At 71.2% G+C, this 54805-nt stretch carries 57 protein-coding genes and 1 riboswitch (1 of these 58 cut by a window edge); of the genes, 43 read left to right on the top strand and 14 right to left on the bottom strand.

Features of this window, described 5'->3' with window-relative positions; genetic code table 11:
- The 3 genes from B9P64_RS30350 to B9P64_RS30360 form a co-directional block, all read left to right on the top strand.
- On the top strand, window positions 1-175 hold the 3' end of the coding sequence (locus B9P64_RS30350) for an ABC transporter ATP-binding protein (protein ID WP_085315415.1). It extends 545 nt beyond the left edge of the window; 175 of the gene's 720 nt are visible here — the last part of the coding sequence; its start codon lies off the left edge, out of view; its stop codon occupies window positions 173-175.
- Window positions 172-873, top strand: coding sequence for an ABC transporter ATP-binding protein (locus B9P64_RS30355; protein WP_085315416.1), 702 nt, complete (start codon window positions 172-174; stop codon window positions 871-873). Before B9P64_RS30350 ends, B9P64_RS30355 begins: the two co-directional genes overlap by 4 nt.
- Before the next feature lie 80 nt (window positions 874-953).
- On the top strand, window positions 954-2144 hold the full coding sequence (locus B9P64_RS30360) for an ABC transporter substrate-binding protein (RefSeq protein ID WP_085315417.1): 1191 nt from the start codon (window positions 954-956) through the stop codon (window positions 2142-2144).
- A gap of 85 nt (window positions 2145-2229) precedes the next feature.
- Here the strand turns inward: B9P64_RS30360 and pcaG are convergent, their stop codons facing one another.
- The 3 genes from pcaG to pobA form a co-directional block, all read right to left on the bottom strand.
- The gene (pcaG, locus tag B9P64_RS30365; RefSeq protein WP_085315418.1) at window positions 2230-2856 is read right to left on the bottom strand and encodes a protocatechuate 3,4-dioxygenase subunit alpha; all 627 of its coding nucleotides are present in this window, start codon (window positions 2854-2856) and stop codon (window positions 2230-2232) included.
- A gap of 14 nt (window positions 2857-2870) precedes the next feature.
- Window positions 2871-3596 (bottom strand): protocatechuate 3,4-dioxygenase subunit beta, encoded by a 726-nt coding sequence (gene pcaH, locus B9P64_RS30370; RefSeq protein WP_085315419.1) that lies wholly within the window; start codon window positions 3594-3596, stop codon window positions 2871-2873.
- A 151-nt stretch (window positions 3597-3747) separates the two neighbouring features.
- Window positions 3748-4926: a 4-hydroxybenzoate 3-monooxygenase gene (gene pobA / locus B9P64_RS30375; protein WP_085315420.1), complete on the bottom strand. Its 1179-nt coding sequence runs from the start codon at window positions 4924-4926 to the stop codon at window positions 3748-3750.
- Window positions 4927-5078: 152 nt separating this feature from the next.
- On the opposite strand from pobA, the gene B9P64_RS30380 reads away from it, so the two are divergent.
- The gene (locus B9P64_RS30380) at window positions 5079-5984 is read left to right on the top strand and encodes a helix-turn-helix domain-containing protein (protein ID WP_085315421.1); all 906 of its coding nucleotides are present in this window, start codon (window positions 5079-5081) and stop codon (window positions 5982-5984) included.
- A gap of 27 nt (window positions 5985-6011) precedes the next feature.
- Here the strand turns inward: B9P64_RS30380 and B9P64_RS30385 are convergent, their stop codons facing one another.
- Window positions 6012-6809 (bottom strand): IclR family transcriptional regulator domain-containing protein, encoded by a 798-nt coding sequence (locus tag B9P64_RS30385; RefSeq protein ID WP_235839909.1) that lies wholly within the window; start codon window positions 6807-6809, stop codon window positions 6012-6014.
- 253 nt (window positions 6810-7062) lie between these two features.
- On the opposite strand from B9P64_RS30385, the gene B9P64_RS30390 reads away from it, so the two are divergent.
- The 8 genes from B9P64_RS30390 (at window position 7063) to B9P64_RS30425 (ending at window position 14684) form a co-directional block, all read left to right on the top strand.
- Window positions 7063-7722, top strand: a complete 660-nt coding sequence (locus tag B9P64_RS30390; protein ID WP_085315423.1) for a 3-oxoacid CoA-transferase subunit A — start codon at window positions 7063-7065, stop codon at window positions 7720-7722.
- 17 nt (window positions 7723-7739) lie between these two features.
- Complete coding sequence (locus tag B9P64_RS30395; protein ID WP_085315424.1) at window positions 7740-8390, top strand: 3-oxoacid CoA-transferase subunit B; 651 nt, start codon at window positions 7740-7742, stop codon at window positions 8388-8390.
- An 11-nt stretch (window positions 8391-8401) separates the two neighbouring features.
- Window positions 8402-9607 (top strand): 3-oxoadipyl-CoA thiolase, encoded by a 1206-nt coding sequence (gene pcaF / locus B9P64_RS30400; RefSeq protein WP_085315425.1) that lies wholly within the window; start codon window positions 8402-8404, stop codon window positions 9605-9607.
- An 18-nt stretch (window positions 9608-9625) separates the two neighbouring features.
- Window positions 9626-10975: a 3-carboxy-cis,cis-muconate cycloisomerase gene (locus tag B9P64_RS30405; protein WP_085315426.1), complete on the top strand. Its 1350-nt coding sequence runs from the start codon at window positions 9626-9628 to the stop codon at window positions 10973-10975.
- Between the two features lie 18 nt (window positions 10976-10993).
- Complete coding sequence (pcaD, locus tag B9P64_RS30410) at window positions 10994-11770, top strand: 3-oxoadipate enol-lactonase (RefSeq protein WP_085315427.1); 777 nt, start codon at window positions 10994-10996, stop codon at window positions 11768-11770.
- A 12-nt stretch (window positions 11771-11782) separates the two neighbouring features.
- The gene (pcaC, locus tag B9P64_RS30415) at window positions 11783-12172 is read left to right on the top strand and encodes a 4-carboxymuconolactone decarboxylase (protein ID WP_085315428.1); all 390 of its coding nucleotides are present in this window, start codon (window positions 11783-11785) and stop codon (window positions 12170-12172) included.
- A 31-nt stretch (window positions 12173-12203) separates the two neighbouring features.
- Window positions 12204-13112 carry a LysR substrate-binding domain-containing protein gene (locus B9P64_RS30420; protein WP_176256752.1) on the top strand — a complete coding sequence of 303 codons (909 nt, stop codon included), beginning with the start codon at window positions 12204-12206 and terminating at the stop codon, window positions 13110-13112.
- 216 nt (window positions 13113-13328) lie between these two features.
- Entirely contained in the window at window positions 13329-14684 is a 1356-nt protein-coding gene (locus B9P64_RS30425) for an MFS transporter (RefSeq protein ID WP_085315469.1), read from the top strand.
- A 52-nt stretch (window positions 14685-14736) separates the two neighbouring features.
- Here B9P64_RS30425 and B9P64_RS30430 read toward each other — a convergent pair whose 3' ends face one another.
- Both B9P64_RS30430 and B9P64_RS30435 read right to left on the bottom strand, forming a co-directional pair.
- Window positions 14737-15987: a type II toxin-antitoxin system HipA family toxin gene (locus B9P64_RS30430; RefSeq protein ID WP_085315430.1), complete on the bottom strand. Its 1251-nt coding sequence runs from the start codon at window positions 15985-15987 to the stop codon at window positions 14737-14739.
- A gap of 8 nt (window positions 15988-15995) precedes the next feature.
- Entirely contained in the window at window positions 15996-16262 is a 267-nt protein-coding gene (locus tag B9P64_RS30435) for a helix-turn-helix transcriptional regulator (protein WP_085315431.1), read from the bottom strand.
- Between the two features lie 175 nt (window positions 16263-16437).
- On the opposite strand from B9P64_RS30435, the gene B9P64_RS30440 reads away from it, so the two are divergent.
- Window positions 16438-17043: a DJ-1/PfpI family protein gene (locus B9P64_RS30440; RefSeq protein WP_085315432.1), complete on the top strand. Its 606-nt coding sequence runs from the start codon at window positions 16438-16440 to the stop codon at window positions 17041-17043.
- A 3-nt stretch (window positions 17044-17046) separates the two neighbouring features.
- A complete protein-coding gene (locus B9P64_RS30445) occupies window positions 17047-17496 on the top strand; it encodes a GNAT family N-acetyltransferase (RefSeq protein ID WP_085315433.1) in 450 nt (149 codons plus the stop codon).
- On the opposite strand, the gene B9P64_RS30450 is transcribed toward B9P64_RS30445, so the two are convergent.
- Window positions 17486-18400: a LysR family transcriptional regulator gene (locus B9P64_RS30450; RefSeq protein ID WP_085315434.1), complete on the bottom strand. Its 915-nt coding sequence runs from the start codon at window positions 18398-18400 to the stop codon at window positions 17486-17488. The genes B9P64_RS30445 and B9P64_RS30450 overlap by 11 nt on opposite strands.
- Before the next feature lie 128 nt (window positions 18401-18528).
- On the opposite strand from B9P64_RS30450, the gene B9P64_RS30455 reads away from it, so the two are divergent.
- Window positions 18529-19089, top strand: a complete 561-nt coding sequence (locus B9P64_RS30455; protein ID WP_085315435.1) for an NAD(P)H-dependent oxidoreductase — start codon at window positions 18529-18531, stop codon at window positions 19087-19089.
- 33 nt (window positions 19090-19122) lie between these two features.
- On the opposite strand, the gene B9P64_RS30460 is transcribed toward B9P64_RS30455, so the two are convergent.
- Window positions 19123-19326, bottom strand: a complete 204-nt coding sequence (locus B9P64_RS30460) for an OST-HTH/LOTUS domain-containing protein (RefSeq protein ID WP_235839910.1) — start codon at window positions 19324-19326, stop codon at window positions 19123-19125.
- A gap of 58 nt (window positions 19327-19384) precedes the next feature.
- Between B9P64_RS30460 and B9P64_RS30465 the strand changes: the two genes are divergently transcribed.
- Window positions 19385-19858 carry an NUDIX hydrolase gene (locus B9P64_RS30465; RefSeq protein WP_176256753.1) on the top strand — a complete coding sequence of 158 codons (474 nt, stop codon included), beginning with the start codon at window positions 19385-19387 and terminating at the stop codon, window positions 19856-19858.
- A gap of 40 nt (window positions 19859-19898) precedes the next feature.
- On the opposite strand, the gene B9P64_RS30470 is transcribed toward B9P64_RS30465, so the two are convergent.
- The 5 genes from B9P64_RS30470 to B9P64_RS30490 all read right to left on the bottom strand — a co-directional run bounded on the left by B9P64_RS30470 (window position 19899) and on the right by B9P64_RS30490 (window position 27611).
- Complete coding sequence (locus tag B9P64_RS30470; protein WP_085315437.1) at window positions 19899-20495, bottom strand: TetR/AcrR family transcriptional regulator; 597 nt, start codon at window positions 20493-20495, stop codon at window positions 19899-19901.
- A 62-nt stretch (window positions 20496-20557) separates the two neighbouring features.
- Window positions 20558-22018 carry an efflux transporter outer membrane subunit gene (locus B9P64_RS30475; RefSeq protein ID WP_139826178.1) on the bottom strand — a complete coding sequence of 487 codons (1461 nt, stop codon included), beginning with the start codon at window positions 22016-22018 and terminating at the stop codon, window positions 20558-20560.
- Between the two features lie 2 nt (window positions 22019-22020).
- Window positions 22021-25179: an efflux RND transporter permease subunit gene (locus tag B9P64_RS30480; RefSeq protein ID WP_085315439.1), complete on the bottom strand. Its 3159-nt coding sequence runs from the start codon at window positions 25177-25179 to the stop codon at window positions 22021-22023.
- Between the two features lie 16 nt (window positions 25180-25195).
- Window positions 25196-26431, bottom strand: coding sequence for an efflux RND transporter periplasmic adaptor subunit (locus B9P64_RS30485; protein WP_085315471.1), 1236 nt, complete (start codon window positions 26429-26431; stop codon window positions 25196-25198).
- Window positions 26432-26579: 148 nt separating this feature from the next.
- Window positions 26580-27611: a S1/P1 nuclease gene (locus B9P64_RS30490; RefSeq protein ID WP_139826179.1), complete on the bottom strand. Its 1032-nt coding sequence runs from the start codon at window positions 27609-27611 to the stop codon at window positions 26580-26582.
- Between the two features lie 127 nt (window positions 27612-27738).
- Between B9P64_RS30490 and B9P64_RS30495 the strand changes: the two genes are divergently transcribed.
- Together B9P64_RS30495 and B9P64_RS30500 are read left to right on the top strand one after the other, a co-directional pair.
- Window positions 27739-28812, top strand: coding sequence for an NADP(H)-dependent aldo-keto reductase (locus B9P64_RS30495; RefSeq protein WP_085315440.1), 1074 nt, complete (start codon window positions 27739-27741; stop codon window positions 28810-28812).
- A gap of 103 nt (window positions 28813-28915) precedes the next feature.
- The gene (locus tag B9P64_RS30500; protein ID WP_139826180.1) at window positions 28916-29284 is read left to right on the top strand and encodes a hypothetical protein; all 369 of its coding nucleotides are present in this window, start codon (window positions 28916-28918) and stop codon (window positions 29282-29284) included.
- A gap of 9 nt (window positions 29285-29293) precedes the next feature.
- Here the strand turns inward: B9P64_RS30500 and B9P64_RS30505 are convergent, their stop codons facing one another.
- The gene (locus B9P64_RS30505) at window positions 29294-30088 is read right to left on the bottom strand and encodes a hypothetical protein (protein WP_085315442.1); all 795 of its coding nucleotides are present in this window, start codon (window positions 30086-30088) and stop codon (window positions 29294-29296) included.
- Between the two features lie 383 nt (window positions 30089-30471).
- Between B9P64_RS30505 and B9P64_RS30510 the strand changes: the two genes are divergently transcribed.
- The 25 genes from B9P64_RS30510 to B9P64_RS30630 all read left to right on the top strand — a co-directional run.
- Window positions 30472-31059 (top strand): amino acid synthesis family protein, encoded by a 588-nt coding sequence (locus B9P64_RS30510; protein WP_085315443.1) that lies wholly within the window; start codon window positions 30472-30474, stop codon window positions 31057-31059.
- Window positions 31049-31882, top strand: a complete 834-nt coding sequence (locus B9P64_RS30515) for an alpha/beta fold hydrolase (RefSeq protein WP_085315444.1) — start codon at window positions 31049-31051, stop codon at window positions 31880-31882. The genes B9P64_RS30510 and B9P64_RS30515 overlap by 11 nt, the downstream gene beginning before the upstream one ends.
- A complete protein-coding gene (locus B9P64_RS30520) occupies window positions 31879-32379 on the top strand; it encodes a flavin reductase family protein (RefSeq protein ID WP_085315445.1) in 501 nt (166 codons plus the stop codon). Before B9P64_RS30515 ends, B9P64_RS30520 begins: the two co-directional genes overlap by 4 nt.
- Before the next feature lie 44 nt (window positions 32380-32423).
- On the top strand, window positions 32424-33464 hold the full coding sequence (locus tag B9P64_RS30525) for an LLM class flavin-dependent oxidoreductase (RefSeq protein WP_085315446.1): 1041 nt from the start codon (window positions 32424-32426) through the stop codon (window positions 33462-33464).
- A 14-nt stretch (window positions 33465-33478) separates the two neighbouring features.
- Window positions 33479-34942: an aldehyde dehydrogenase gene (locus tag B9P64_RS30530; protein ID WP_085315447.1), complete on the top strand. Its 1464-nt coding sequence runs from the start codon at window positions 33479-33481 to the stop codon at window positions 34940-34942.
- Window positions 34943-34952: 10 nt separating this feature from the next.
- Window positions 34953-35267, top strand: a complete 315-nt coding sequence (locus tag B9P64_RS30535; protein WP_085315448.1) for an NIPSNAP family protein — start codon at window positions 34953-34955, stop codon at window positions 35265-35267.
- A 46-nt stretch (window positions 35268-35313) separates the two neighbouring features.
- A complete protein-coding gene (locus B9P64_RS30540; protein WP_085315449.1) occupies window positions 35314-36345 on the top strand; it encodes an ABC transporter substrate-binding protein in 1032 nt (343 codons plus the stop codon).
- Window positions 36346-36513: 168 nt separating this feature from the next.
- A complete protein-coding gene (locus B9P64_RS30545; RefSeq protein WP_235839915.1) occupies window positions 36514-37311 on the top strand; it encodes an ABC transporter permease in 798 nt (265 codons plus the stop codon).
- Between the two features lies 1 nt (window position 37312).
- A complete protein-coding gene (locus B9P64_RS30550; protein WP_085315451.1) occupies window positions 37313-38125 on the top strand; it encodes an ABC transporter permease in 813 nt (270 codons plus the stop codon).
- Window positions 38112-39215, top strand: coding sequence for an ABC transporter ATP-binding protein (locus B9P64_RS30555; RefSeq protein WP_085315452.1), 1104 nt, complete (start codon window positions 38112-38114; stop codon window positions 39213-39215). The genes B9P64_RS30550 and B9P64_RS30555 overlap by 14 nt, the downstream gene beginning before the upstream one ends.
- 13 nt (window positions 39216-39228) lie before the next feature.
- Window positions 39229-40692 carry an NAD-dependent succinate-semialdehyde dehydrogenase gene (locus tag B9P64_RS30560; protein ID WP_085315473.1) on the top strand — a complete coding sequence of 488 codons (1464 nt, stop codon included), beginning with the start codon at window positions 39229-39231 and terminating at the stop codon, window positions 40690-40692.
- A 28-nt stretch (window positions 40693-40720) separates the two neighbouring features.
- Window positions 40721-41437 carry a GntR family transcriptional regulator gene (locus B9P64_RS30565; RefSeq protein ID WP_085315453.1) on the top strand — a complete coding sequence of 239 codons (717 nt, stop codon included), beginning with the start codon at window positions 40721-40723 and terminating at the stop codon, window positions 41435-41437.
- A 90-nt stretch (window positions 41438-41527) separates the two neighbouring features.
- Window positions 41528-41751: riboswitch (cobalamin riboswitch) on the top strand.
- Between the two features lie 66 nt (window positions 41752-41817).
- Entirely contained in the window at window positions 41818-43644 is a 1827-nt protein-coding gene (locus B9P64_RS30570; protein ID WP_085315454.1) for a TonB-dependent receptor domain-containing protein, read from the top strand.
- Window positions 43641-44978: a cobyrinate a,c-diamide synthase gene (locus tag B9P64_RS30575; protein WP_235839911.1), complete on the top strand. Its 1338-nt coding sequence runs from the start codon at window positions 43641-43643 to the stop codon at window positions 44976-44978. The genes B9P64_RS30570 and B9P64_RS30575 overlap by 4 nt, the downstream gene beginning before the upstream one ends.
- Entirely contained in the window at window positions 44975-45541 is a 567-nt protein-coding gene (locus tag B9P64_RS30580) for a bifunctional adenosylcobinamide kinase/adenosylcobinamide-phosphate guanylyltransferase (protein WP_085315455.1), read from the top strand. Before B9P64_RS30575 ends, B9P64_RS30580 begins: the two co-directional genes overlap by 4 nt.
- Window positions 45538-46488: an ABC transporter substrate-binding protein gene (locus B9P64_RS30585; RefSeq protein WP_085315456.1), complete on the top strand. Its 951-nt coding sequence runs from the start codon at window positions 45538-45540 to the stop codon at window positions 46486-46488. Before B9P64_RS30580 ends, B9P64_RS30585 begins: the two co-directional genes overlap by 4 nt.
- Before the next feature lie 8 nt (window positions 46489-46496).
- Window positions 46497-47495, top strand: a complete 999-nt coding sequence (locus B9P64_RS30590) for a FecCD family ABC transporter permease (protein ID WP_085315475.1) — start codon at window positions 46497-46499, stop codon at window positions 47493-47495.
- Window positions 47492-48304: an ABC transporter ATP-binding protein gene (locus tag B9P64_RS30595; RefSeq protein WP_085315457.1), complete on the top strand. Its 813-nt coding sequence runs from the start codon at window positions 47492-47494 to the stop codon at window positions 48302-48304. Before B9P64_RS30590 ends, B9P64_RS30595 begins: the two co-directional genes overlap by 4 nt.
- A gap of 34 nt (window positions 48305-48338) precedes the next feature.
- Window positions 48339-48908 carry a cob(I)yrinic acid a,c-diamide adenosyltransferase gene (gene cobO / locus B9P64_RS30600; protein ID WP_085315458.1) on the top strand — a complete coding sequence of 190 codons (570 nt, stop codon included), beginning with the start codon at window positions 48339-48341 and terminating at the stop codon, window positions 48906-48908.
- Between the two features lie 7 nt (window positions 48909-48915).
- On the top strand, window positions 48916-49935 hold the full coding sequence (locus B9P64_RS30605) for a CobD/CbiB family cobalamin biosynthesis protein (RefSeq protein ID WP_085315459.1): 1020 nt from the start codon (window positions 48916-48918) through the stop codon (window positions 49933-49935).
- Window positions 49928-50965: an aminotransferase class I/II-fold pyridoxal phosphate-dependent enzyme gene (locus tag B9P64_RS30610; protein ID WP_085315476.1), complete on the top strand. Its 1038-nt coding sequence runs from the start codon at window positions 49928-49930 to the stop codon at window positions 50963-50965. Before B9P64_RS30605 ends, B9P64_RS30610 begins: the two co-directional genes overlap by 8 nt.
- The gene (locus B9P64_RS30615; protein ID WP_085315460.1) at window positions 50962-52446 is read left to right on the top strand and encodes a cobyric acid synthase; all 1485 of its coding nucleotides are present in this window, start codon (window positions 50962-50964) and stop codon (window positions 52444-52446) included. The genes B9P64_RS30610 and B9P64_RS30615 overlap by 4 nt, the downstream gene beginning before the upstream one ends.
- Entirely contained in the window at window positions 52443-53543 is a 1101-nt protein-coding gene (gene cobT, locus B9P64_RS30620; RefSeq protein ID WP_085315461.1) for a nicotinate-nucleotide--dimethylbenzimidazole phosphoribosyltransferase, read from the top strand. The genes B9P64_RS30615 and cobT overlap by 4 nt, the downstream gene beginning before the upstream one ends.
- A 9-nt stretch (window positions 53544-53552) precedes the next feature.
- A complete protein-coding gene (locus tag B9P64_RS30625; RefSeq protein WP_085315462.1) occupies window positions 53553-54371 on the top strand; it encodes an adenosylcobinamide-GDP ribazoletransferase in 819 nt (272 codons plus the stop codon).
- A gap of 39 nt (window positions 54372-54410) precedes the next feature.
- A partial coding sequence (locus B9P64_RS30630) for a histidine phosphatase family protein (RefSeq protein WP_085315463.1) occupies window positions 54411-54805 on the top strand: 395 nt, incomplete at its 3' end.

Raw genomic sequence — 54805 nt, 5'->3', positions numbered from 1 at the left:
GACCGGCCGGCGCGAGGTGTCGGTGCTGCTGGTCGAGCATGACGTGGACGTGGTGTTCGGCATCTCGCATGCGGTCACGGTGCTGGAGCTGGGCAAGGTGATCGCGAGCGGCGATCCGGCCACGGTGCGCGCCGACCGCCGGGTGCGCGAGGCCTATCTGGGGAGCGCGGCATGACGACGGCATTGCTCGAACTCGATCGCGTCGATGCCTGCTACGGCGCGGCGCATGTGCTGCACCGGCTGAGCCTGAGCGTGCTGCCCGGCGAGCGCGTGGCGCTGATCGGCCGCAACGGCGTGGGCAAGACCACGGTCGTCAACACCGTGCTCGGACTGGCCGCGCTGCGCGGCGGGCGGGTGCGCATCGGCCGGCGCGAGCCGGCGCGGCCCCGGCCCTACATGGCCGCCAACGAGGGCGTGGCGGTGGTACCGCAGGGCCGCTGCATCGTCGCCAACCTGACGGTGGAGGAGAACCTGCTGCTCGGCTCGGCGGTGCGGCGCAAGGGGCCGTGGCAGCTCGACTCGGTGTACGCGCTGTTCCCGATCCTGCGCGAGCGCGCCCACACGCCGGGCACGGCGCTGTCGGGCGGCCAGCAGCAGATGCTCGCCATCGGCCGCGCGCTCATGGCCAACCCGGCGCTCATCCTGCTCGACGAGCCGACCGAGGGCCTGGCGCCGGTCATCGTCGACCAGCTCGCCGACATCCTCAATCGCGTGGCCGACCAGGGCACGGCGCTGCTGCTGATCGAGCAGAACCTGAGCCTGGTGATGCGCGTCGCGCGGCGCTACTACGCGCTGGCCAAGGGCGCGGTCGTGGCCGACGGCGAGGTCGCGCATGAAAGCCTCGACGCCTTGCAGCGCCACGTCATGGTCTGACGGCGGCAGCCTGCCGCCAACGCGGAGCGCGCGACACAGCGCGCCCGCATCGCTTTGCCATCCACCCGAAGGAGACAGACTTGAACCAGCCCAATCAACTGCGGCGGGCCGCGCTCGCGCTCGCCATTGCCTTGCCGCTCGCGGCCGGCGCCCAGACCAAGGAGCCGCTGCGCATCGGCGCGGTCAGCTCGCAATCGGGCGTGTTCGCCCAGCAGGGCCAGGAGACGCTGCGCGCGATCCAGTTCGCCGTGGACGAGGCCAATGCCAGGGGCGGCGTCGACGGCCATCCGGTCACGGTGCAGATCGCCGACGACGAGGGCACGCCCGAGGCCGGCCGGCGCGTGGCCGAGAAGCTGGCGCGCGACGGCAACCGCTTTCTGATCGGCGCGATCCCGTCGTCGATCTCGCTCGCCATCGGCCAGAACCTCGACCGCTGGGACGCGATGTACGTGAGCGTGCTGAGCAAGAGCGACAAGCTCACCGGCGACTCGTGCAAGCCGCGTCTGTTCCGCGCCAACCATTCCGACGCGATGGACCTGGCGATGATGGGCGAGTGGCTCAAGACCCAGAAGGAGCAGAACTTCGCGGTACTGGCGGCCGACTATGTCTGGGGCCGCGACTCGGCCGAGTTCTTCGGCAAGACCGTCAAGGCCCAGGGCAAGAGCGTGGGGCTGGAGCTGTTCGCGCCGGTCGGCACCAAGGACTTCTCGCCCTACATCGCGCAGCTGAAGGCGGCGAAACCGCAGGCGGTGTGGGTGGTGCTCACCGGCCGCGATGCGATTGCGTTTGCCAAGCAGGCGGCGGAATTCGGGCTCGGCAATTCGGTGCGCATCATCGGCCACGCCTACATCTTCGATTACCTCATCAAGGCCACCGGCAGCACCACCGAAGGCGTGTGGGGCAACATCGGCTACGGACCCGAGATCGACACGCCGATGAACAGGAGCTTCGTCGCCGGCTGGCAGAAGCAGTTCGGCCGCACGCCGACCGAGAACGAGGGTCAGGCCTACAACGGCATGCAGGTGATCTTTGCCGGCGTGCGCAAGGCCGACAGCGTGAAGCCGGCCGAGGTCGCGGCGGCGCTGCACGGCGCGAGCTTCGACACCATCTACGGCCCGGCCGTGATGCGCGCCGAGGACAACCAGCTGCTCATCCCCAACTACGTGGGCCGCGTCAAGCCGGTGGGCGGCGAACTCAAGCCGGCGATCGAGCAGCGCTTCGACCGCAGCATCGCGCCGCCGGCCTCGGACAAGTGCCGGCAGCAGCTCTGATCGGCATGGCCGCCGTGCAATGAAAACGGGCGGGGCAGCCTCGTCGAAGCCGCCCCGCCCGCATCGGGCCCGACCTGCCAGTCGGTCAGATGTCGAAGAACACCGTCTCGTTCTCGCCGCGCAGCACGATGTCGAAGCGGTACACGACTTCACCGTTGCGCAGCTCGCGCCTGGCGATCAGCGTCTTGCGGCGCACTTCCCATTCGATGCCGCGCAGCACCGGGTCGGCTTCATTCGCGGCGGCTTCGTCCTCGAAGTAGACGCGGGTGTGCAGGCCCATGTTGATGCCGCGCGCAAACACGATGAGCGCGATGTGCGGCGCCTGGGTCTTGCCTTCGCGGCCGGCCACGGCGCCCGGCTTGATGGTCTCGAAGAAGTACTCGCCGGTGTCGAAGTCGCAGCCGGTGCGGCCCCAGCCACGGAAGGTGGGGTCGATGTCCTTGGCCTGGCTGTCGCCCGGATGGTTGTACTTGCCGGCCGCATTGGCCTGCCAGATTTCGAGCAGGGCGTCGCGCACCGGCGTGCCCGAGCCGTCGATCACGCGGCCCTCAAGGCGGATGCGCTCGCCCTTGGTCGCGGGCTTGGTCAGCACATTGCCGAACTGGTTGGCAAAGATCTCGAAGCCGGCCTGATGCGGCGCGAGGCCGATGTGGACGTAGGGGCCGCCGGTCTGCGAGGCGGTCTCGGTGAAATGCACGATCTGCTGGGTCATGGCGCTATCTCCTCTCAGACGATCTTGTTTTCGAAGAAGCTGCCGCGACGGCCGCGCAGCGTGATGTCGAAGCGATAGGCGCGGCTGTCGGCTTCGATGAAGTTGCCGCGATCCTGCAACGCGATCAGGCCGCGCCGCTGTTCCTCGGTGGGGATGGTCTTGAGGATCGGGCAGTCGGGGATGAGCGTGTCGCCCTCGAAATACATCTGCGTGATCAGGCGCTGCACCCAGCCGTCGCCTTGCAGCGAGTAGTGGATGTGGGCCGGGCGCCATTCGTTAACGCGGTTGCGCCAGGGATAGGGGCCCGGCTTGATCGTGCGGTAGACGTAATGGCCGTTCTCGTCGGTCAGCATGCGGCCGCAGCCGCCAAAGTTGGGGTCGAGCGAGCCGAGGTACTGGTCCTTCTTGTGGCGGTAGCGGCCGCTGGCATTGGCCTGCCACACCTCGACCAGCGCATTGGGCACCGGGCGGCCGAACTCGTCGCGCACGAAGCCGTGCACCACGATGCGCTCGCCGATCGGCAGGCCGTCCTTGGCGAAGTTGCGGATCAGGTCGTTGTCGAGCGGGCCGAATTCCTCGGGCCGGAAGCTCGGGCCGGTGATCTCGGTCAGCGACTGGGCGTTGGAAATGAGCGCGTTGTCGGGCGAGCGCAGGATGCTCGTCTTGTAGATCGGCGTGCGTGCCGGCGCATGGGCGTCGGTGTCGCGCTGGGCAAATTCGGAATAGCGCTGGATGGCCATCTTGTCTCCTGAGGAAGGCTCGCGTGTCGCCGTCGGTGGGCGTGGACGCAAATTTAAGGAGCGCCGCGAGCGCCGTAAATTGAAGCCTCGCGCGAGCTTGCATAACCGTTCGTGTATGAAAAGGGGCAGTGCCGACGCCCCTTTGCGGTCTTCAGCTGGCCATCGGCAGGCCGACGTAGTTCTCGGCCAGCGAGGTGCGCGCCGCCGTCGAGCCGACCAGATAGTCGAGTTCGGCGCGCTGGATCGCGCGGTCGAAGTCGGTCTGCTCCGGAAAGCGGTGCAGCAGCGAGGTCATCCACCAGCTGAAGCGCTCGGCCTTCCAGATGCGCGAGAGCGCCCGCTGCGAATAGCCGTCGATGCCCTCGCTGCTGCGCTCGACAAAGAACTGCGCGATGCCGCGCGCCAGGTAGAGCACGTCGGACGCGGCCAGGTTGAGGCCCTTGGCGCCGGTGGGCGGCACGATGTGCGCCGCGTCGCCGGCCAGGAACAGATTGCCGAAGCGCATCGGCTCGGTCACGAAGCTGCGCAGCGGCGCGATGCTCTTCTCGATCGACGGGCCGGTGATGGTGGCGGCCGCAGCGGCTTCGGGCAGGCGGCGGCGGTACTCGTCCCAGAAGCGCTGGTCGCTCCAGTCCTCGACCTTGTCGTCGAGCGAGCACTGGATGTAGCAGCGCACCCGCGTCTTGCTGCGCATGCTGCTCAGCGCAAAGCCGCGCTCGCTGTTGGCGTAGATGAGTTCCTCGGTCACCGGCGGCACGTCGGCCAGGATGCCGAGCCAGCCGAAGGGGTAGACACGCTCGAAGGTCTGGATGCGGTCGGCGACGGTCTTGCGGCTGACGCCATGAAAGCCGTCGCAGCCGGCGACGAAGGCGGCGGCAATCTCATGCGTCTGGCCATCCTTCACGAATCGAACCTTGGGGCTGGCGCTGTCGATGTCGTGCAGACTGACCTGGTCGGCTTCGTACACGGTGGTCGCGCCGATGGATTCCCGCGCCGCCATCAGGTCGCGCGTCACCTCGGTCTGGCCGTAGACGACCACATGCTTGCCGATCAGCTCCTCGAAGTTGATGCGATGGCTCGCGCCGCCGAAGGCCAGCTCGATGCCGTGGTGAATCAGGCCCTCGGCATGCAGCCGCTCGGCGCAGCCGGCCTGCTCCAGCGCCTCGACACAGACGCTTTCCAGCACGCCGGCGCGGATGCGGCCCAGGATGTAGTCGGGGTCGCGCTGCTCGACGATGATGTTGTCGATGCCGGCCTTGGCGAGCAGCTGGCCGAGCAGCAGGCCCGAGGGGCCGGCGCCGACGATGGCGACCTGGGTGGTGTGGTTCATGTCGCGTCTCCATGAATGGATGTGTTGGAACGCGCAGGCTAGGCAGCCGCGCCCGTCGGGCCAATGGACGGGCCGAACCATGAATTGAGCAAATCGAACATCGAGGGTTTTCACCGAAGTGGCGCGCGGCCATCGCGTGCTGCACTCGGGCGATGAACGCCATCCCGATTTACGCGCTGTACAAGAGTGCCGACGACGAGCGCCTGACCGAGCCCTTCCACTGCGAATCCATCGCTTCGCGCAGCCGGCTGCACGACTGGGAGATCAAGCCGCATCGGCACGATCACTTCCTGCAACTGCTCTATCTGCGGCGCGGTTCGGCCGAGGCCACGCTCGACGGCGAGCCGGTGGCGCTGCCAGCCAGCTCGGCGCTGTTCGTGCCGGCCCGCGTGGTGCATGGCTTCGTGTTCTCGCGCGATGTGGATGGCGTGATCGTCACGCTCGACGAGCGCTATGTGCAGAGTCTGCTGGCTGCGCTGCCCGAGGTGGCGGCGCGCTACGAACGGCCGCGCCGGCTGCTGCTGCGCGGCAGCCAGCCCGATGCGCGCAACCTGCGCACCGCGCTCGAAGGGCTGGTCGCCGAGATGGACGGCAACGGCGGCTGGCGCGCGGCGGCCATCGCGGCGCTGCTGCCGCTGGCGCTGCTGTGGGGCGCGCGACTCGGCGGCGATGTGCCGGCGGCGCTGGCCGGCGACGGCAGCGGCGACCCGGCCGAGCGCCATTACCGCCGCTTCGTCGATGCGCTCGACCGGCGCTACCGCGAGCGGCTCGGCGTGAGCGAGTACGCGGCGGAACTCGGCATCACGCCGACCCACCTCAACCGCATCTGCAAGCAGAAGGCCGGGCGGCCGGCGCTCGACTGCATCCGCGCGCGCACGCTGGTCGAGGCCCAGCGCGATCTCATCTACACGACGCTCGGCATCAAGCACATCGCGCTGACGCTGGGGTTTGCCGATGCGGGTTACTTCACGCGGTTTTTTGTCGCGGCCTGCGGGCAGACGCCGGGGGCGTTCCGGCGCGCGGCGCGGGCGCGGCTGCGCGGGGCGGCGGCGGCTTGAGGCCCGACGCGCCGACGCTGCCGGCCGTCAGACCAGCATCCGCCCGAACTCATCCGCCGCCTCGCGCAGCAGCGGCAGCAGCCGGGTTTCCAGCTCGGCCACCGAGCGCCGCGAGGTGAGGGTGCCGATGTTGAGCGCCGCCGCCACCTGGCCGCGCCGGTCGCGCACCGGCACCGCGATCGAGCGCAGGCCCACTTCCAGCTCCTGATCGTTGACCGCATAGCCCTGGGCGCCGACCAGCGCGATCTCCTCGCGCAGCTTGTCGGCGGTGGCGAGCGTGCGCGAGGTGCGACGCACGAACTCGCCTTCGGCCAGATAGGCGTCGAGTCGCTCGGGCGGCAGCGCGGCCAGCAGCACCCGGCCCATCGAGGTGCAGTAGGCCGGCAGCCGGCTGCCGAGACCCAGGTCGATCGACATGATCCGGTCGCCGCCCTTGGAGCGCGCCACATAGGCGATCTCGCGGCCTTCGAGCGTGGCGACCGAGCAGGATTCGCCGGTGCGCGCGGCCAGCTTGTCGAGCACGCCCGGTGCCAGCGCCACCAGCGGCGACGAACTGAGATAGGCATGGCCCAGCGCCAGCACCTTGGGCGTGAGCTTGAAATGCTTGCCGTCCTCGCAGCCGGCAAAGCCGAGCACTGCAAGCGTGTGCAGACAGCGCCGCACCGCCGCGCGCGACAGCCCGGTGCGATGGCTGAGCTGGGCGCAGGTGAGGGCGCGCTGCTGGTCGTCGAAGGCCATCAGCACCGCCAGACCGCGCGCCAGCGAGGTCATGAAGTCGGGGTCGCCGGCATGGGCGCCGGCATCGGCCGCGCGACGGTCGAGCAAGGTGGCGGGCTGGGCTGGGATCACGGGCGGAAGCGGGAGTTCGTCTGGCTGCATGGAAGCGCGGGGATCGATGACAGGCGCACAGCTTAAGCCCGGATGGTTCGATTAACGGAATAAGCGTTCGATTATCGAACTTCCAGGCTTGCTGGCGCTGCATTGCGCTGCCCAGTCTTCCTAGACTCCGTCGCACCGCTCACCGCACCGCACGTTCGCTGATCGAACCACCGGACGGGCGGATCAAGGAGACAGATCGATGATCGACAAGACCCTGGCCTCGCCCGAAGCGGCGCTGGCCGATGTATTCGACGGCGCCACCGTGATGATCGGCGGCTTCGGCACCGCCGGCCAGCCGGCCGAGCTGATCGACGCCCTCATCGCGCAGGGCGCCAAGGACCTGACCGTCGTCAACAACAACGCCGGCAATGGCGACTTCGGCCTGGCCGCGCTGCTCAAGGCGCGCCGCGTGCGCAAGATCGTCTGCTCGTTCCCGCGCCAGTCCGACAGCCAGGTGTTCGACGCGCTCTACCGCGCCGGCGACATCGAGCTTGAGCTGGTGCCGCAGGGAAACCTGGCGGTACGCATCCAGGCGGCGGGCGCCGGGCTTGGCGGCGTGTTCACGCCGACCGGCTTCGGCACGCTGCTGGCCGAGGGCAAGGAAACCCGCGAGATCGACGGCCGCAACTACGTGCTGGAGTACCCGATCAAGGCCGACTTCGCGCTCATCAAGGCGCTCAAGGGCGACCGCTGGGGCAACCTGGTCTATCGCAAGGCGGCGCGCAACTTCGGTCCGATCATGGCCCAGGCCGCCAAGGTGACGGTGGCGCAAGTGGCCGAGGTGGTCGGGCTCGGCGAGCTCGATCCGGAAAACATCGTGACGCCGGGCATCTTCGTCCAGCGCGTCGTGCGCGTCTGAACCAGCGGGAGACATCGATGGCGAACTACACCCGACTCAACCGCGACCAGATGGCGCAGCGCGTGGCGCGCGACATCCACGAAGGCGCCTACGTCAACCTCGGCATCGGCCTGCCGACGCGCGTGGCCAACTATCTGCCGGCCGACCGCGAGATCTTTCTGCACAGCGAGAACGGCATCCTCGGCATGGGCCCGGCGCCGGCCAAGGGCGAGGAAGACCCCGAGCTCATCAACGCAGGCAAGGAGCCGGTGACGCTGCTGACCGGCGGCTGCTTTTTCCATCACGGCGACTCGTTCGCGATGATGCGCGGCGGCCATCTCGACATCTGCGTGCTCGGCGCCTTCCAGGTGTCGGCCAAGGGCGACCTCGCCAACTGGCACACCGGCGCGCCCGACGCCATCCCCGCCGTCGGCGGCGCGATGGACCTGGCGATCGGCGCAAAACAGGTATTCGTGATGATGGAATTGCTCACCAAGGGCGGCGAAAGCAAGTTCGTCCAGGCGTGCAGCTATCCGGTCACCGGCATCGATTGCGTGAACCGGCTCTACACCGATCTGGCCGTGTTCGACATCACGAAGGACGGCCCGGTCGTCATCGAGATCGTCGACGGCCTCGGCTTCGACGAATTGCAAACGCTGGTCGGCCTGCCGCTGCGCGCCGCCGCCTGAAGGAGAGACGAATGGAACAGGCCTACATCTGCGACGCGATCCGCACCCCCTTCGGCCGCTACGGCGGCAGCCTTGCCACGGTGCGCGCCGACGACCTCGGCGCGGTGCCGATCAAGGCGCTGATCGAGCGCAACCCGGGCGTGGACTGGGCGGCGGTGGACGACGTGATCTACGGCTGCGCCAATCAGGCCGGCGAGGACAACCGCAATGTCGGCCGCATGGCGCTGCTGCTCGCCGGCCTGCCGGCGGAAGTGCCGGGCAATACCGTCAACCGCCTGTGCGGATCGAGCCTCGACGCCATCGGCATTGCCGGTCGCTCGATCAAGAGCGGCGAAGTCGGCCTGCTGATCGCCGGCGGCGTGGAAAGCATGAGCCGCGCGCCCTTCGTGATGGGCAAGGCCGACTCGGCCTATTCGCGCAGCGCAAAGATCGAGGACACGACCATCGGCTGGCGCTTCGTCAATCCGCTGATGAAGGCCAAGTACGGCGTCGATTCGATGCCCGAAACCGCCGAGAACGTGGCGACCGATTTCAAGGTGAACCGCGAGGATCAGGACGCCTTCGCGCTGCGCAGCCAGAAGCGCGCCGCCGCCGCGCAGGCCGCCGGCCGGCTGGCCGAGGAGATCGTGCCGGTGTCGATCCCGCAGAAGAAGGGCGATGCGCTGATCGTGACCGCCGACGAGCATCTGCGGCCGGAAACCACGCTCGCCGCGCTGGCCAAGCTCAAGGGCGTCGTGCGCCCGGACGGCACGGTCACCGCCGGCAACGCCTCGGGCGTGAACGACGGCGCCGCCGCGCTGCTGATCGCCAACGAGAGCAGCGCCGCACGCTTCGGCCTCAAGCCGCGTGCCCGCATCGTGGCCAGCGCCACCGCCGGCGTGCCGCCGCGCATCATGGGTTTCGGCCCGGCGCCGGCCATCACCAAGGTGCTGGCCAAGGCCGGGCTCACGCTCGACCAGATCGACGTGATCGAGCTGAACGAGGCCTTCGCATCGCAAGGTCTGGCCGTGACGCGCGCGCACCACCTGGCCGACGACGACGCCCGCGTGAACCCGAACGGCGGCGCCATCGCGCTCGGCCATCCGCTCGGCGCGAGCGGCGCCCGGCTGGTGATCGCGGCGCTGCATCAGCTCGAACGCAGCGGCGGCCGCTATGCGCTGTGCACCATGTGCATTGGCGTCGGCCAGGGCATTGCCGTCATCATCGAACGCGTCTGATCGACCCGAGCCGCCGCCATGAGCCTGCTGTACGACCCGCTGTTCACCACCGACCGCTTCGCCGAACTGTTCAGCGACCGCACGACCTTCCAGCGCATGCTCGATGTGGAGGCGGCGCTGGCGCGCGCCGAGGCGGCGGTGGGCGTCATCCCGGCCGGCGCGGCGGCGGCCATCGCGGCGCATTGCGATGCCGCGTGGTTCGACCTCGACGCGATCGGCCGCGCGGCCGGGCTGGCCGGCAATGTGGCCATCCCGCTGGTCAAGGCGCTCACCGCCAAGGTCAAGGCCGCCGATGCCGAGGCCGCGCGCTTCGTGCACTGGGGCGCGACCAGCCAGGACGTGATCGACACCGGCCTGGTGCTGCAACTGCGCGCGGCGCTCGACCTGCTCGACGCCGATCTGCTGCGCCTGCTCGATGCCACCGCGCAGCTGGCGCGCGCCCATCGCGCCACGCCGATGATGGGCCGCACCTGGCTGCAACAGGCGCTGCCGACCACCTTCGGGCTGAAGGTCGCGGGCTGGCACGACGCGCTGTTGCGCCATCGCGAACGGCTGGCCGAGCTGCGGCCGCGCGTGCTGGTGGCGCAGTTCGGCGGCGCAGCCGGCACGCTGGCCTCGCTGGGCGAGCAGGGCGCGCTGGTGGCCGACCGGCTCGCGAGCGAGCTGGGCCTGGGCGTGGCGGCGCTGCCCTGGCATGGCCAGCGCGACCGCGTGGTCGAGGTGGCCGGCTTCGCTGCGCTGCTGACCGGCACGCTCGGCAAGCTGGCGCGCGACTGGTCGCTACTGATGCAGACCGAAATCGGCGAGGTGTTCGAGCCGGCTGCGGAAGGCAAGGGCGGGTCATCGACCATGCCGCACAAGCGCAATCCGGTCGGTGCGGCGGTGGTGCTGCATGCGGCTAATCGCGCGCCGGCGCTGGTGGCTGGGCTGTATGCGGCGATGGTGCAGGAGCATGAACGCGGCCTGGGCGGCTGGCATGCCGAATGGCAGCCGCTGGCCGAGCTGCTGCAACTTGCCGGCGGCGCGCTGTCGCGCTGCTGCGAGACCGTGGCCGGCCTCGAAGTGGACACCGCCCGCATGCGCGCCAACATCGACATCACGCGCGGCCTGGTCATGGCCGAGGCGGTGATGATGGCGCTCGGCGCTCAGCTCGGCCGGCTCGCGGCGCATGAGCGCGTCGAGCACGCCTGCAAGCAGGCGGTCGCCGAGGGCCGCCATCTGCGCGAGGTGCTCGGCGCCGACGATTTCATCGCCGCCCGTCTCACGCCAGAACAGCTCGATGCGCTGTTCGACCCCTGCGGCTATCTCGGCTCGGCCGACGCCTTCGTGGCGCGCGCGCTGGCCCAGGACGGCAAGCGCGATCTCTGACTTTCAACGGACAACGACATGCCCTTCATCGATCACGCGGGCCTGCGCCTGCACTACCGGCTCGACGGCCCGGCCGGTGCGCCGGTCGTCGTGTTCTCCAACTCGCTCGGCACCACGCTCGACATGTGGGATGCGCAGGCGGCGGCGCTCGCCGGCCAGTGGCGCGTGCTGCGCTACGACACGCGCGGCCACGGCCAGTCGGCGACCGCCGGCGGCACGTCGCTCGCCGATCTGGGTGGCGATGTCGTCGCGCTGCTCGACGCGCTCGGCATCGCACGCGCGAGCTTCGTCGGCATCTCGATGGGCGGCATCACCGGGCAATGGCTCGGCGTGAATGCCCGCCAGCGCCTGGACAAGCTGGTGGTCTGCAACACCGCCGCCAAGATCGGCGAGGCCAGCGGCTGGGCCGCGCGCGCCGCACTGGTGCGCGAGCAGGGCATGGCGCCGGTCGCGGCCAGCGCCACCGGCCGCTGGTTTACCGAAGGCTTCGTCGCGAGCGGCGACGCGGTGATCGCCAAGACCATCGCCCAGCTCGCCGGCACCGATGCCGAGGGTTACGCGCAATGCTGCGAAGCCCTGGCCCTCGCCGATCTGCGCGAGCACCTCGACCACATCGCCGTGCCCACGCTGGTGATTGCCGGCAGCGCCGATCCGGTCACGACCGTGGCCGATGCCGAGTTCATCGCTGCCCGCGTGCCCGGTGCGCAACTGGTGGCGCTGCCGGCCTCGCACCTGTCGGCCATCGAGGCCGCCGACGACTTCAACCGCGCGCTCGACGCCTTCCTGCGCGCCTGACCGGAGACCACGATGGACGAACGCGACCGCTACGACCAGGGTATGACCACGCGCCGCGGCGTGCTCGGCGATGCCCATGTCGACCGCACGCTCACCAGGCGCAACGGCTTCAACGAGGAGTTCCAGGACTTCATCACCCGCTACGCCTGGGGCGAGATCTGGTCGCGGCCGGGGCTGCCGAAGCACACGCGCAGCCTCGTGACCATCGCGATGCTGGTCGCGCTCAACCGCGAGGACGAGCTGAAGATGCATCTGCGCGCCTGCTTCAACAACGGCGTCACGCGCGACGAGCTGAAGGAGCTGCTGATGCACACCGCGCTCTATGCCGGCCTGCCGGCCGCCAACGGCGCCATCCATCTGGCCGAGGCGGTGTTTGCGGAGATCGACGCCGCCGGTCGATGATCGCCGCCTCGGCAATCCCCGGCTGCATTTCATGGCGCGTCACGATCCCATCCTCGGCCGGCTGCGGCTCAGGCAGCTGCAATGCTTTCTGACGGTGGTGCGGCACGGCCATCTCGGCAATGCCGCCGAGGCGCTGGCGATCAGCCAGCCGGCCGTCACCAAGACCCTCAACGAGCTTGAGGAAACCCTCGGCGTCAAGCTGCTCGACAGGGGCCGCCACGGCGCCAAATTGACGCCCGAGGGCGCGATCTTCCTGCGCCATGCCGAGGCCAGCACCGGCGCGCTCCAGCTCGCCATCGATGCGCTCGGCCGCGCCGACGAGGATGCGCCGCTGCTGCTCGGCGCGCTGCCGACGCTCGCCTCCACCTTCGTCGCGCGTCTGCTCGCCGGCCTGCGCGCCGAGCGGCCGCATGCCACGGTGCGCGTCATCACCGATGCCAACGACGCGCTGCTCGACCGGCTGCGCCGGCGCGAACTCGATGTGGTGATCGGCCGGCTCGCCGATCCGGCGCGCATGTTCGGCCTGATCTTCGAGCCGCTGTTCGCCGAGAACATGCTGCTGGTCGCCGCGCCCGGCCATCCGGTGCTGACCACGCTCGCGGCCGATCCGGCCTCGCTTGGCGAGCATCCGCTGGTGCTGGCGCCGCCCGACACGCTGCTGCGCCATTCGGCCGACAGCTTCTTTGCGCGGCTCGGCGTCACGCCGGCCGGCGGACTGGTCGAGACGCTGGCCGATTCGCTCGCGCTGGCGCTGGTGCGCGATGCCGGCCATCTGTGGTTCACCGCCAGCAGTGCCGCGCGCCGCGCCATCGAGCTGGGCGAGGCGGTGGCGCTGCCGTTCGCCATCCCGAGCAAGGAGCCGGTCGGGCTGCTGCTGCGCACCGAGGGCCCGACCTCGCCGGCGGTGCAGGCGCTGGTCGGCGTGGCGCGCGCCGGCTGAGGCGGGCGGCGCAGCCCTGCCGGGCGCGCCGGTCGAGGCGCGGGACGCTCGTCCGCAGATCGCACACAGCGTCCGGTCACCGCACGGGGACAACCCTCGATGTTCGATCGTTGAAGTTTCCTGTTCGACTTGTGCATGGTCGCCACCCATCCGGCTGCCAAGACTGCGGCGACGCGCACATCGCATGCGCACCGTGACAACCACCGAGACAGCGCCATGACCATTTCCGCCCGGGTCGATGTCCAGGACTTCCTGGATCGCCATCCGTTTTCCCCGTTCCAGTGGGGCGTGTTCGCGCTCTGCTTCCTCGTCGTGCTGCTCGACGGCTTCGACACCGCCGCCATCGGCTACATCGCGCCCTCGCTCATCAAGGAATGGGGCGTGACCAAGCCGGCGCTGGCGCCGGTGCTCAGCGCCGCGCTGTTCGGGCTGGCGGCCGGCGCGCTGTCGGCCGGGCCGCTGGCCGACCGCTTCGGCCGGCGCGCGGTGCTGATCGGCTCGGTCGCGCTGTTCGGCATTGCCTGCGCGGCGTCGTCGCAGGCAGGCGACCTCGGCGCGCTGACCGCGTTCCGCTTCGTCACGGGTCTTGGCCTGGGCGCCGCCATGCCCAACGCGGTCACGCTGATGAGCGAGTTCTGCCCCGGCCAGCGCCGCTCGACGCTGACCAACGCCATGTTCTGCGGCTTCCCGCTTGGCGCGGCTTTCGGCGGTTTTCTGGCGGCCTGGATGATCCCGATCTGGGGCTGGCGCAGCGTGCTGGTGCTCGGCGGCATCGCACCGCTGCTGCTGGTGGCGGCGATGCTGCTGATGCTGCCGGAGTCGGTGCGCTACCTGGTCGCCAAGGGCCGGCCGGTCGAGCGCATTCGCGCGGTGCTGGCCCGCGTGTCGGCCGAGGCCGCGAATGCTGCCAGCTTCGTGCTGAGCGAGAAGGCGCCCGCCACCGACGCCAGGAGCGGCGCCGGCGTGGTGCTGTCGCCGGCCTATCGGGTCGGCTCGGCGATGCTGTGGCTGGCCTATTTCATGGGGCTGGTCATCTTCTATGCGCTCATCAACTGGATGCCGATCCTGTTCAAGGACGCCGGCCTTGCGCCCAAGGACGCCACGCTGATCGCGGCGCTGTTCCCGCTCGGCGGCGTGGGCGCGGTGGCCTTTGGCTGGCTGATGGACCGCTTCAATCCCAACCGCATCATTGCCATCGGCTTTGGCCTGACGGCGGTGGCGATCTGGGGCATCGGCCAGTCGGTCGGCAGCGTCGCCACGCTGGTGGTGGTGGTGTTCGTGGCCGGCACGCTGATGAACACCGCGCAATCGTCGCTGCCGGCGCTGGCGGCGGCCTTCTACCCGACGCAGGGCCGCGCGACCGGCGTGGCCTGGATGCTCGGCATCGGGCGCTTCGGCGGCATTGCCGGGTCGTTCCTCGTGGCCGAGGCGCAGCGGCAGCAGCTCGGCTTTGGGCCCACGTTCACGCTGCTGGCGATTCCGGGCGTGATCGCGATGGCGGCGCTGCTGGTCAAGCAGGCGGCGCGGCCGGATCAGGGGCTGGGCGTGCCGGCGGGGGTGACGGGGCATTGAGCTGCGGCGCGGCGGGCCGGACCCTGTCGGCCCGCCGCAAGCCACGACAGATTCAGGCGGCCAGCCGCGCCGCCAGCTTGCGCGCAGTCCCGCTCGCAAAGGCTTGCAGGCGCTCGGCGAGCACCCGCTCGGTGGGCGACAACTGCGGCGCAATCTGCGCCACCGCCTGAGCCATTGCCGCCGGCACCCGCTGCGCCATCGCCGCCGCGAGCCTGACGACGAATGCCGGTTTCATGCCCAGCTCGCGCGCCATCGCTTCCAGCTCGGGCCGGCCGATCTCGCCGGGCAGCAGCCTGCCGCCGACCGCAAACGCGAACTCCTTCGACAGCCCCGGATAGAGCTGCGTGCACATCAGGTCGTAGAACGGCGTGAGCGTGGTTCGGCGGTCGGCGGCGATGTAGAGCGACAGGTTCTTGGCGTGGCTGTCGTTGTTGCCCACGCACAGGTTGAACACGATCCACTCGACCAGCCGCCGCAGATCGACGGCCGGTTGCGAGCTGTACCGGCGAATGAGGTCGGCGCAGGCAACGATTCCCGGGCCGCCTTCCTTCTCGTACTTGCGGTCCGAGACCGTGCCGCTGAGCTGGCAGAAGTCGTACTGGCGCAGCCGGCCCAGGCGGCCGTCGGCCAGCGCAATCCGGTCGAAGCGGCGCACGACGCAGGCATGGGTCGCCGGCTCGAAGAACACCTCCGCGGTCGGCAGCCCGCAATGCGCGGCGGCGCGCATCACCAGGGTTTCGTTGGCAGCCGAGGCCCACACCTTGTCGAGCCGGCGGATGTCGGGCTTGAGGATGTGCGTGGACGGCGAGGTGCCGAGCGGCAGGCGCGGCAGGCCGTCGTCGAACAGCGCGATGCCGGTCTTGTCCTGCGCGCCAGCCAGCGAAATGCGCGCGTTGTCGCCCATCAGGTCGAGCGCGGCGGCCGGGCCACTGCGCAGGCGCTCGGCAAGCGCGGCCCAGCTCGTGGCCTCGTAGCTCGGCGGCTGGGGCGTCTGGCCGCCGGGCAGCAGGACAAAGCCACCGGCGGTATCGCCCGCCACTTCAAGCAGCAGCGAGAACAGCGTCGAGGCGTGGCGCTGGTCGGCGAGATAGGCGCGCAGCTCGCCCTCGGGCAGCAGGTTCTCGAAGCAGGCCTGCACCGCCGCCGACGCCTGCGGCCCCACCATGAGCGGAATGGCGGCGAGCGGCCACGGCGCGGGCCGGGCAAGCCAGCCGGGCGCGTACTCGAAGACCAGCGGCGCGGCATCGGCGAGGCTGCCGACAAGGTCGTCGCCGCAATACACGTCGAGCCGGTCGGGACGCATGGCGCGGCTCACGGCAGGCGCGGCGTGCGCGGCCGCAGCACCAGCTCAAGCCCGAGCAGGTCCATCACGTCGAGCACCTTTTGCAGCTGGACCGTGGGCTTGCCGTTCTCCAGCTCGACAAGAAAGCGGTTGCCGATCCCGCCCAGCCCGGCGATGTCGGCCTGGGTGAGCGCGAGCCGCTTGCGCTGGCTGCGGACGGCGTCGCCCACTTCGGCGGCGGAGCGCACGACCAGCTCGGTTGCGGCATTCCCGAGCGGTAAGTTTTCGCTGCTCATGAGGCTGATCCTCGCCATTGATTACCGAGCGGTAATTATGCGACCCAGATATCCCGCAAAGCGCCAAAAACTTCCCGCTCGGTAATGCCGCATGGCCCGGTCATGCTGTCCGCCATGCGCAAGCCGGCGGAATTGCGCTATTGAAGCCGGCCCGCCTCGCCACTCAAAGCGCCCCATGACCACCACCGTTGCGATCTACCTCTTCCCCGAAGTCGAAGTGCTCGACTTCGCCGGCCCCTACGAGGTCTTCACCACCGCCACCCGGGTCGCGCGCAAGCTCGATCCGGCCGCGCCCGAGCCCTTCACCGTCTACACCGTGGCGCGCGAGCCCAGGCCGGTGCAGGCCCGCGCCGGCCTGTTCGTGATGCCCGACGCCACCTTCGACAGCCATCCGCCGGCCGAGCTGCTGATCGTGCCGGGCGGCGTGGTCACGACCGAACTGCAACGCCCCGAGGTCATCGACTGGCTGCGCCGCATCGCTGCCGGCGCCGCCATCACCGCCTCGGTCTGCACCGGCGCCTTTCTGCTCGCGCGCGCCGGGCTGCTGGCCGGCCGCGCCTGCACCACGCACTGGGAAGACATCGCCGACCTGCGCGCCATGTTCCCCGGCCTCGACGTGCGCGAAGGCCGGCGCTGGATCGACGAGGGCAGCATCGTCAGCTCGGCCGGCATCTCCGCCGGCATCGACATGAGCCTGCATCTGGTCGAGCGGCTCGCCGGCCGCGACCTGGCGCTGGCCACCGCGCGCCAGATGGACATCGACTGGCACGAGGACGCCTGACGCATGCAGATCGCGTCTGCCACGCTCGCCGATCTCGACTGCGTCGCCGCGCTGTTCGACGCCTACCGCCAGTTCTACGAGCAGCCCGCCGACGTGGCGCTCGCGCGCAGCTTCATCGAGGCGCGCATGCGGCGCGGCGAATCGCTCGTGCTGCTGGCGCGCGCCGACGACGGTGCGGCGCTCGGCTTCGTCCAGCTCTATCCCGGCTTCTGCTCGATCGAGGCGGCGCCGATCCGCGTGCTCTACGACTTGTTCGTGCAGCCGGCTGCGCGCCGCGCCGGCGTGGGCCGCGCGCTGCTGCTGGCCGCCGAGGCGCAGGCGCGCGCCGACGGCATCGCGCGGCTCGACCTGACCACGGCGCGCAGCAATCTCAAGGCGCAGGCGCTGTACGAGTCGCTCGGCTGGGTGCAGGACCGGGTCTATCTGGCCTACAACCGGCACATCAGGGGCTGAGCGGCGCCGGGTCGGCGAGCAGCTCGCGCAATAGCGTCGCCACATGCTGCACGGCGGCATCGCCGTCGCGCCGCGCATGCCAGGCCAGTGCCAGCGCAAAGCCGTCCACCGGCAGCGGCGGCGCAAAGCTCGCGAAGCGGTCGGCCTCGCTCGCGCCCAGGCAGCGCGACGGCAGCAGCCCGATCAGGTCGCTGCGTTCCAGCAGCGCCAGCGCGGCCAGAAAACTCGGCACCACCGCACCCACGCGCCGCGTGCGGCCGCTGGCCAGCAGCGCATCGTCGAGCGCGCCGCGCGTGTCGCCGTGGCTCGACACCAGCACATGCGGATGCGCGAGCCAGGCGTCGAGCCCGAAGTCGCGCGCCGCCGGATGGTCGCGCCGCATCGCCACCACATAGCGCTCGTGCAGCAGCTCCAGCCGGCGCAGCCGGCCGCTGGCGGGTGGCAGCACCGACAGCGCCAGATCGAGCCCGCCGTCGTCGAGCTGGCGCAGCAGATCGCCGCCGCCCTGCCACGGCAGGCAGACGATGCACAGCCCCGGCGCCGTGACTTGCAGCCGCGCCAGCAGCGCCGGCAGCAGGCGCGCGACCAGCGCATCGGCCAGCCCGATGCGCACCGTGGCCGCAAGGGCTTGCAGGCTCGGCGGCGCCGGATCGAGCAGCTGCTGCACGGCGGCCAGCGCCTCCTTCACCGGCGCGCGCAATGCCTGCGCGCGTGGCGTGAGCGTCATGCGCGCGCCGTTGCGCACCAGCAGCAGGTCGTCGAACAGCGCCCGGCAGCGTTCGAGCGCGGCGCTGGTGGCGGGCTGGGACAGCGCCAGCCGGTCGGCCGCGCGCGTGACATGGGCTTCGTCGAGCAGCGCGTCGAGCACCACCAGCAAATTGAGGTCGATCGAGCGGAGATTCATGCGCTCGATGATTTCATATCCATGCAATCCATTGGACCGATGACGTGGCCACCGCGAGCATGGGCTGCGCCTTCGGGATGCACGCATTTCGCGCCGCGTCCGCCGGGGGCCTTCGCCAGGAAACCGCCATGTCCAGCACGCTCGTCCTCGTCTTCCATCCGCGCCTTGCCGACTCGCGCGCCAACCGGGCGTTGATGAACGCCGCCGCCGGCATCGACGGCGCGAGCGTGGTCGACATGGCGGCCGACTGTCCCGACGGCCGGATCGATGCCGACCGCGCGGTCGCGCGGCTGCTCGCGGCCGACCGCGTCGTGCTCCAGTTTCCGTTGCAGTGGTACAGCGCGCCGGCCTTGCTGCGCGCCTGGCAGGACGAGGTGCTGACGCGGATGTTCTATGTGCGCGCCGAGGAGGGCGCGCGGCTCGCGGGCCGGGCGCTGCGGCTGGCGGTCACGGCCGGCAACGTGCCCGAGGCGTATTGCGCCGACGGCGTGAACGGCTTCGCGCTCGACCAGTTGCTGCTGCCGTTCGCGGCCACCGCGCGCCGCTGCGGGCTGGCCTATGCCGAGCCCTTCGTGCTGTACGGCGCCGGCCGGCTCGACGATGCCGAGCTGGCGGCGGCCGGCATGCGTTATCGCCGGACGCTTGAGGCGTGGATTGCCGCCACCCCGGCCAGCCGCGAACTTGCATGAGGCACCGCGTAGCGCAGACGTGGATCGGCAGGACTAGCTGGCGCTGGTCGGCTCGGTTGTCTCGGCCTTCGGCCTGACGCTGGCCCAGAAGGCGCCGTTCGCCTGCGTCAGCACGAGGTCGGTGTAGGTGCGGACCATGTCCGACAGCGTGGAATGGCCCAGCGCCTTGGGCGAGAACGCCGGGTCGGTGCGCTTCATGTACTGGCCGAGCGCACCGAGGCGTACGCGGCCACCCATTCCCGCCGCCCAAGACCCGACGGCATCATTCGGCCCCGCCAACCCGTCCTCGCGCCCGATGATCCACTTCACCACCCAAGGCATCACCTTCCAGCTGCGCGCTGCCGCCATCCTGGTCAACCGCGACCGCGTGCTGCTGCATCGCGCGCTCGGCGACGATTTCTGGACCCTGCCGGGCGGCCGGGTCGAGCCGGGCGAGGACAGCGAGGCGGCGCTGCGGCGCGAGCTGCTGGAGGAGCTGGGCGCCACGGTCGGCGCAGCGCGGCTGGTGCATGTGGTCGAGGGCTTCTTCGACACCGCCGCCGGACCGCTGCATGAGCTGGCGCTGCACTACCTGGTGCCGCTGGCCGACGATTCGGCGCTGGCGATGCAGACCGGGCCGTTCGCCGGCATCGAGACGGACAAGCGGCTGGAATTCCGCTGGTTCGCGCTCGACGGGCTGGCCGGCGAGAACGTCTGGCCGCTGCTGCTGCGCCAGGGCCGGGCCGCGCTCGGCGATGGCGTGCTGCATGCGGTCGAGCGCGCCGGCTGAATGCAACCGGCCCGGCGCGGCATGCAGCCGCCTGCCGTCCTCAGTCGGGCGAGAGCAGCGCAGTCAGTGCGCGTCGCATGCTGGCCGCCAGCGCCGCCCGGTCGAGCCCGGGATTGCGCACCGAGCGGATGGTCAGGCCGTCGAACAGCGCCGCCATCGCCTCGACCCGGCCGTCGATCTCGGCCTGCGGCAGCTCGGGCCCGAGCGTGAGCCGCAGCAGCGCCGTGAATTGCGTCATCGAATGCGCATCGGCGGCACGCACCAGCGCAGCCACGCGCTCGTTGCGGCCGGCCTCGGCGCACAGCTCCAGTTGCAGCCGGGTTTCCCGCTCGTCGAGGCAGTCGGTCATGGCCTGATCGACCTCGTCCAGCATGGCCTCGCGCAGATTGCCGGCGGCGGTCAGGCGCGCCAGCACTTCCTGCATGTCGTGCAGGCCGCGCTCGACGATGGCCGCGACGATGGCTTCCTTGTTCTCGAAGTAGTTGTAGATGTGGCCGGCGCTCATGCCGGCGGTCTTCGAGATCTGGGCGATGCTGGCCGCATGAAAGCCGTGGCGCCGAAAGCATTCGGCCGCCGCGTCGAGGATCTGGCTGCGGCGCAGCCGGGCCCGGTCGCTGTCGGCGTCGGGGCTGGACATGGCGTCTCCTGGATTGAGGTGAGGGGCGCGGACCTTAGCCGATCCGCGCCCGCCGGCGGCCGTCAGCCGGCGTTGCCGTCGCGCCAGCCGCCGCCCAGCACCTTGTAGAGCGTGACCAGATTGCCGGCGCGCGCCAGCCGGGCCGCGATCAGCGCCTGCTGCGCCGTGTAGAGCGAGCGTTGCGCATCGAGCACGCTGAGGTAGTCGGCGCCGCCTTGGCGGTAGCGCGCCTCGGACAGCCGCAGCGCCTCGGCGCTGGCATTGGCGGCGGCTTCGCGGCCGGCCAGCTCGGCGTCGATGGTGGCGCGGCGCGCGAGCGCATCGGCCACTTCGCGGAAGGCCGACTGGATCGCCTTCTCGTAGCTGGCCACGGCCAGATCGCGGTCTGCCTCGGCCACGCGCAGATTGGCGCTGCGCCGGCCCATGTCGAAGATCGGCAGGTCGATGCCGGGCGCAAAGCTCCAGTAGCCCGAGCCGCCCTTGAACAGCCCGTCGAGCGCGGCGCTGGCGGTGCCGGCGCCGGCGGTCAGGCTGATGCTCGGGAAGTAGGCCGCGCGCGCCGCGCCGATGCTGGCGTTGGCGCCGAGCAGGGTGCGCTCGGCCTGGCGCACGTCGGGCCGGCGCGTCAGCACTTCCGACGGCAGGCCGGGCGGCAGCTCGGCCAGTTGCGTGACCGTGAGGTCGAGATTGGCCGGCAGCAGCTCGGCCGGCAGCTCGGCGCCCGTCAGCAGCACCAGCGCATTGCGGTCCTGCGCCACCTGCGTGCGGGCGGCCTGCAGATCGGCGCGCGCCGATTCGACCAGGCCGCGCGCCTGTTGCGCATCGAGCGCGCTGGCCGCGCCGAGCCGCAGCTTGTCCTGCGTGAGCTTGAGGCTGGCTTCGCGCGAGGCGAGGGTGTTGGCCGAGAGTTGCAGCGTCTCGCTGTCGGCCGCGAGCGTGAGCCAGGCGGTCGACACCTCGGCGACCAGGCTGATGCGGCTGGCGCGCAGCGCGTCCTCGGTGGCCAGATAGGTCTGCGCCGCCTGCTCGCTCAGGTTGGCGAGGCGGCCCCAGAAGTCGAGCTCCCAGGCGCTCACGCCGACGGTCACGGTGTTGCTGCGGCTGATGAGGGCGCTGCCGCTGCCCGACAGGTCGGCCGGCAGGCGGCGGCTGTTGCCGGCGCCGTTCGCGCTGAGGGCCGGGTAGCGCTGCGAGTCCTGCACCCGGTAGAGCGCGCGGGCCCGGTCGATGTTGATGGCGGAGGTGCGCAGGTCGCGGTTGTTGTCGAGCGCCAGCGCCACCGTGGCGCGCAGCCGGTCGTCGGCCAGGAAGTCGCGCCAGCCGAGATCGGCCGCCACGGTGCCGGCGCCGGCGGCGTCGGTCGTGCGCCAGGGCGCGGCCGGGCTGTCGCCGGGCAGGGTCGGCCACTGCTGTGCCACCGGCGCCGCCGGGCGCTGGTAGTCGGGCGCGAGGTTGGCGCAGCCGGCCAGCGTCAGCGCGGCCACCAGGGCGGTCAGGCCGCCGAGCTTGTGCTTGTGGTTCATGGTCATTGGCCTTGGCTGACGGGTTGCGCCGCGGTGCCGGCTTCGTCGTGCGCGGGCTTCGGCTTGCCGCCGAAGGCGCGCCGCACCACCACGAAGAACAGCGGGATGAAGAAGACGCCGAGCACGGTGGCCGCGAGCATGCCGCCGAGCACGCCGGTGCCGATGGCGTTCTGCGCGCCCGAACCGGCGCCGCTGGCGATCGCGAGCGGCAGCACGCCGAGCGCGAAGGCTAGCGAGGTCATGAGAATCGGCCGCAGCCGCATGCGCACCGCCTTGAGCGTGGCCTCGACCACGGCCAGCCCTTCGTGCTCCATCAGGTCCTTGGCGAACTCGACGATGAGGATGGCGTTCTTGGCCGACAGCCCGATGGTCGTCAGCAGCCCGACCTGGAAGTACACGTCGTTCGACATGCCGCGCCCGGTGGCCGCGAGCAGCGCGCCCAGCACGCCGAGCGGCACCACCAGCATCACCGCGAACGGGATCGACCAGCTTTCGTACAGCGCCGCGAGACAGAGAAACACCACCAGCAGCGAGATCGCGTAGAGCGCCGGCCCCTGCGAGCCCGACAGCCGTTCCTGATACGACAGCCCGGTCCACGCAATGCCCACGCCCGGCGGCAGCTTGGCGGCGAGTTCTTCCATCGCGTCCATCGCCGCGCCCGAGCTGATGCCCGGCGCCGCGCTGCCCTGGATGTTGACCGCCGGCAGCCCGTTGTAGCGCTCCAGGCGCGGCGAGCCGTAATCCCAGTGCGAGGTGGAGAAGCTGCTGAACGGCACCATCTCGCCGGCCGAATTGCGCACGCGCCAGCGGTCGATGTCTTCCGGCACCACGCGATAGGGCGCATCGGCTTGCAGGTACACGCGCTTGACGCGGCCACGGTCGATGAAGTCGTTGACGTAGCTGCTGCCCCAGGCGGTGCTGAGCGTGGTGTTGATGTCGGCCATGCTCAGGCCCAGCGCGCCGGCGCGGGCCGCGTCGATGTCGACGCGGAACTGCGGCGTGTCGTCCTGGCCGTTGGGGCGCACCGCCATCAGGCGCTTGTCCTGCGCGGCCATGCCCAGCAGCATGTTGCGGGCTTCCATCAGCTTGTCGTGACCGACGCCGGTCTGGTCCTGCAGGAACATGTCGAAGCCGCTGGCATTGCCCAGCTCCACCACCGCCGGCGGCGCGAAGGCAAACGCCATCGCATCGCGGATCTGGCTGAAGGCGCCCATCGCGCGGCCGGCCACGGCGGTCACGCTCAGGTCGGGGCGCTTGCGCTGGCTCCAGTCGTTCATGTTGATGAAGGCCATGCCGGTGTTCTGGCCCTGGCCGGCGAACGAGAAGCCGACCACGGTGAACACCGAGCTGACCGCTTCCTTCTCGCCCATGAACTGCTGCTCGACCTGCTTGATGACGCCGAGCGTGCGCTCCTGCGTGGCGCCGGCCGGCAGTTGCACCAGCGAGAACAGCACGCCCTGGTCCTCGTCGGGCAGAAAGGCCGTGGGCAGGCGCAGGAACAGGAAGCCCATGCCCACCACGATGGCGCCGTAGACCACCATCCAGCGCAGGCTGCGCTTGATGATGCCGGCGACCCAGCCGGTGTAGCCGTTGGTGGCCGCGTCGAACTTGCGGTTGAACCAGCCGAAGAAGCCGCTGTCGGCCGCGTGATGACCCTTGGCGATCGGCTTGAGCAGCGTGGCGCACAGCGCCGGCGTGAGGATCACCGCCACCAGCACCGACAGCAGCATCGACGCGACGATGGTGATCGAGAACTGGCGGTAGATGACGCCGACCGAGCCGCCGAAGAAGGCCATCGGCACGAACACGGCGCTCAGCACCAGCGCGATGCCGATCAGCGCGCCGGTGATCTGGCCCATCGACTTGCGCGTGGCTTCCTTGGGCGACAGACCTTCCTCGCTCATCACCCGCTCGACATTTTCCACCACCACGATGGCGTCGTCGACCAGCAGGCCGATGGCCAGCACCATGCCGAACATGGTCAGCGTGTTGATCGTGAAGCCGAGGCCCAGCATCACGGCAAAGGTGCCCAGCAGCACCACCGGCACCGCGATCGTCGGAATGAGCGTGGCGCGGAAGTTCTGCAGGAACAGGTACATGACCAGGAACACCAGCACCACGGCCTCGATCAGCGTCTTGACCACCTCGTGGATCGACACCTGCACGAAGGGCGTGGTGTCGTAGGGGAAGACGGCCTTCATGCCGGCCGGAAAGTTCTTGCCGAGCCGGTCCATCTCGGCGCGGATGGCCGAGGCGGTACTGAGCGCATTGGCGCCGGTGGCGAGCTTGATGCCCACGCCCGCCGCCGGCTTGCCGTTGAAACGCGCGATCACGTTGTAGCTCTCGGCGCCGATCTCGATGCGCGCCACGTCCTTGAGCCGCACGGTAGCGCCGCCGGTGGCGGTGCGCAGCACGATCTGCTCGAACTGCTCGGCGGTCTGCAAGCGCGTCTGCGCGGTGATGGTGGCGTTGAGCGCGGTACCGGCCGGTGCCGGCGCGCCGCCGATCTGACCCGCCGACACCTGCGCGTTCTGCGCGGTGATGGCGTCGCTCACGTCGCTGACGGTGAGCTTGTAGTTGTCGAGCTTGAGCGGATCGAGCCAGACGCGCATCGCGTACTGGGCGCCGAACTGCTGCACCTCGCCCACGCCGGGCACGCGGCTGACCGGATCGACCAGCGTGGCGGCGACGTAATCGCCGATGTCGGTGTCGGTCATGCTGTCGTTTTCCGACACGAAGCCGACCACCATCAGGAAGCTGGACGTGGCCTTGGTCACCTGCACGCCCTGGCGCTGCACTTCCTGCGGCAGCAGCGGCGTGGCCAGTTGCAGCTTGTTCTGCACCTGCACCTGGGCGATGTCGGGATCGGTGCCGGCGTCGAAGGTGAGGGTGATGCTGGCCTGGCCGGCGCCGTCGCTGGTCGAGCTCATGTAGCGCAGGCCGTCGATGCCCTTCATGCGCTGCTCGATGATCTGGGTGACGGTGTCTTCCAGCGTCTTGGCCGAGGCGCCCGGATAGGTGGCGGTGATGCTGACCGAGGGCGGCGCGATGCTCGGGTACTGGGCGATCGGCAGGCTGCGGATCGCCAGCGCGCCGGCCAGCATCACCACGATGGCGAGCACCCAGGCAAAGATCGGCCGGTCGATGAAGAAGCGGGACATGTGATGGCTCCCGTTCTCAGCGCGCGGCGGCGGCTTGCGGCGCGGCGGCGAGCTTGTCGGCGGGCTTGGCGGCAGCGCCCTGCGGATCGAATTGCGCCGTCACGTCGCTGGCCTGGGCAGGTGCGCCGGGCCCGACCTTCTGCAGGCCCTCGACGATGACCTTCTCGCCCGGCTTGAGGCCGTCGGTCACCAGCCAGCTGTCGCCGACCGTGCGCGCGACCGCGATGACGCGCGCCTCGACCTTGCCGTCGGCGCCCACCAGCAGCACCTGGGCCTCGCCGCGCGGCGTGCGGCTCACGGCGCGCTGCGGCACGGTGATCGCGTCGGCATTCGTGCCCTGCGCCACCTGGGCTCGCACATACATGCCGGGCAGCAGCTCGTGCTTCGGATTGGGGAAGACCGCGCGCAGCGTGACCGCGCCGGTCGCCGGATCGACGCTCACCTCGCTGAATTCGAGCTTGCCCTCGATGCCGTAATCGCTGCCGTCTTCGAGCTTGAGCCGCACTGCGGCCTGATCGGCGCCGGCGCTCTTGAGCTGGCCGGCGGCCAGCGCGCGGCGCAGCTTGAGCAGGTCGGCGCTCGACTGCGTGACATCGACATAGATCGGATCGAGCTGCTGCACCGTGGCCAGCGCATCGGCCTGACCGGCGGTGACCAGCGCGCCCGGCGTGAAGCTGGAGCGGCCGATGCGGCCGCCGATCGGCGCGGTCACGCGGGTGTAGTCGAGATTGATGCGCGCGGTCTGCACGGCGGCGCGCTGGGCCGCCACGTCGGCTTCGGCCTGGGCGAGGGCGGCGGTCGAGTCCTCGACCGTCTGGGTGCTCACGGCGTCGATCTTGCCCAGCTCGCGGTTGCGTGCGGCGGTGAGCCGGGCCGATTCGGCGGTGGCTTCGGCACGCTTGAGCGCGGCGAGGGCGCTGTCGTAGCTGGCCTGATAGCTGCGCGGATCGATCTGGTACAGCGGCGCGCCGGCCTTGACCTCGGCGCCTTCCTTGAACAGCCGCTCGCGCACGATGCCGCCGACCTGCGGCCGCACTTCGGCGACCTGGAAGGCGGCGGTGCGGCCGGGCAGCTCGGTGCTGAGCGCGACCGGCCGCGCCGCCACGGTGATGGTGCCGACCGCCGCCGGACCGCGGGGCCCGCCCGGGCCGCCGGCATGCGCCTGACCGGCGTCGCCACCCTGGCCGCAGCCGGCCATCAGTCCGGCAAGCAGGGCCAGCGGCAGGAGTTTCTTGTGAGTTGAACTGAGCATGAAGCCCTCGCGCAAGGAATGAGAAGTCCCGGCAGGAGGCTGCCGGCAATGACTGAATGAGCGTTCATTCTAGGTAATTGCTTGTCACGGCAGTGATTCTTGAATGCGTCAGTTTGTTACCGGCGGTGCGCCGCCCATCGACGCCGGATCAGGGCCAGATGGCCTTCAGCACCTGGGCCAGCCGGGCGCCGGCCAGCGTCAGCTGGGTCTGCTTGATGTCGTCGATGCTGTCGCGGTAGTCGGCCGGCAGCCGGGTCTGCCAGCGACCTTCGGTCTTCGGCGAGAAATCGAGATCCTTGAGCCCTCGCCGCGCCTGGCCGAGCGACTGGCTGGCCCATTGCGCGGCCCAGTCGTCGAGCGGGCCGTCGCTCGGCTTGACGCGGCGCGCGGCGGCGACCCAGCCGGCATCGATGTTGTGCGGCTTGAGCGCGGCCGGCAGGTCGTCCCAGAGCGCATGCAGATTGGGGCCGTCGCGGCCGTTGTCGCGCAGCACGCGGATCTCGTTGCCGCCGCGCGTTTCGCTGCGGCGGTCGAAGCCGTCGTTGTCGGGATCGACGCGGCGGCCGTTCTGGTCGAGATAGAGCGCGCCCACATGCAGCGGCTGGTGGATGTCGCCGACGTAGTGCGCGAGCAGCAGCAGCGCCTCGCGCCGGTCGCGGATGCTGAACGGCCAGGGCGCGGGCCGCCCTTGCAGCACGCGGATCGCGGCGGTGGTGGCGCTGACCACGTCCACGTCGCTGGTGCCGACGCGGCCGAGCGCATAGGCGCGGCGTTGCAGCGCCACGTCGGCGTAGTGGTACTGCTTGTGGCAGGTCTCGTCGCCGGGCTCGCGGCGGCAGTTGTCGTCGTTGCGGCGCACGAAGTCGACCATCTCGGCTTCGCCGCGCGTGGTCTCGAAGCGGGCGCAGTCGCGGTACTTGCCCTGGCTGCCGTAGCGGTAGCCGTAGCCGTCGCGCTCGACGCCCTTGGCGCAGTCGGCCCAGACGGCGGCGTCTTCGAGCCTGAGCCCGCCGCCGAGGAGGGTGGCCACCTGGGCGCCGGCGCGGCTGCCTTCGAGCAGCCGGTCGGCCAGCGCGCCGACCGTGCGATGGCCGTCGCCGCCCCAGGCGAGCGCGGCGGAAGAAGCGCAGGCAAGGCCGGCGCCGAGAACGAATGCAGACAGGCGTGATGCGAAATTCATGGGCTTCGATGCGAGGGGAGGAGGCTGCGCGGCTTTGCATGCGATGCCGCTGTCATGGCAGGGTCGCGCACCGTGAAGCCAAATCCGCGCGCCGGCAAGCGCTGTCGCGCAACCGAAGGAGCCTGTCTTGAAATTCCGGAAACTCGGCCGTACCGACCTCGACGTGAGCCTCATCGCCCTCGGCAGCATGACCTGGGGCGAGCAGAACACCGAAGCCGAGGCGCATGCGCAGATCGAGCTGGCGCTCGACCTCGGCGTGAACTTCATCGACACCGCCGAGATGTATCCGGTGCCGCCGCGCGCCGAGACGCAGGGCCGCACCGAGCAGTACATCGGCAGCTGGCTGGCCGCCAATCCGGCAAGGCGCGCCGGCATCGTGCTGGCGACCAAGGCCGCCGGCCCCACGCGCGCGCCGGCTGGCCCCACCAAAGGCCCGGCGCGGCCGTCGCACATCCGCGGCGGGCGCACCAATTTCACGCGCGTCAACCTGAATGAAGCGCTGAACGACAGCCTCAAGCGGCTGCGCACCGATTACGTCGACCTCTACCAGCTGCACTGGCCGGATCGCAGCACCAATTTCTTCGGCCAGCTCGGCTACACCCATGTGGCCGAGGAAGACACGGTTCCCATCCTGGAGACGCTGCAAGCGCTCGACGAGCTGGTGCGCGCCGGCAAGATCCGCCACATCGGCCTGAGCAACGAGACGCCCTGGGGCCTGAGCCAGTTTCTGCGCCATGCCGAAGCCGCCGGGCTGGCGCGCGTGGTCGGCATCCAGAATCCGTACAGCCTGCTGAACCGCAGCTTCGAGGTCGGCCTGGCCGAGATGGCGATCCGCGAGCAGGTCGGGCTGCTGGCCTATTCGCCGCTGGGCTTTGGCGTGCTGAGCGGCAAGTACCTCGGCGGCCAGAAGCCGGCCGGCGCGCGGCTGTCGCTGTTCGACCGCTTCCAGCGCTACAGCAGCGAGAACACCGAGCGCGCCGCCTACGAGTACGTGAAGGCGTTCCGGCTTGCCGGCATCGATCCGGCGCAGGGTGCGCTGGCCTACGTCAACAGCCGCGATTTCGTGACCGCCAACATCATCGGCGCGACCACGCTCGAGCAGCTGCGCGCCGACATTGAGAGCGTGGACATCGTGCTGCCCGACGATCTGCTCGCCGCGCTCGACGGCATTCACGCGCGCTGGCCCAATCCGGCGCCGTGATGGGCGGCAAACCTTGAGTTTCGGGCCGGTCTGCCGATAGCCAGACAGAACCGGCGCCGCCTGCCGCCGGCCGTCCGAGTTGCCGCCCGCCAGGAGTGATTCCGTGCCCCCAGCCACCGCCATGCTCGACCTGCCCGCCGTCGCCGCGCCCGTCTGGCCGCCGCAGCGTTTCGATCCGCAGCGCTGCCTGCTCAGCAATCGCGACGACGGCTTCCGGCTGTTCGTGCCGCCCGCCTACGAGGGCGCGCTGGCCGAGATGCGCAGCAGCCGCAGCGTGACCATCGAGCCGAGCGCCGAGGCGCCCGACGCCGTGGTCGAGATCGTGTTCGAGGACGGCAGCGACACGCCCTTCGCCATCGCGCATGAGCGCCGGTCGATCGACGGCGCGCTCGGCCGGGCGCTCTACGTGCCCTTCACCGTCTGGACCGTCGCCGGCAAGCAGCTCACGCTGCGCGCCGACGTGCTGATCTGAGCGCCAGCCTCAGAAAGTCCACTTGCCCACGACGCTGGTCGTGAAGCGCGAGTCGTGCTGGCCGTCGAGCGTGGCCTTGCCGGTCACCTTGTCGAACTCCAGCCGCAGGCCCAGCGCCAGCGCGTCCTTGGGCCCGAACGACGCATAGATCTGCGGCTCGAAGTACAGGCGGTTCTTCGCCTTGTCCTGCTTGAAGTGCAGATAGCCGTCGGTCATCCAGTTCAGGCCAAAGGCCTGGAACGGTGCGTAGTAGTAGGTGCGCCACAGCGTGCCCCAGCCATAGGTGTCGGGCGTGTCGCCATCGTCGCGAAACCGCAGCACCGAGGTTTCCAGCGTCGAGAGACCCGGCACCTTCCAGTACAGCGACAGCCCCAGCGCGCCCTGGCGGTACTTGTCGTAGCTGGAGCTGATGACGCGCGACATCAGCGCCACATCGCTGATCGGCCCGAACTCCAGCTTGCTGCCCGTGATCTTCGAGCCGCTGTAGTGCGCATTCCAGGTGAAGAAGTTTTCGTTCTTCGAGCCCGAGCCGTTGTCGGGGCTGCCGAGCCGCGCATCCGAGTTGTAGATGTCGAGCGAGAAGTAGTTGTCGCCGATGACGTTGCTGCCGTAGTGCTCCAGCCGCAGCGTCGCGCGCTCCTTCGACGTGCTGCCGGTGCCGGTGACCCAGTCGGGCTTGTCGTTCCACGAATAGCCGAGCGAGACGGCGCTTTCCGAATAGTTCTCGGCCGCCGCGAGGCCGGGAAGGGTGGCGATGCCGAGACCGATCAGGCCGGCGAAGACGGCCTTGTGCGCGCTGAACATGGGGACTCCTGGAGGCGTTTGCGAATGCTTTGGGGAAGGGGCGCGGGCCGTGACGGCTCGCGCCAAGGTGCCGGAACGGTCACCTGAAAATTCATGGTATGCCAGCACACAAAGCAGATGCAACGAAATGTCGCGGCTGAATGCCAGATTGGCCGAACGGCAGGTTTTGGCGATTTGACGGCGAAGAAGCGCCTAAAAACCGCCAAAAACTGGCTTTAACAGGCATGAAAATCGCATAATTACGCCGATTGCACCGGTTGGAGGCAGTTTTCGGTACCAACAAGATGCAGCCGATGCACCAGAATTTTGCGTGCATATTTTTCTTGGCATACCATCATCTCGTCGTTAATCTTTTCGCAACGAGTTGAACCGGAGATGCTCGAATGAAGCTTCAGATGCGCAAGTTGGTCACCTACACCGAAGACACCCTGATCGAGGGCGGCAAGGCCGCCGCCCAGCCCTTGCGGCTGTTCGCGGCGGCGGCGGTGCTGACCAATCCCTGGGCCGGTCGCGGCTATGTCGACGACCTCAAGCCCGAGATCCAGGCGCTCGCGCCCCAGCTCGGCGAGCTGCTCACCGCGGAAATCCTGCGCATGGCCGGCGGCGGCGACGCGGTCGAGGGCTATGGCAAGGCCGCCATCGTCGGTACCGCCGGCGAGATCGAGCACGCCTCGGCGCTGATCCACACGCTGCGGTTCGGCAACCACTACCGCAAGGCGGTCGGCGCGCGCAGCTATCTGGCCTTCACCAATGTGCGCGGCGGCCCGGCCTGCCCGATCGCGATTCCGCTGATGCACAAGGCCGACGAAGGCATGCGTTCGCACTACCTGACGATCCAGTTCTCGATCGTCGATGCGCCGGCGCCCGATGAAGTGGTGATCGCGCTCGGCGCCTCGATCGGCGGCCGGCCGCATCACCGCATCGGCGACCGCTACCAGGACCTCAAGGAACTGGGCAGCAATGAGGCTTGAGTCGCATCCCCCGGCCCCCGGCCACACCGCCTGGTCGGCGACCGGTGCCGGCACGCCGCTGGTCTTCATCCACGGCGTCGGCATGAGTCGCGCCGTCTGGGCGCCGCAGCTGGCCGAATTCGCGCGCGACCATCGCGTGATCGTCTACGACATGCTCGGCCACGGCGACAGCCCGCTGCCGCCCGAGCAGCCGGCGCTGGCCGACTACGCCCGCCAGCTGCGCGACCTGCTCGACGAGCTGGGTCTGCCGGCGGCGCATGTGGTCGGCCATTCGATGGGCGCGCTGGTCGCGCTGGAGTTCGCGCTCGGCTGGCCGGCGCGCTGCCTGAGCGTGACCGCGCTCAACGCGGTGTTTCATCGCACGCCGCAGCAGCGCGCGGCGGTGCTGGCGCGGGCCGAGTCGCTCGACGACATCGGCAGCCCGGCCAGCGTCGACGGCACGCTCGCGCGCTGGTTCGGCGCGCCGGTGCCGGCGCCGCTGCAAGCCACGGCGGCCCTGGCCGGTGCGCTGCTGCGCGGCGTGAACCGCGACGGCTATGCGCGCACCTACCGGCTGTTCGCCAGCGCCGACGCGGCCCATGCCGACCGGCTGCCCGGCCTCAGGCCGCCGGCGCTGTTCATGACCGGCGAGCTCGATCCCAATTCCTCGCCGGCGATGTCGCAGGCGATGGCGGCCCTGGTGCCCGGCGCGCGCGCCGTGGTGCTGCCCGGCGAGCGCCACATGATGAGCATGGCCTCGCCCGGCCCGGTCAATGCCGAGCTGCGCGCCTTCCTGCAATCCCTTGCATCCACCGACCGGGCCCAGCCCGCGGAGGCCGAATGAACACTCCCGCTCCCGACCTCGCCAGCTACAAGAAGGCGCTGGCCAGCTTTCCCAGTGGCGTCACCGTGGTCACCACGCGCACTGCCGATGGCCAGCCGCGTGGCTTTACCGCCAGCTCCTTCACGTCCGTATCGCTTGAACCGCGTCTGGTGCTGGTCTGCATCGCGCGCGGCGCGGCGAGCTTCGACGCGTTTGCCGGCGCGCCGCGCTTCGCGATCAGCGTGCTGGCCGACGGCCAGACCGAGGTGTCGAACCTGTTCGCCTCGCGCCAGGCTGACCGCTTTGGCAGCTGCGACTGGCAGGACGGCCGCACCGGCCTGCCGCTGATCGCCGGTGCCTCGGCCTTCTTCGAGTGCCTGACGCATTCCACCGTGGAGGCCGGCGATCACCTGATTCTCATCGGTCAGGTGGTGGAGCACGGTCATGCCGAGCCGGCACCGCTGGCCTATTGCCGGGGCGCCTACGCGGCGCTCGCAGCGCTGCCCCGCGCGGCCTGACGCGTCGCGCCGGCCCACCGCAATCCCAACCCAGGACGACCGACATGAAGTTCTCGCTGTTCCTCCAGATGGAACGCTATGACGCGCGCAAGCCGATGCGCGAACTGTTCGACGAGATGACCGAACTCGTGCTGATGGCCGAGCGCGGCGGCTTCGAGACGGTGTGGATCGGCGAGCACCACGGCATGGAATTCACCATCGCGCCCAATCCCTTCGCCCATCTCACCTATCTGGCGGCGCGCACCGAGCGCATCCGCCTCGGCACCGGCACGGTGATCGCGCCGTTCTGGCATCCGGTCAAGCTGGCCGGCGAGGCCGGTTTCGCCGATCTGGCGAGCGGCGGCCGGCTCGATCTGGGCATTGCGCGCGGCGCCTATCTGTTCGAGTACGCGCGGCTGTTTCCGGGGCTGGATGCGATGACCGCCGGCGCCCACATGCGCGAGATGGTGCCGGCGCTCAAGGGCCTGTTCGCGGGCGACTACGCCCATGACGGCGAGTTCTGGAAGTTCCCCGTCACCACCGCCGTGCCGCGCCCGGTGCAGCAGCCCGGCCCGCCGCTGTGGGTCGCCGCGCGCGATCCGCATTCGCACGACTTTGCCGTGGGCCAGGGCTGCAATGTGCAGGTCACCTCGCTGGCCTCGGGCGATGCCGAAGTCGCTTCGCTGATGGAGCGCTTCCGTGCCGCCTGCGCCAACCATCCCGAAGTGCCGACGCCGGAAATCATGATGCTGATGCACACCTTCGTCGGCGACGAGGCCGAGCTGGCAGCTGCCGCCGATGACCTGTGCCGCTGGTACTGCACCTTCTGGAAATGGGTGAAGCAGGAGCGCCCGATCGGCCAGGCCTTCATCGAGCCGCTGCGGCCCGAGGACATCGCCGCCTGCCCGCAGTTCGCGCCCGAGCGGCTGCGCGACAACCTGGTCATCGGCACGCCGGCCCAGGTGATCGAGCGCCTGAAAAAGTACGAGGCGCTCGGCTACGACCAGTACAGCTTCTGGATCGACAACGCGATGAGCTTCGAGCGCAAGGCGCGCAACCTGCAGCGCTTCATCGACGACGTGGCTCCGGCCTTCGAACGCTGTTGAAAGGGGAATCGGCGATGAAGCATTTCAGCCAGTACATCGACGGCGCCTTCGACGCCGGCAGCGCGCGCTTCGATTCGGTCAACCCGGCCACCGGCGAGGTGTGGGCGAGCATGCCCGCCGCCAGCGCCGGCGACGTGGACCGCGCCGTGCGTGCCGCGCATCGCGCCTTCGTCGACTCGGACTGGTCGCGCATGACCGCCAGCGCGCGCGGCCGGCTGCTGTGGAAGCTGGCCGATCTGGTCGAGCAGCAGGCGCCCCGGCTGGCCGAACTCGAGACCGCCGATACCGGCAAGATCATCCGCGAGACGCGGGCCCAGATCGGCTATGTGGCGGCCTATTACCGCTACTACGCCGGCATCGCCGACAAGCTCCAGGGCGCGCATCTGCCGGTCGACAAGCCCGATCTCGAAGTGTTTTTGCGCCGCGAGCCGCTCGGCGTGGTGGCGGCCATCGTGCCGTGGAATTCGCAGCTCTTTCTGTCGGCGGTCAAGATCGGTCCGGCGCTCGCGGCTGGCTGCTGCATCGTGCTCAAGGCATCGGAGGAAGGCCCGGCGCCGCTGCTGGAATTTGCCCGGCTGGTGCATGAGGCCGGCTTTCCGCCCGGCGTGGTCAACATCCTCACCGGCTTTGGCGCCGACTGCGGCCAGGCGCTCACCGCCCATCCGCTGGTGGCGCGCATCGCCTTCACCGGCGGGCCCGAGACCGCGCGCCATATCGTGCGCAACTCGGCCGCCAATCTCGCCGTCACCTCGCTGGAGCTGGGCGGCAAGTCGCCGGTGCTGGTGTTCGACGATGTGGACGTGGACAGCGTCTGCAATGCCATCGTCGCCGGCATCTTTGCCGCCAGCGGCCAGAGCTGCGTCGCCGGCTCGCGGCTGCTGGTGCAGCACGGCGTGCGCGCACGGCTGCTGGCGCGGCTGGCCGACCGGGCCCGTGCCATCCGCATCGGCGATCCGGCCGATCCGGCCACCGAGATGGGCCCGCTCGCCACCCGGCGCCAGCGCGAGCACATCGAGACGGTGGTGGCCGCCAGCCTCGATGCCGGCGCGCGGCTGGTCACCGGCGGCGTCACGCCGGCGGGCGCCGGCAACTACTACCCGCCGACCATCCTCGACTGCGCCAGCGCCAGCACGCCCTGCGTCGCGCAGGAGCTGTTCGGCCCGGTGCTCAGCGTGCTCGGCTTCGCCACCGAGGACGAGGCGCTGCGGCTGGCCAACGACAGCGAATTCGGCCTGGCCGCCGGCGTGTTCACGCGCGATCTGGCGCGCGGCCACCGGCTGGTGCGCGGCATCCGCGCCGGCATCGTCTGGGTCAACACCTACCGCGCGGTCTCGCCCATCGTGCCCTTCGGCGGCTACGGCCTGAGCGGCCTGGGCCGCGAAGGCGGCTTCGAGGCGGTACTCGAATACACCCGCACCAAGTCGGTCTGGATCAACACCTCGGACGCGCCGGTGCCCGATCCCTTCGTGATGCGCTGAGGAGCCCGCCATGTTCTACGAGATCCGCACCTATCAGCTGCGCACCGGCACGCTGCCCGACTACCTGCGCCTGGTGGGCGAGGAGGGCATCGAGCTGCAGAAGAAGCATCTCGGCCAGCTGGTCGGCTACTTCCATACCGACATCGGGCCGCAGAACCAGATCGTCCACATCTGGGCCTACGCCAGCCTCGACGAGCGCGAGGCGCGGCGTGCCGCGCTGGCCGCCGATCCGGCCTGGCAAGCCTTTGCACCGCGCATCCAGGCGCTCATCGAGACGCTCGACAACCGCATCCTCAAGCCCGCGCCGTTCTCGCCGCTGGGCTGACGCTTTCCGCCAATCCATCCACCGATCGCAGCAGGAGTCCCAGACCATGAAGGCAGTTTCCCGCAAGACCCTCGTCGCCGGCGCGCTCGGCATCGCGGCCGCGCTCGGCCTCGGCGCCGCATTTGCCGACCAGGAAAGCATCGTGTTCACCAGCTGGGGCGGCAGCACGCAGTCGGCGCAGAAGAAGCACTGGGCCGACAGCTTTGCCGCCACCTCGGGCGTGGCCGTGAAGCAGGACGGCCCGACCGACTACGGCAAGTTCAAGGCAATGGTCGAAAGCGGCAACGTGGCCTGGGACGTGGTCGATGTGGAAGGCGACTTCGCCGCCCGCGCCGCCCGGGACGGCCTGCTCGAACCGATCGACTATGCGGTCGTGCCCAGGGACGGGCTCGATCCGCGCTTCAGCTCGCAGTACGCGGTCGGCAGCTTCTACTACTCGTTCGTGCTCGGCTTCAACAAGGACGCCTACAAGAGCGCGACGCCGCGCGGCTGGGCCGACCTGTTCGACACCAAGGCCTGGCCGGGCAAGCGCACCCTCTACAAATGGTCGGCGCCCGGCGTGCTCGAGATCGCGCTGCTGGCCGACGGCGTGCCGGCCGACAAGCTCTATCCGCTCGACCTCGACCGCGCCTTCCGCAAGCTCGACAGCATCAAGGGCCAGATCGTCTGGTGGACCGGCGGCGCGCAATCGCAGCAGCTGCTGGCCTCGGGCGAGGCGCCGATCGGCATGTTCTGGAACGGCCGCGTGCATGCGGTGGAAGGCAGCGCCAATGTCGGCGTGTCGTGGGAGCAGAACCTGACCGCCGCCGACATGCTGGTCGTGCCCAAGGGCAGCAGGCACAAGGCCGCCGCGATGAAGTTCCTGGCCCTGGCCAGCTCGGCCAAGGCCCAGGCCGGCTTCGCCACCGAGACCGCCTATGCGCCGATCAACACCGGCGCCAAGGCGCTGATGGCGCCGGCCGCCGCCCGGCTGCTGCCTGATCAGTACGCCGCCAGCCAGATCAATCTCAACCTCGCCTACTGGGCCGAGAACCGCGACGCGATCGCCAAGCGCTGGTACGCCTGGCAGGCGCAGTAAGCCGCGCCCGAGCACCGGCCCGCGCGGGCGCGCGTCTTGCTGCGCGCCTGCCTGCCCAACCGCCTCACGCCTTCCCGCCCGATGTCCACCGAAACCCTTCCCGCTCCCGTGACCGCACCCAGCCTGCCGCGCCTGACGGCGCAATCGAAGACCGGCTTGCGCTGGGTCATGCCCGCGCTGCTGCTGCTGCTGCTGTTCTTCGTGCTGCCGGTCGTCAGCCTGCTGCTGCGCAGCTTTACCGAGCCGCAGCTCGGCGTGCAGAACTATGCCGAGCTGATCGCCGGCGGCAGCTATCTGCGCGTGCTCGGCAACACCTTCCTCGTGGCGGCGGTCGTCACCGCGGTCACGGTGGCGGTCGGCTTTCCGGTGGCCTGGCTGCTGGCGCTGCTGCCGCGCGGCTGGAGCGCGCTGCTGTTCGGCGTGCTGCTGCTGTCGATGTGGACCAATCTGCTGGCGCGCACCTATGCCTGGATGATCCTGCTGCAGCGCACCGGCCTCATCAACCGCACGCTGATGCAGCTGGGTCTGATCGACACGCCGCTGGCGCTGGTCAACAACCTGGTCGGCGTGACCGTGGGCATGAGCTACATCATGCTGCCCTTCCTGGTCATGCCGCTGCACACCACGCTGCGCAACATCGATCCCTCGATCCTGCGCGCGGCGGCCATCTGCGGCGCGACGCGCTGGCAAGCCTTTGCACGCGTGCTGCTGCCGCTGGCGCTGCCCGGCATCGCGAGCGGCGCGCTGATGGTGTTCGTGATGTCGCTCGGCTATTTCGTCACGCCGGCGCTGCTCGGCGGCACCTCGCACATGATGCTGGCCGAGCTGATCGCCCAGCTGGTGCAGTCGCTGCTCGACTGGGGTCTGGCCGGTGCCGCCGCGGTGGTGCTGATGACCGTGACGCTCGGCCTTTACGCATTGCAACTGCGGCTGGTGGATGGCGCCGGCAGCAGGGGAGGGCGCTGACATGCTGCTCGACTTCGACCGCCTGGGCTGGCCGCTGCGCACCGCGCTGATCGCCATCGGCCTGGCCACCGGCCTGTTCCTGCTCACGCCCATCGTCTTCATCGGCGCGCTGTCGTTCGGCTCGTCGCAATGGCTGGTGTTTCCGCCGCCGGGCTGGACGCTCCAGTGGTACGAGGAGCTGTTTGCCGACAGCGGCTGGGCCGTTGCGGCGTTCAACAGCTTCAAGGTGGCGGCCATCGTCACCGTGCTGTCGGTGGGCCTCGGCTTCATGACCGCGCTGGCGCTGGTGCGCGGCAGCTTTGCCGGCCGCGCCGCGCTGCGCGCCTTCTTCCTCACGCCGATGGTGCTGCCGGTGGTGGTGCTGGCGGTGGCGCTCTATGCGGTGTTTCTCAGGATCGGGCTGACCGGTTCGCTGCTCGGCTTCGTCATCGGCCATCTGCTGGTGGCGCTGCCGTTTTCCATCATCACTCTCGGCAATGCGCTCGAAGGCTTCGACTTCGCGCTGGAGGATGCGGCGCTGGTCTGCGGCGCGAGCCGGCTGCAAACCCGGCTGCGGGTCACGCTGCCGGCGATCCGCTCGGGGCTGTTCTCGGCCGCCGTGTTCTCGTTTCTGGCGTCATGGGACGAAGTGGTGCTGTCGATCTTCATGGCCACGCCCGGCATGGAAACCCTGCCGGTGCGCATCTGGAGTTCGCTGCGCCAGGACCTGTCGCCGGTGATCGCCGCCGTGTCCACGCTGCTGATCGGCTTCACCCTCGTGCTCATGCTGCTTTCCGTCGTGCTCCGCAAAGGCAAACAAGATGGCCTCCGATAACGCTTCGCCCTTCCTCGCGATCCGCGGCCTGCGCAAGACGTATGGCGACGCGGTGGCGATCGAACACCTGTCGCTCGACATCCGGCGCGGCGAGTTCATGACCTTTCTCGGGCCGTCCGGCTCGGGCAAGAGCACCACGCTCTACATCGTGGCCGGGTTCCAGGACCCGACCGAGGGCAGCGTGGCGCTCGACGGTCGCAACCTGCTGGCGGTGCCGCCCAACCAGCGCAACATCGGCATGGTGTTCCAGCGCTACACGCTGTTCCCGCATCTGACGGTGGCCGAGAACGTGGCCTTCCCGCTACGGGTGCGCAAGCGGCCCGAGGCCGAGATCAAGGCCCGCGTCCAGCAGATGCTGGCGCTGGTGCATCTGGCCGACCTGGGCGGCCGCATGCCGGCCCAGCTGTCGGGCGGCCAGCAGCAGCGGGTGGCGATCGCCCGCGCGCTGGCCTACGACCCGCCGCTGCTGCTGATGGACGAGCCGCTGTCGGCGCTCGACAAGAAGCTGCGCGAGGAGTTGCAGGACGAACTGCGCCGCATCCACCGCGAGACCGGCGTGACCGTGCTCTACGTGACCCACGACCAGGAAGAGGCGCTGCGGCTGTCCGACCGCATCGCGGTGTTCAGCAAGGGCCGCATCGAGCAGTGCGACAGCGGCGCCGCGCTGTACGAGGCGCCAGCCTCGCGCTTCGTCGCGAGCTTCCTCGGCAATTCCAACTTCCTGCCGGTGACGGTCGAGGCGGTCGCCGGCGGCGCGGCCGAGCTGGCGCTGCCCAACGGCCTGCGCGCCGGCAGCGTGCCGCTGCACATGCCGATGGCGCGCGGCGCCAGCGCCACGCTCATGCTGCGGCCCGACCGCATCCGCGTGCTGCCGGCGCCGGCCCGCACCGACGGCCCGGGCATCGAGGTGCGGGTGCGCGACGTGAGCTACCTTGGCGACAGCCTGCATTACGCCGTCGTCACGCCGTGGGAGCAGGAAATCTCCATCCGCCGCCCGCTCGGCGACAACCCCGAAGCCGCCGCCGCCATCGGCGACCATGTGCGCATCGAATGGGACCCGGCGCGAGCCCGGGTCTATGCCGCCGCCTGAACACGAAACCCTCATGCCCAACACTTCTTCGCTCCAGCTTTCCGACCCGACCCTGCTGCGCCAGCACTGCCTCATCGATGGCGAATGGCTCGACGGCGCCGACCGCATCGACGTGATCGATCCGGCGCGCGGCACGCGGGTGGCACGCGTGCCCCGGCTCGGCACAGCCGAAACCCAGGCCGCCATCGCCGCCGCCGAACGCGCATTGCCGGCCTGGCGCGCGCGCACCGCCGACGAGCGCGCCACGCTGCTCATGAAGCTGCACGACCTGCTCATCGCCAATGTCGAGGATCTGGCCCGCATCCTGACGGCCGAGCAGGGCAAGCCGCTGGCCGAGGCGCGCGGCGAAATCCGCTACGGCGCCGGCTATGTGCGCTGGTTTGCCGAGGAAGCCCGGCGCATCTACGGCGAGACCATTCCCGCGCCGAGCGCCGACAAGCGTCTGGTGGCGATCCGCCAGCCGGTCGGCGTGGTCGCCGCGATCACGCCCTGGAACTTCCCCAACGCGATGATCGCCCGCAAGCTCGCGCCGGCGCTGGCGGCCGGCTGCACGATGGTGCTCAAGCCGGCCGAACTCACGCCGCTGTCGGCGCTGGCGCTGGCCGAGCTGGCCCAGCGCGCCGGCATTCCGCGTGGCGTGTTCAACGTGCTCACCGGCGATGCGCCGGTCATCGGCGCCGCGCTCACCGCCAGCCCGGCGGTGCGCAAGCTCACCTTCACCGGCTCGACCGGCGTCGGCAAGCTGCTGCTCGCGCAATGCGCCGACACGGTCAAAAAGGTGAGCATGGAGCTCGGCGGCCATGCGCCCTTCATCGTGTTCGACGATGCCGACCTCGACGCGGCAGTCGATGGCGCGATGGCAGCCAAGTACCGCAACTCGGGCCAGACCTGCGTCTGCGCCAACCGCTTCATCGTGCAGGCCGGCATTCACGATGCATTCGTGCAAAGGCTTGCCGAACGCGCCGCCGCGCTCCAGGTCGGCGCCGGCGATGCCGACGGCACCACGCAAGGCCCGCTCATCGATGCGCGCGCCGTGGCCAAGGTCGAGGCCCATGTGGCCGATGCGGTCGCGCTCGGCGCCCGCGTGGTTACCGGCGGCATGCGCCATGCGGCCGGCCCCAACTTCTATGCGCCCACGGTGCTGGCCGGCGTCACGCCGGCGATGCGCATCGCGCGCGAGGAAACCTTCGGCCCGGTCGCGCCGGTGTTCCGGTTTGACAGCGAGGCCGAGGCGCTGGCCCTGGCCAATGCCAGCGACAGCGGGCTGGCCGGCTATTTCTTCACGCGCGACATCGGCCGCGCCTTCCGCGTCGCCGAGGCGCTCGAAACCGGCATGGTCGGCATCAACACCGGCCTCATCTCCAGCGAAGTGGCGCCGTTCGGCGGCATCAAGCAGTCGGGCCTCGGGCGCGAAGGCGGCCGCGCCGGCATCGAGGACTACCTGGAGATCAAGTACCTTTGCTTCGGCGGAATCTGACTTGCCAGACCACAACAGGGAGAACCGGATGACCAGGGCCGTCGGCTCACTGAAGATCGACCGCAGCAAGAAGACGCTGCGCGAACTCACGCTCGAAAAGATGCGTGCGGCCATCCTCGACGAGTACTTCAAGGCCGGCGAGCGGCTGGTGGAGCGCACGCTCTGCGACGAGCTGGGCGTGAGCCGCACCATCGTGCGCGAGGTGCTGCGCCACCTTGAAACCGAGGGGCTGGTCGAGTCGCTGCCCAATCACGGGCCGGTGGTCGCCACCATCGATACCGACACCACGCGCCAGATCTACGAGATCCGCGCGCTGCTCGAAGGCCATGCCGCCGCCGCCTGCGCGCGCCGGGCCGATGCCCAGGTGGTGGCCCGGCTCGGCGCGACCATCATGCTCATCGAGGCCGCCTTCGCGACCGGCGACCATGCGGCGGTGCTGGCCGAGACCGGCCGCTTCTACGAGCTGATGTTTGCCGCCGGCGGCGAGACCGTGGCCTGGGGCATCGCCCAGTCGCTCAATGCGCGCATCAACCGGCTGCGCGCCATCACCATCGCCACGCCGGGGCGCGGCGTGACGGCGGTGGCCGAGATGCACAAGCTGCTCGCGGCCATCCGCGCCGGCGACGCGCCGGCCGCGCAGGAGGCCGCCGAGGCCCATGTGCGCAGCGTGGCCGAGATCGTGATGCGTCTGCTCCAGCCGGCCGACGAGGCGCCCGCCGCCAGCCCGCGCGTGCGCGCCGCCTGAGGCCGCCGGGCTGCATCAATTGCCGGCGCCAATTGGCGCGGCATTTTCCGTTGCGCAATTGCCGGGGCGCCTCAATTGCGCCAACTGCGGTATCCTCGCCGCCGTTGGTGCTCTGCAATTCGCTCGCGATTGCAAGTTAAACGGGAATCAGGAAAGCCGGCAATTCCGGCTTCAACCTAGCTGCCCCCGCAACGGTAGGCAAACAAGCCCAGTCTTAGCTCTCGTCCACACGCCACTGCCGGCAATTTGCCGGTGGGAAGGCGGCGAGGGTTGCATTTGCCAGCCCGGATACCGGCCAACAAGGCGGCACGCCATTGCGTGCCATTGCGCTCATGCACCGTCGGGGAAGGCGGTGAGGGCAATCCGAATTGGCTATTCCCATGACATTCCCTTGCGGGCGCGCAATTGCGTCCCTTCCGGCGCTGGCCGCGCTGTTCGTCGCCCATTCCCAATCCGTTCAGGCCCAGACCGCCCGGCTCGCCGAGGTGGTGGTGACCGCCAGCCGCGCCAGCCAGCCGCTGGCCGAGGTGGTGGCCGACATGACGGTCATCGACCAGACCACCATCGAGAACAGCGGCGCGGCCGCCGTGGCCGATCTGCTGGCACGCGTGCCGGGCATCGAGATCGCGCGCAACGGCGGGCCGGGCGCGACCACCAGCGTGTTCGTGCGCGGCGGCGAATCGCGCTTTACCGCCGTGTTCGTGGACGGCGTGCGCATCGATTCGCAATCGACCGGCGGCGCCAACTGGGAGTCGATCCCGCTGGCGCGCATCGAGCGCATCGAGGTGCTGCGCGGCCCGGCCGCCGCCATCTACGGCTCGGACGCCATCGCTGGCGTGATCCAGATCTTCACCCGGCGGGGCGAAGGCGCGTTCGCGCCGGTGTTGACGGCCGGCGTGGGCAACCACGACAGTGCGCGCGTCGAGGCCTCGGCCAGACAGGGCGGCGAGCTGCTCGACTGGGCCGCCGGCCTCGGCCGCAGCACCAGCGAAGGCTTCAGCGCCCGCAGCGGCGCGCGCGCCAATCCCGACCGCGACGGCGCCTGGAGCAGCTCGGCCAATGCCCGCGTGGGCCTGCGCCCGGCCGCCGGCCAGCGGCTGGAAGCGAGCCTGCTCTGGAACAGCCTCGACGCCCAGTACGACAGCTCGCGCACGGCCGACGATCGCTCGCGCCAGCGCCTGCTCACTACCGGCCTCGACTGGAGCGCGCGCTGGGCCGACGGCTGGAGCACCCATGCCAGCGCCAGCGAAAGCCACAGCCGCTATCAAACCGCGCCGTCGGTCTATTCGACCGAAACCCGGCTGCGCAATTACCTGCTCGACAATGCCTGGCAATCGGGCGCGCAGCGCGCCAATTTCGCGCTGGAACGCCGCGAGGATCAGCTCGACAATTCCAGCATTTCGCCCAGCCGCAATGACCGGAGCCAGAATGCGGCGATTGCCGGCTATGGCTACAGCGAAGGCGCGCATGTGCTGCAACTCAATGCGCGGCGCGATGACGACAGCGAATTCGGCGCCAAGACCAATGGCGCAATTGCCTATGCCAATTCATTCGCGGCCAATTGGCGCGCGAGCGCTTCATTCGGCACGGCATTTCGCGCGCCGACGCTTTATCAGCGCTTCAGCGAATACGGCGATGCCAGCCTGCGGCCCGAAGTCAGCCGCAATCTGGAGCTGGGCCTGCGCCATCGGCGCGGCAGCGACGAGATCGGGCTGGTGGCCTACCGCAACCGGCTGAGCAATCTCATCGCCTTCGTCGGCAGCGGCAGTTGCGCATCCGAATTCGGCTGCTATGCCAACACCGCGCGCGCCGAGGTCGAGGGCGCGACGCTGAGCGGCGCAACCCGGCTGGCCGAGCTGAACCTGACCGGCTCGCTCGACTGGCAGCTGCCGCGCGACAGCGACACCGGCCTGCTGCTGCGCCGGCGCGCGCGCTTGCACGGCAATGTCGCGGCCGATACCCGGTTCGCCGACTGGACGCTCGGCGCCAGCGTGCAAGCCTCGGGCAAGCGCTGGGACGATGCCGCCAACCGCCAGGCGCTGGGCGGCTATGCGCTGCTCGGGCTGCATGCGCGCACCGCGCTCACGCGCGAGCTGTCGCTGCTGCTGCGCGCCGACAACCTCGCCGACAAGGCCTACGAGACCGCGCTTGGCTATGCGACCGGCGGCCGGCTGCTTTATGCCGGCCTGACCTGGGCGCCCAGGTGACGGCTACGCCGGCCGTCGCGCGCTGCCCGGCGCTGCTGGTCGCCGCGCCGGCCTCGGGCCAGGGCAAGACCACGGCGGTGGCGGCGCTGGCGCGGCTGCATGCGCGCGCCGGCCGCCGGGTCAGCGTGTTCAAGGTCGGGCCCGATTTCCTCGATCCGCTCTGGCACACGCTGGCCAGCGGCCGCACCACGCACCAGCTCGATCTGTGGATCGACGGCGCGGAGCAATGCGCGACCCGGCTGCATGCGGCCGCCGGCGAATCCGACCTGATCCTGGTCGAAGGCGTGATGGGCCTGTTCGACGGCGAGCCGTCGGCGGCCGATCTGGCCGCGCGCTTCGGCCTGCCGGTGCTGGCGGTGATCGACGCCAGCGCGATGGCCGGCACCTTCGGCGCGCTGGTGCACGGCCTGCGCCATTACCGGCCCGGGCTGCCCTGGGCCGGCGTGCTGGCCAATCGCGTGGCCGGCGCGCGCCATGCCGACATGCTGCGCGACGGCCTGAGTGACATCGGCGACTGGCTCGGCGCCCTGCCGCGCGGCGAGGCCTACGTGCTGCCCGAGCGCCATCTGGGCCTGACCGTGGCCGACGAACTCGCCGACGCGCCGGCCCGGATCGATGCCGCCGCCGATGCGCTCGCGCGCACGCCGCTCGGCCAGCTCGCGCCGGCCGAACTGGCGCGGCGCTGGTCGGTCGACTTCGCCGCGCCGCCGGCCCGGCCGGCCGTGCCGCCGCTGCTGGCCGGCCGCACCGTGGCCGTCGCGCGCGATGCCGCCTGCTGCTTCCTCTATCCGGCCAATCTCGCCACGCTCCAGGCGCTCGGCGCGCGGCTGGTGTTCTTCTCGCCGCTGGCCGATGCGGCGCTGCCGGCCTGCGACGCGGTCTGGCTGCCCGGCGGCTATCCCGAGCTGCATGCCGAGCGGCTGGCCGCCAACCATTCGCTGCGCGCCAGCCTGGCGGCGCATGTGGCGGCCGGCCGGCCGGTCTGGGCCGAATGCGGCGGCCTGATGCTGCTGTTCGACAGCCTGACCCTGGCCGATGGCAGCGCGCATGCGATGTGGGGCCTGCTGCCGGGCGCGGTGGCGATGCAGCGCCGGCTCGCCGGGCTCGGGCCGCAGCGCCTGCTGCTCGACGGGCGCGAGCTGCGCGGCCACAGCTTTCATTTCGCGCGTGCGGTGAGCCCGCTGGCGCCGGTGGCGCGCACCGAGCCGAGCCACGGCAGCGGCCACGGCGAGGCGGTCTACCGGCGCGGCGCCATCGCCGCGAGCTTCTTCCATCCGAGCTTCGCGTCCTCGCCCGAGGCCACGGCGGCGCTCTTTCTGCCGCGCGCGTCATGACCGACATCGCCAGCACCGAACTGATCCTGGGCGGCCAGAAGAGCGGCAAGTCGCGCCGCGCCGAGCAGCTGGCCGAGCGCTGGCTGGCGGCGGCGCCGGCGCGCGAGGCCTGCTTCATCGCCACCGCGCGCGCCGGCGACGACGAGATGCGTGCCCGCATCGAGCGCCATCGCGCCGACCGCGCAGCCCGGCTGCCGCGCATGGTCACGGTCGAGGCGCCGCTGCAACTCGGCGCGACGCTGGCCGCCGAATCGCGCCCGGGCCGGCTGGTGGTGGTCGACTGCCTCACGCTCTGGCTCGCCAATCTGCTGCTGCCGGCAGCGCCATCCGAGCCCGCCGATCCGGCGCCGGAAATCGCCGCGCTGCTCGATGCGCTCGGCGCGGCGCGCGCGCCGGTGCTGCTGGTCGGCAACGAGATCGGCCTCGGCGTGATTCCGCTCGGCCGCGAGACCCGCGCCTTTGTCGATGCGCTCGGGCTGCTCAACCAGCGCGTGGCCGCCGCCTGCGCCCGCGTGACGCTGATGGCCGCCGGCCTGCCGCTCACGCTCAAGGAGGCGCGGTGAGCAGGCTCGGCCGGGTCGCGCTGCTGGCGCTGGCGCTGGCGCTGGCCGCTGCCGCGCCGTTTGCGCGCGCCGCCGACGCCGCGCCCGGCGCCCGCGCTGGCGCCAGTGCCACCGCCATCGAGCTGACCGACGACGCCGGCAGCCGCCTGAGCCTGCCGGCCGCGCCGCGCCGCGTGGTCAGCCTGCTGCCCTCGCTCACCGAGACGGTCTGCGCGCTCGGCCAGTGCGCGCGGCTGGTCGGCGTCGACCGCTACTCAAGCTGGCCGGCCGCCACGGTCGCCGCGCTGCCGCGCGTGGGCGGCGGGCTCGATCCCAACATCGAGGCCATCGTCGCGCTGCGGCCCGATCTGGTGCTCGCCGCCACCTCGTCGCGCGCCAGCGATCGGCTGCGCGCGCTCGGCGTACCGGTGCTGGCGCTGGAGCCGCGCAGTCAGGCCGATGTGCAGCGCGTGATCGGCAAGCTGGCAGCGGCGCTCGGGTTGCCGGCCGCCGACGGCGCGCGCCTGTGGCAGCGCATCGACGGCGAGCTCGCCGCCATCGCCGCCACGCTGCCGGCCGGCGTGCGCGGCGCGCGCGTGTATTTCGAGGTGAACCGCGCGCCCTATGCGGCCGGCGCCAGCTCCTTCATCGGCGAGACGCTGGCGCGGCTCGGCGCGGTCAACATCGTGCCGGCCGAGCTCGGCCCTTTCCCCAAGCTCAATCCCGAATACGTGGTGCGCGCCGATCCCGAAGTCATCATGGTCGGCGACCGCAATCACACCGGCATGGCCGACCGGCCCGGCTGGGCCGGCATCCGCGCGCTGCGCGAAGGGCGGGTCTGCGTGTTCGCGCCCGAGGCTTCGGATGCGCTGGTCCATCCCGGCCCGCGCCTGCCCGAGGCGGCGCGGATCATGGCCGACTGCCTCGCCGCCAAGGCGCCCGGCGTGACGCGGAGCGCGCAGCCGTGAGCGCCGGCATGCCGCGCCAGCGTCGCGCAGCGCGGCTTGGCGGCGTCGGCCTCGTCGCGGGGCTGCTGCTGATCGCGCTTGGCGCCAGCATCGGCAGCACCGGCTTCGAGGCGGCCTGGCGCGCGCTCGACGACGACTTTGCGCGCCGCATCGTGCTCGACATCCGGCTGCCGCGTTCGCTCGGCAGCTGGCTGGCCGGCGCGCTGCTCGGGCTGGCCGGCGCGATCGCGCAGGGGCTGTTCCGCAATCCGCTTGCCGATCCCTATCTGCTCGGCAGCGCGTCGGGTGCGTCGCTCGGCGTGGCGACGGCGCTGGCGCTGTTCGGCGGCAGCCCGATGACGGTGCAATGGCTGGCACGCCTGGGCCTGACCGGCGCGGCCTTTGCCGGCGCCACGCTCGCGGTGCTGCTGACGCTGGCGCTGGCGGGCGGCGTGCAGCACCGGCTGCGGCTGCTGCTGGCCGGCGTGATCGTCGGCGTGGTGCTGGGCGCATGCAGCTCGCTCATCAGCCTGCTGTCGCCCGAGATTCTTCAGGCGATGCAGGCCTTCATGCTCGGCTCCACGGGCTTTGTCGGCTGGGCCGCCTGCGGCGTGATGGCCGGCGCGCTGGCGCTCACGCTGGGCGTGGCGCTCGCGCTCGCGCGCCTGCTCGATGGGCTGGCGCTCGGCGAGGCCACGGCCGCCAGCCTGGGCCTGCCGCTTGCGCCGATGCGCGCCGCGCTGGTGGCCACGCTGGCGCTGGCGACCGGCGCGGCCGTGGCCCAGACCGGGCTCATCGCCTTCGTCGGGCTGGCGGCGCCGCATCTGGTGCGCGCGCGCATCAAGACCACGCATGCGCCGCTGCTGGCGCTGTCGGCCATCACCGGCGGCGCGCTGCTGCTGGCGGCCGATCTGCTGGCGCGGCTGCTGGTCGCGCCGCAGGAGCTGCCGGTCGGCATCCTCACGGCGGTGCTGGGCGGCGGCTATCTGCTGTGGCTCATGCATCGCGGCGCGGGGCTGCGCGAATGACCGCGCCGCTCGCAGGCACGGCCAGCGTGCCGGCCGGAACGGCCGCCGGCCCGGCGCTCGAAGCGCGCGCGCTCGGCGCCCGGCTCGGCCGCGCCCAGGTGCTGCACGGCATCGACCTGAAGCTGGCCGCCGGCCGCTGGACCGCCATCGCCGGGCCCAACGGCGCCGGCAAGAGCACGCTGCTGCGCGCGCTCGCCGGGCTGCTGCCGCATACCGGCACGGTGCTGCTGCACGGCGATCCGCTCGACCGGCTCGACCGCCGCAGCCGCGCGCGCCGGCTGTCGTGGCTGGGCCAGAACGAGGCCGGCGCGCCCGACCTCACGGCGCTGGATGTGGCGCTGCTCGGCCGGCTGCCGCATCAGGGCTGGCTCGCGCCGCCCGGCCCGGCCGACCACGCGGCAGCCGAACGCGCGCTGCGCGCCACCCAAGCCTGGGACTGGCGCGACCGGCCGCTCGGCCAGCTGTCGGGCGGCGAACGCCAGCGCGTGCTGCTGGCGCGCGCGCTGGCGGTCGAGGCCGAGGTGCTGCTGATGGACGAACCGCTCGCCAACCTCGACCCGCCGCATCAGGCCGACTGGCTGCGCCTCGTGCGCGAGCTGGTGGCCGCCGGCCGCACCGTGGTGAGCGTGCTGCACGAGATCACCTTCGCCCTCCAGGCCGACGACCTGGTGCTGATCGACGCCGGCCGCGTCGTGCATCGCGGCGCCTGCGCCGACGCCGCCACGCATCGCGCGCTGGAGGCGGTGTTCGCGCAGCGCATCGCGATCCGCACCGTCGACGGCCGGCGCGTCGCGCTGCCGCTGCCCTGAGCCCTTTCAACCGCATCGCCCCGAGGCAATCGCCATGCAGATCGAAACCCCGCCCACCGACAAGCCCCGCGAACCCGAGCGTGCCGAGCGGCGCGGGCTGGTCATCGTCAACACCGGCGACGGCAAGGGCAAGAGCACGGCCGCCTTCGGCCTCGCGCTGCGCGCCTTCGGGCGCGGCAAGGCGGTCAAGGTCTGGCAGTTCATGAAGGTGCCGAGCGCGCGTTTCGGCGAGCACCGCATGTTCGAGCGCATCGGCCTGCCGGTGGAGGGGCTGGGCGACGGCTTCAGCTGGAAGAGCCACGACCTGGAGCATTCGGCGCAACTCGCGCGCGACGGCTGGGCCAAGGCGCGCGACAGCATCCTCGGCGGCGAGCTGTTTCTCGTGGTGCTCGACGAGATCACCTATCCGCTCATCTACGGCTGGCTGCCGCTCGACGAGGTGCTCGACACGCTGCGCAACCGGCCCGCGCATGTGAGCGTGTGCCTGACCGGCCGGCGCTGCCCGCCCGAGATCGTCGCGCTCGCCGATACCGTGACCGAGATGACGAAGGTGAAGCACGCCTTCGACGCCGGCATCCCGGCGCAGCGCGGCATCGAGGATTGAGGCGGCGATGACGCCCTGGCTTGCGCTCTGCGTCGCGCTGGCGGTGGACGGCTGGCTCGGCGAGCCGCCGGCGCGGCTGCATCCGGTGGTGGCGATGGGGCGCTGGCTGGGCTGGGCCGGGCGGTGGATTGCGCCGGCGGTGGTTTCCGGCGCGCCGCCCGTTGCCGGAGCTGCCGACGCCGCTGCTGAAGTCGCGCAGCCCGCCGCCGCCGACTGGCCACGCTTCTTCGCCGGCGCACTCGCGTGGAGCCTCGGCGCCATCGCCGTCACCGCGCTGGCCGTCGTCGCCGAGCGCGCACTGTTCGCGCTGGCCGCGCCGCTCGCCGTCCTCGGCCTCGGCCTGCTGCTCAAGCCGATGCTCGCCTGGGCCATGCTGCGCGACGAGGTGCTCGCGGTCGAAGCCGCGCTCGCCACTTCGCCTGACGCCGGCCGCGCGCGGCTGGCCCGGCTCGTCAGCCGCGATGTCGCCACGCTCGACGACGCCGCCGTGCGCGAAGCCGCCATCGAGACGCTGGCCGAGAACCTCAACGATTCGGTCGTCGCGCCGCTGTTCTGGTTCTGCGTCGCCGGCCTGCCGGGCGCCGCGCTCTACCGCTATGCCAACACTGCCGACGCCATGTGGGGCTATCGCGGCGCGCGCCACGGCCGCGACTGGACCTGGGCCGGCAAATGGGCCGCACGCGCCGACGATGCGGCGTCTTGGCTGCCGGCGCGGCTGACGGCGGCGCTGCTCTGCGCGGTGGCACCGGCAGCGGCCCGCCCGCGCCATGCAGAACTGGCCCGCCAAGCCCGCGTCACGCCCTCGCCCAACGGCGGCTGGCCGATGGGCGCGATGGCGCTGGCGCTCGGCCTGCGGCTCGGCAAGCCCGGCGTCTACATGCTCAACCCGGCCGGGCGCGCGCCGGCGCCGGCCGACATCGCGCGCGCCTGCCGCCTGGCCGGGCGCGTGCTGCTGACGCTGCCGCCGCTGGCCGGCGCGGGCCTTGCGCTCGGCGCGCTGCTGCAAGGGCTGGCCGACCATGCCTGACCGCAGCCAGCCCAACGCCGCGCCGGGCCCGCCCGCGCGCAGCCACGGCGGCCCCGACGCAGCCGGCCCGCTGCCGCACGACTTCTCGACCAACGCCAACGCCTGCGGCCCCTGTCCGACGGCGCTCGACGCCATCCGCCGCGCCGACTTCGCGCGCTATCCCGATCCGGCCCATACCGCGCTGCGCGCCGCGCTCGCCGCGCGGCACCGCGTCGCGCCCGACCGCATCCTCATCGCCGCCAGCGCCAGCGAATTCATCCAGCGCATCAGCGCCCATGTCGCGCGCCGAGCGGCCGGGCAGGGCGCCGATGCACCTGCCGTGTGGCTGCCGCCCCATGCCTACGGCGACTACGCCCATGCCGCGCGCGCCCACGGCCTCGCGCTCACCGCCGAGCCGGCGCGCGCCGCGCTCACCTGGGCCTGCGAGCCGTCGAGCCCGCTCGGCCAGCCCGAACCGGCGCTGCCGGTACTGGCCGCCAGCGCCCGCGCCGACCGCATCGACATGCTCGACTGCGCCTATGCGCCGCTGCGGCTCGACCCGCCCGACGCGCCACGCGACCCGCACGGCTGGCAGCTGTGGACGCCGAACAAGGCACTCGGCCTGACCGGCGTGCGCGCCGCCTACGTGGTCGCGCCGCGCGCCGCCGATCCGGCCGATCTCGCGGCGCTCGACGCACTCGCGCCGTCCTGGCCGCTCGGCGCCGACGGCGTCGCGCTGCTCAGCGCCTGGACCCGGCCCGAGACCCAGGCCTGGCTCGCGCGCAGCCTGCGTCTGCTCGCCGACTGGCGCGCACGCCAGCGCCAGCTCTGCCGCGAGCTGGGCTGGACCGTGTTGCCGAGCTGCGCCAACTTCTTCTGCGCCCGGCCCGACCGCGCGCCCGACCCGGCAGCGCTTGCCGCCCACGGCGTGCGCCTGCGCGACACCGCCTCCTTCGGCCTGCCCGGCCATGTGCGCCTGGGCGTGCTGGCGCCGGCCTCGCAGGACGCGCTTGCGCGCGCCTGGCGCCCACTCCAGAAAGCCCGACCATGACCGCCACCTGCGTGATGGTGCTCGGCACCACCAGCGGCGCCGGCAAGAGCTGGCTCGCCACCGCGCTGTGCCGCCATTACGCGCGGCGCGGCCTGCGCGTCGCGCCGTTCAAGGCGCAGAACATGAGCAACAACGCGCGCGTGGTCGCCGGCCCCGACGGCGGCGAAGGCGAGATCGGCTCGGCCCAGTACTTCCAGGCACTCGCCGCGCGCGCCCGGCCCGACGTGCGCATGAACCCGCTGCTGCTCAAGCCCGAGGCCGACACGCGCAGCCAGGTCGTGCTCATGGGCCGCGCCAGTGCCGAGCTGTCGGCGCTGCCGTGGCGCGGCCGCTCGGAGCGCGTCTGGCCCCAGCTCGCTGACGCGCTCGACGCGCTGCGCGCCGACAACGACGTGGTCGTGATCGAAGGCGCCGGCTCGCCGGCCGAGATCAACCTGATGGCGAGCGACGTCGTCAACCTGCGCGTCGCCCGCCATGCCGATGCGCGCTGCCTGCTCGTCACCGACATCGACCGCGGCGGCGCCTTTGCGCACCTGTACGGCACCTGGGCGCTGCTGCCCGAAGCCGACCGCGCGCGCATCGCCGGCTTCGTGCTCAACCGGTTTCGCGGCGATGCCAGCCTGCTCGCGCCCGCGCCCGACATGCTGCGCGAACTGACCGGCATCGCCACCGTCGCCACGCTGCCGATGTGGCGCGAGCACGGCCTGCCCGAGGAGGACGGCGTGTTCGACGACCGCGCCCACGCGAGCGGCGACGTGCGCCTGACCGTCGCCGTCATCGCCTGGCCGCGCATCAGCAATCTCGACGAATTCCAGCCGCTCAAGAACCTGCCCGGCCTGCGTCTGGTGTGGGCGCGCCGCCCCGCCGAACTGGCCGGCGCCGACTGGATCGTGCTGCCCGGCTCCAAGGCCACGACGGCCGATCTGGCCTGGCTGCGCGCGCAGGGGCTGGACGCGGCCATCGCGCGCCACGCGGCCGCCGGCGGCGCGGTGCTCGGCATCTGCGGCGGCTTGCAGATGCTGGGCGCGACGCTGCACGACCCGCTCGGCGTGGATGGCGCGGACCCGGCGCCCGCGCCCGGCGCCGCCGCCGCACCCGTCGCGGGCCTCGGCCTGCTGCCGCTCGCCACCGTCTTCGCGCGCGACAAGACCGTGCGCCGTGCCCGCGTGCGCTTCGGCGCGCTCGCCGCCGGGCCGTGGGCCGCGCTCGCCGATCTCGACGCAGACGGCTACGAAATCCACCACGGCCACACCCGCGCCACCGGCCCCGACGCGCGCGAAGTCATCCCCGGCCTCGCCTGGCAGAACGCGCGCGGCAATGTGCTCGGCTGCTATGTCCACGGCCTGTTCGAGGACGCCGCCGTGCTGCGCGCGCTGTTCGGCGCCAGCGCGCCCACGCTCGACGCCGTGTTCGACGGCCTCGCCGACTTCCTCGAACGCCATGCCGCTCCCGGCCTGCTCGACCAGCTCATCCGCCCATGACACCCGACCTCCCGCCCATCCCCGACCTGCACGACCCGCTGCTCGACAGCCGCCTGCGCGAGCGCCTCGACCAGCTCACCAAGCCGCTCGGCGCGCTCGGCCGCATCGAGGCGCTGGCGCTGCGCATCGGGCTCATCCTCGGCAGCGCGTACCCGCGGCTGGTCGCGCCGCAACTGCTGGTCTGCGCCGCCGACCACGGGCTGGCGGCGCGCGGCGTCTCGGCCTATCCCAGCGACGTGACCTGGCAGATGGTCGAGAACTTCCTCGCCGGCGGCGCGGCCGTCAGCGTGCTCGCGCGCCAGCACGGCATCGCGCTGACCGTGGCCGACTGCGGCGTGCGCCACGACTTCGCGCCGCGCCCGGGCCTGGTCGTGTGCAAGCCGGCCGCCGGCACCGCCGACGCCTTCGACCAGCCCGCGATGACCGCCGCGCAATGCGCCGCCGCGCTCGGCAACGGCCGCGATCTGGTGCGCGCGCTGCCCGGCAATGCGCTGCTGCTCGGCGAGATGGGCATCGGCAACACCTCGGCCGCCGCGCTGCTGCTCGCGCGGCTCGCCGGCCACGACATCGCCGATTGCACCGGCGCCGGCACCGGCCTCGACGCCGCCGGCATCGCGCGCAAGACCGAGGTGCTGCGCGCCGTGCTCGTGCGCCATGCCGACGCCACCGCGCCGCTCGACGCGCTCGCCGCGCTCGGCGGCTTCGAGATCGCCACGCTCACCGGCGTAGTGCTCCAGGCCGCCACCGAGCGCCGCGTGATCGTGGTGGATGGCTTCATCACCGGCGCTGCCGTGCTGGTCGCGGCGCGTCTCGCGCCGAGCGTGCTGCAACGCTGCGTGTTCGCGCACCGCTCGGGCGAGCGCGGCCACGGCCTGATGCTCGACGCGCTCGGCGCCGAACCGCTGCTCGATCTCGGCCTGCGCCTCGGCGAAGGCTCGGGCGCGGCGCTGGCCTGGCCGCTGCTGGTGTCGGCCTGCACGCTGCTGGCGGAGATGGCCAGCTTCGCGTCGGCCGGCGTGGCGCAGGCGGATGCGGCGCCCGCTGCCGAGGCCGCCGCCGCGCCCGTCGGAGCGAACGCCGCCGACCGCACCGCCTGAGCGCGCACCGTGGCCGACTGCCTCCGCCGCTACCTGCTCGCGCTCCAGTTCTTCACGCGCATCCCGGTCACCGGCCGGCTTGCCGCCTGGGTCGGCTTCAGCCCCGAACTGCTGCGCGCCAGCGCCGGGCACTTTCCCGGCGTGGGCTGGCTGATCGGCGCGCTCACCGGCGGCGCGCTGTGGGCGGCGCTCGCGCTGCTGCCGGCGCGACCGGGCGCCGCCTTCGTCGCGGCCGCGCTCGCCACGCTGCTCGGCGTGCTGCTGACCGGTGCCTTCCACGAGGACGGCCTGGCCGATCTGGCCGACGGCCTGGGCGGCAGCGCCGACCGCGAGCGCGCGCTGGACATCATGAAAGACTCGCGCATCGGCAGCTTTGGCGCGGTCGCGCTGGTGCTGGCGACGGCGCTGCGGCTCGGCCAGCTCGCGCTGCTGGCGCAGGTCGATGCGCGGCTCGCGGCGCTCGGGCTGTTCGCCGCGCAGGTCGTGTCGCGCGGGCTGCCGCTCGTGCTCATCCGCACGCTGCCGCATGTGGGCGACACGGCGCGCAGCAAGTCCAAGCCGCTGGCCGATCGCATCGGCAGCGGCGCGCTCGCCACCGGCGCCGCGTGGATGCTGGCCGCGCTGGCGCTTGCCGCCGGACTCGCCAGCCGGTTCACCGCCGCGCCAGCGCTTGCATGGGCCGCCGCCACGGCCGGCGCGCTGCTGGCCCTCGGCTGGATGTGGCGCCTGCTCGCGCGCCGGCTGCAAGGCTTTACCGGCGACGCGCTCGGCGCCACTCAGCAGGTCTGCGAGCAGGCCTTCCTGCTCGGCCTGCTGCTCGCGCTGTGAGGCCGGCGCGATGAGCGATGGCGCCATGAGGTCGGCGCGATGACCGGCCGCCTGATCCTCGCGCGCCACGCCCGGCCGCGGGTCGAGCCCGGGCTGTGCTACGGCCGGCTCGATGTGCCCGCCGATCCCGTCGCCACGCAGGTCGCCGCGCAGGCGCTGGCTGACTTCGTGCCGCCGGGCCTGCCGGTGCGCGTGTCGTCGCGGCTGCGCGCGCGCCAGCTTGCCGACGCGCTGCATGCGCTGCGGCCCGACCTAGTGCCGCAGATCGACGCTCGCTTCGACGAGATGGATTTCGGCTGCCATGAAGGGCGGCGCTGGGCCGACATTCCGCGTGCGGCGGTCGATGCCTGGGTTGCGGATTTCGCTTGGCATCGGTTTGGCGGGGTGGAGTCGGCGCAGGAGGTGGTGGCGCGCGTGGCGGCGGGGTTGCGGGC

Source organism: Derxia lacustris, assembly GCF_002105195.1.
In the GTDB taxonomy this organism is placed as follows: Bacteria; Pseudomonadota; Gammaproteobacteria; order Burkholderiales; family Burkholderiaceae_E; genus Derxia; species Derxia lacustris.
Note: the sequence above shows the minus strand (reverse complement) of the source record. Positions and strands in the feature narration are given on the sequence as shown.

Coding starts and splice junctions, on each gene's coding strand:
- B9P64_RS30425 (WP_085315469.1), top strand. CDS start 13,329: ATGACCATTTCCGCCCGGGTCGATGTCCAGGACTTCCTGGATCGCCAT.
- B9P64_RS30550 (WP_085315451.1), top strand. CDS start 37,313: ATGCTGCTCGACTTCGACCGCCTGGGCTGGCCGCTGCGCACCGCGCTG.
- B9P64_RS30605 (WP_085315459.1), top strand. CDS start 48,916: ATGACGCCCTGGCTTGCGCTCTGCGTCGCGCTGGCGGTGGACGGCTGG.
- B9P64_RS30395 (WP_085315424.1), top strand. CDS start 7,740: ATGGCGAACTACACCCGACTCAACCGCGACCAGATGGCGCAGCGCGTG.
- B9P64_RS30485 (WP_085315471.1), bottom strand. CDS start 26,431: ATGCTCAGTTCAACTCACAAGAAACTCCTGCCGCTGGCCCTGCTTGCC.
- B9P64_RS30355 (WP_085315416.1), top strand. CDS start 172: ATGACGACGGCATTGCTCGAACTCGATCGCGTCGATGCCTGCTACGGC.
- B9P64_RS30560 (WP_085315473.1), top strand. CDS start 39,229: ATGCCCAACACTTCTTCGCTCCAGCTTTCCGACCCGACCCTGCTGCGC.
- B9P64_RS30590 (WP_085315475.1), top strand. CDS start 46,497: ATGCCGCGCCAGCGTCGCGCAGCGCGGCTTGGCGGCGTCGGCCTCGTC.
- B9P64_RS30505 (WP_085315442.1), bottom strand. CDS start 30,088: ATGTTCAGCGCGCACAAGGCCGTCTTCGCCGGCCTGATCGGTCTCGGC.
- B9P64_RS30515 (WP_085315444.1), top strand. CDS start 31,049: ATGAGGCTTGAGTCGCATCCCCCGGCCCCCGGCCACACCGCCTGGTCG.
- pcaD (WP_085315427.1), top strand. CDS start 10,994: ATGCCCTTCATCGATCACGCGGGCCTGCGCCTGCACTACCGGCTCGAC.
- cobT (WP_085315461.1), top strand. CDS start 52,443: ATGACACCCGACCTCCCGCCCATCCCCGACCTGCACGACCCGCTGCTC.
- B9P64_RS30430 (WP_085315430.1), bottom strand. CDS start 15,987: ATGCGTCCCGACCGGCTCGACGTGTATTGCGGCGACGACCTTGTCGGC.
- B9P64_RS30525 (WP_085315446.1), top strand. CDS start 32,424: ATGAAGTTCTCGCTGTTCCTCCAGATGGAACGCTATGACGCGCGCAAG.
- B9P64_RS30490 (WP_139826179.1), bottom strand. CDS start 27,611: ATGAATTTCGCATCACGCCTGTCTGCATTCGTTCTCGGCGCCGGCCTT.
- B9P64_RS30480 (WP_085315439.1), bottom strand. CDS start 25,179: ATGTCCCGCTTCTTCATCGACCGGCCGATCTTTGCCTGGGTGCTCGCC.
- pcaF (WP_085315425.1), top strand. CDS start 8,402: ATGGAACAGGCCTACATCTGCGACGCGATCCGCACCCCCTTCGGCCGC.
- B9P64_RS30540 (WP_085315449.1), top strand. CDS start 35,314: ATGAAGGCAGTTTCCCGCAAGACCCTCGTCGCCGGCGCGCTCGGCATC.
- pcaG (WP_085315418.1), bottom strand. CDS start 2,856: ATGACCCAGCAGATCGTGCATTTCACCGAGACCGCCTCGCAGACCGGC.
- B9P64_RS30465 (WP_176256753.1), top strand. CDS start 19,385: ATGATCCACTTCACCACCCAAGGCATCACCTTCCAGCTGCGCGCTGCC.
- B9P64_RS30455 (WP_085315435.1), top strand. CDS start 18,529: ATGTCCAGCACGCTCGTCCTCGTCTTCCATCCGCGCCTTGCCGACTCG.
- B9P64_RS30535 (WP_085315448.1), top strand. CDS start 34,953: ATGTTCTACGAGATCCGCACCTATCAGCTGCGCACCGGCACGCTGCCC.
- pobA (WP_085315420.1), bottom strand. CDS start 4,926: ATGAACCACACCACCCAGGTCGCCATCGTCGGCGCCGGCCCCTCGGGC.
- B9P64_RS30470 (WP_085315437.1), bottom strand. CDS start 20,495: ATGTCCAGCCCCGACGCCGACAGCGACCGGGCCCGGCTGCGCCGCAGC.
- pcaC (WP_085315428.1), top strand. CDS start 11,783: ATGGACGAACGCGACCGCTACGACCAGGGTATGACCACGCGCCGCGGC.
- B9P64_RS30405 (WP_085315426.1), top strand. CDS start 9,626: ATGAGCCTGCTGTACGACCCGCTGTTCACCACCGACCGCTTCGCCGAA.
- B9P64_RS30565 (WP_085315453.1), top strand. CDS start 40,721: ATGACCAGGGCCGTCGGCTCACTGAAGATCGACCGCAGCAAGAAGACG.
- B9P64_RS30510 (WP_085315443.1), top strand. CDS start 30,472: ATGAAGCTTCAGATGCGCAAGTTGGTCACCTACACCGAAGACACCCTG.
- B9P64_RS30450 (WP_085315434.1), bottom strand. CDS start 18,400: ATGAATCTCCGCTCGATCGACCTCAATTTGCTGGTGGTGCTCGACGCG.
- B9P64_RS30435 (WP_085315431.1), bottom strand. CDS start 16,262: ATGAGCAGCGAAAACTTACCGCTCGGGAATGCCGCAACCGAGCTGGTC.
- B9P64_RS30610 (WP_085315476.1), top strand. CDS start 49,928: ATGCCTGACCGCAGCCAGCCCAACGCCGCGCCGGGCCCGCCCGCGCGC.
- B9P64_RS30580 (WP_085315455.1), top strand. CDS start 44,975: ATGACCGACATCGCCAGCACCGAACTGATCCTGGGCGGCCAGAAGAGC.
- pcaH (WP_085315419.1), bottom strand. CDS start 3,596: ATGGCCATCCAGCGCTATTCCGAATTTGCCCAGCGCGACACCGACGCC.
- B9P64_RS30520 (WP_085315445.1), top strand. CDS start 31,879: ATGAACACTCCCGCTCCCGACCTCGCCAGCTACAAGAAGGCGCTGGCC.
- B9P64_RS30440 (WP_085315432.1), top strand. CDS start 16,438: ATGACCACCACCGTTGCGATCTACCTCTTCCCCGAAGTCGAAGTGCTC.
- B9P64_RS30615 (WP_085315460.1), top strand. CDS start 50,962: ATGACCGCCACCTGCGTGATGGTGCTCGGCACCACCAGCGGCGCCGGC.
- cobO (WP_085315458.1), top strand. CDS start 48,339: ATGCAGATCGAAACCCCGCCCACCGACAAGCCCCGCGAACCCGAGCGT.
- B9P64_RS30570 (WP_085315454.1), top strand. CDS start 41,818: ATGACATTCCCTTGCGGGCGCGCAATTGCGTCCCTTCCGGCGCTGGCC.
- B9P64_RS30555 (WP_085315452.1), top strand. CDS start 38,112: ATGGCCTCCGATAACGCTTCGCCCTTCCTCGCGATCCGCGGCCTGCGC.
- B9P64_RS30420 (WP_176256752.1), top strand. CDS start 12,204: ATGGCGCGTCACGATCCCATCCTCGGCCGGCTGCGGCTCAGGCAGCTG.
- B9P64_RS30545 (WP_235839915.1), top strand. CDS start 36,514: ATGCCCGCGCTGCTGCTGCTGCTGCTGTTCTTCGTGCTGCCGGTCGTC.
- B9P64_RS30445 (WP_085315433.1), top strand. CDS start 17,047: ATGCAGATCGCGTCTGCCACGCTCGCCGATCTCGACTGCGTCGCCGCG.
- B9P64_RS30475 (WP_139826178.1), bottom strand. CDS start 22,018: ATGAACCACAAGCACAAGCTCGGCGGCCTGACCGCCCTGGTGGCCGCG.
- B9P64_RS30460 (WP_235839910.1), bottom strand. CDS start 19,326: ATGGGTGGCCGCGTACGCCTCGGTGCGCTCGGCCAGTACATGAAGCGC.
- B9P64_RS30380 (WP_085315421.1), top strand. CDS start 5,079: ATGAACGCCATCCCGATTTACGCGCTGTACAAGAGTGCCGACGACGAG.
- B9P64_RS30530 (WP_085315447.1), top strand. CDS start 33,479: ATGAAGCATTTCAGCCAGTACATCGACGGCGCCTTCGACGCCGGCAGC.
- B9P64_RS30390 (WP_085315423.1), top strand. CDS start 7,063: ATGATCGACAAGACCCTGGCCTCGCCCGAAGCGGCGCTGGCCGATGTA.
- B9P64_RS30595 (WP_085315457.1), top strand. CDS start 47,492: ATGACCGCGCCGCTCGCAGGCACGGCCAGCGTGCCGGCCGGAACGGCC.